Source organism: Sulfurimonas gotlandica GD1 (assembly GCF_000242915.1).
In the GTDB taxonomy this organism is placed as follows: Bacteria; Campylobacterota; Campylobacteria; order Campylobacterales; family Sulfurimonadaceae; genus Sulfurimonas; species Sulfurimonas gotlandica.
On record NZ_AFRZ01000001.1, the window covers coordinates 2,246,293 to 2,303,963 of the forward strand.

Genomic DNA, 57,671 nt, shown 5'->3' on the forward strand with positions numbered 1-57,671 from the left:
TCATAATTACTACCACTTCCTGGAGTGGCTATATCTAAATCATTAAAAATATCTTTTTGTTGTTCTAGCGCAGAACTACCATAGTCAATACTATGATTATTTGCTGTTGTCAATATATTTATATCTAAATCAAGAAGTATATTAGCTAACTGAGGAGATCCTCTAAAGATAAATGGTCGTTTATCACCTTTTGGAGCGATAGTACCTTTGTTTGATATTACAGTTTCTAAGTTAGTCATTACAACGTCACATTGTTTTGTAAGTGAAGGTAAATCTCCTAGTATCCACTCTTTTCCATACTTTTCATAAAAGTGGTGCATTCGTCTTGCTAAAATACAATCTCCACTTGCAAATAGTTTATAAGAAGGTAGGTTGTTTGTAACTTTACTTAATTCAGTTTTAGCAATATCATTAAACTTTGTCACAGTACTAGTATCTTTTTTAAATTCTAAAGCTTTATTGAAATATTTAATAGCAGAATAATAGTTCTTATTCAATAAATTCAACCTACCTGTTTGGAATAAAAAACCAAAGTTATTTGAATCTTTTTCTTGAATCTTTTTAAGATATTTCATAGCTTCATGATATTTACCTTCTTCCCTTAAAGATATTATTAGTTTCATAATATGTGCTTTTTTCTCAATAGTAGAAAATTTGAGAGCATTTTTAAATTCTAGTGAAGATTTATGGTAGTCTTTTCGTTTAAAGTGAATTAAACCTGCATCAAAATGTGGATGTTCAGTATTGTAAAATATTTCAAATGATTTTTCAAGTGATTCGAGAGCATCATCATATAGCTTTAGTTTTATTTGTATTTTACCTAAAAAAGCCCATCCTGCACTCCAAGATGGCTCAGCTAAAACTATTTCTGTTAAAGTATATAAGGCTTTGTCATATTCTTCGTTATAAAACTGGAGTACGCCTTCTCTTGTTAATTTAATAATTTTATCATTTGAAAATATATCATATGATGGTATGGAATACTTGAATTCATAATTTTCAAGTAAATGAGAATTTAAAACTTTTTTCATGAGATTCATTTTATTGAAATAATACATAATATCATGCGGAGCACCATAGATACATTTTAGTGATACGTTCTCATAGTTATTCATATAAGACAAATGATAGATGTCGCCTAAATCTTCACTCCCAAAATATATGGTTAATTTACTTTTATTGTAATTATCTAATACTTTGTATAAGTTGTCATATATTATTTCATTCATTGTATATGGATTGTTAGGCATTCTAGAATCCAGCATTATTTGAGGTCCAAAAGCTACTATATAGCCAACATCTAATTTCAAACCAAATAAAATTGCGGCATATCCACCCATACTTGAACCAAACATGGTTATATTCTCTGGTATAAAATTATCTGTTATTTTTTTAATAATGCTTAGTAAATCATCTGCATCTTTTGAAAATTTTTCAATAAAACCGTTGTACCAGTTTTTTCTATGATCTCTAATGAAAAGTTTATTTGTTTTATAGTCGGAAAATAATTTATAACCAGTAAAGCTATTTGCATTAACACCACTAAAAATTATTATAAGTTTATCAGAGGAGGGTTCTTCAATAAATAAACAATTTTCGTTGTTATAAATATTTTTATTTATCATTATGTTCCCAATTATTTATTTATATAATTTACTAATAATCTACAATGTTTTATAAAGCCTACTTAGAAAGCAAGCTGCATGTTGAACACTATCAACTCTAACCCACTGGCGAGTTAGTTTAAACCTAAAACTATGAAGAGCTTTGTTATTTGGATGAGAATATGTTGATTCTTCTGAATTAAATGTTTTCATAAGTCCTTTTGCACTAAGTAGCATATTGTTCATAATCCATTTGGCTTTTTCTTCATCTTTAATGTATTTTGCTAAATAGTATGCACTTACAATACCTTCACACCTTGAAGCATCGTGATATACATGATCACCATAATCGTAATAAAAACCACCAATATAGTCCTTATTTGTCTGTAGAGTATTTTCTTCAGTATACATGTGTTCTAGCATAGTTTTAGTATCATTAAATACAAAGTCAATATAATTTTGTTTTTTAAATCCATCTACTTTTATCCATTCCTCTATAGCTTGCATAAGCCAAGCATCTGCAGGAAGTGAATCAAATAAATAGTCATATTTAATCGGTCTCACATCAACTAAGAAATCAAGAGCCATTTTTGATTTTATCTTAATATCTTCTTTTAAATTTTTTTCAATATCTTTTGTGTGTAAGTAGTAAAGAGCTAATCCTAATAGTGCTTCACCTGGATAGTAAAATGAAAATAATTCTTTTTTAATATCATCACTTGGATTTGTTATAGCTTTGCTATTATTGAATTTTGGGTGAATATAATAGCCTATTAATTCACCGTCTTTGTCTACTCTGCTTAATATATGTCTGACAAGACCATCCATCTCTTTTCTGTAGCACTCATCACCTGTCTTTATATAGTAGTGCATTATAGCTACAAGGCCTATGCCAGCGCCGCCAAGTTTCGATTTTTTATTAAAAAACGGATAACAAGCAAACTCTTTTTTGTATTTATGAGTTCTAAATGTAGATAGTAAAAAATCTATAGACTCTTTTGCTTTTTGCAAATATAGTTTATTTCCATTAAGTTCATATCCACGTATTAATGTAACTGTTCCACCACTATGTCTTAGTATATTATTGTACAGTGGGTCTATCATATCTGGATGCATATCATCAACTATAGTATTTTTGTATGAATCATAGTAATATAAAAAACTTCCATCTTTATTCATGTTTTTAATAAGCCAGTCTATACTTTTTATAGTTTTTTTAGCAATAATGTCCTTGTTAAATTCAAGCTCTAATGGATAGCCTCTCTCTAATTCCATAATTCTATCTTCAAAAGAAACATATGCTTCAGACTCTATAAAAGTGTACTCTATAGGCTCGCATCTCATAAAGTTAACTCTCTCACTTATTTTATCTGTAAGTTTTGAAACTCCACACTGTTTAGAGAGATAATTTAGTAATTGATTCACACTCATAATTGATTTTGTATATCCGTCTGTTGGCATAAAAAATCTAGTCACACCTTTGTATTTATATATTAATCCATTAACACCAGGTTCAAATCTATTTGGAGAGTTCATATTTAATGTAGTTAAATTTCTTATATTACAGTCATATTCTTTAGTGACAATTTCAAAAAGAATACGGCATTTTTTAGTATTGCTAATTGAGAAATTAGAAAAGTTATTATTTTCTTTTAGTTTTTCTATTACTCGGTTTAGTGTTTTTGAAAGTGTATCTCTTCTAGAACCCCATCTAACAGAATTATTGTTTTCTTGAAAAAGAGTTATGTAGACTTGAGAAATAGTTTTGTCAAAATTAAATAATGAATCATACTTATCCATTAGTAAAACATCAGTTTCTAAGGAGATTCTGATGTCAGAGAAAAAAGAGTTTAAGTCTTTAGAATTTCTCATATTTTATTATTTTAGTAAAAGGATTAATGAAATTCTATCATTTATATGCAGTTTAGAAAATATAGAACTTATATGTGCTTTTACTGTTCTTGTAGTTATATTAAGCTCTGAAGCAATCACATCATTAGTTAATCCATCTAGAATAAGGTATATTACTTCTAGTTCTTTTTGCGAAAGCCTATTTTCTATCAATTCCAAAGCATCTCTATTTAGAGATTGTTTATTGCTAGTTTTAGCAAGTTCTGCTGTTAGTTCAGGGTATGTCCAAATATTACCTTCAGAAACTGTCTTAATCATTTGATTATAGTGATGAGTTAGCATCCTTGAATTTCCATATGCTTTTATTCCACGCAATATTAACATTTTACCTGTCACAATTGCAGGAGATTTTTCTAAAACGATTAAGTTATTTGGAATTGAACCTGAAGATATCATAGTGTTTAATTCAGAAGCAATGCTGTCATAGTCAGCAATGATAATTAAGTTATTGTAATCGTTAAGTTTATCACTTAAAGAATCAACATCTGAGCATACAATACTGTCTGTTACAGCATGTCTTTGTTTCCATTCATTTATAATATCCATATTAGAGCTGAAAAATAGAATATTCATTTTATCTCTCCGTAAAAACATATTGTTTTGATTTTAAAATAGGTTTTAAAATATACTGCATAACAGTTTTTTGGCCGGTTACAATATCAACATTTACAGTCATACCGGGAATGATTTGTAATGGATGTTCTTTTGTTCCAAGGTAATTTTTCTCTGTCTCTATATGGATTATGTAAAAAGTATTTTCTTTGCTATCCGTAATAGTGTCAGGTGATATATTTACAACTTTTCCGATTAATCCACCGTGAATAGCAAAGTCATATGCTGATACTTTTACTTTAGCTTCTGCTCCAGGATGTAAAAATGCTATATCACTTGGTTTGATTTTTACCTCTAAAAATAGTTTCTCATTCGTTGGAACTATTTCAACTAAATCATCACCGGGCTTAATAACCCCACCAACAGTATTTATAAATAGCTTTTGAATGATACCATCAACCGGTGATTTAACCATAGTTCTTTCAACTTGATCACTAAAGGCAACTTGTTGCGTTTCAAGTCTTGATAGTTCAGCTGTAACTTCGTTTAGCTCCTTTTTAGCATTGTTTATAAATAATTGTTTTGACTCTATACGTTTTTGTCTATATTCTGTAATAGCAGAAGCTAAACGAGGAAGTGAAAGTTCAGCTGCTTCTATGTCATTTTCTATGCCGTTAGCTTCTCTTTTAAGCTTTAAAAAATCAACTTTAGACTTTACACCTTCTCTTACCATAGGTGCAGTCATAGCAATCTCTTCAGAAACATATTCTAATGATTTTTTTAAAGATGCAACTCTGGCTTTAGCTTCTATATACTCTTGTTTTCTTTGCTCTATTTGTTCCAGAAAAGAGTTGTCTTTAGCATTAAATTCTAATTTAGATGATTCATAAAGCTCTTTTGCTAATTTTATTTGTGCTTTTAATTCAGGAAAAGTTGTTTCCATATCTTTAAACTCTAGTTCATTTGCTTCAGCATAAAGTCTTAATCTTTTTGCTTGAAGCTCTTGAAATTTCATCTCATTTGTTTTTGATGAAGAGGTAGATTTAGCATTACTGATTTTTAGGATTATTTGATCCTTTTTAACACTTTCACCCTCTTTTACCAAAATAGACTCAACTATACCACCCTCTAAATTTTGTATAACCTGATTCTGACCATAAGGGATAACATCTCCATTACCTCTGGTAATCTCGTCTATCTCAGCTAAAGAAGCCCAAATTATAAGAAGAAAGATAGTAACTATCCATATCTTAAGCACTCTACTAACTCTCGAAGGCGTTTGAACCAAAATAGCAGAACTAAGACTATTCATAAATTCATAGTCTTTTTCATTATACTCTACAGGCTTATTTATTTTTTTCAATTTTGTCACCTTTGCCTTGTAGTTTTTTTAATGCTTCCTCTTTTGGGGCATCTATATATATTTTACCATCATTGAGTACAATAACTCTATCTACTATACTTAATAGTGTCATTTTCTGAGTCACAAAAATTGAAGTAGTTTCTTTTAGGTTTCTTTCTAAATTATCAAGAAGTTTTGATTCTGTTAATTGATCCATAGAGCTACTTGGCTCATCCATTAACATAATAGGCGTGTCAACTAAAAATGCACGGGCAATACCAATACTTTGTCTTTGCCCACCAGATAGACCTTGTCCTCTTTCTCCAATTGGCATCTCATAGCCTTTTGGATGTTTTTTGATAAACTCTGAAGTCCCACTTATATTTGCAGCACGTATCATCTGCGCATCACTTGCATGCGTGGCACAAAAGGTGATATTGTCTTTAACTGTTCCTCGAAATAGCATGATATCTTGAGAAACGTAACCTATATTTTTTCTAAGGTCTGCAGGGTCTACCTGCTTAATATCAATACCATCTATAAGAATTTGTCCAGAATTTGGTTCATAAAGTCCTAAAATTAGTTTATGAATAGTACTTTTACCTGAGCCAATACGACCAATAATAGCAACACTTTCGCCTGGTTTTATTATAAAAGAGACGTTTTTAAGTGCTGGAACATCAGTATTTGGATAAGAAAATGTTACATCAACAAACTCAATATGTCCACTAAAGTTTGGTCTTTCAAGGAATTTTTTACCATTTGGTCTTTCACTTGGTTGAGATATGATTTCATTGAGTGTATCATACGATGTTTTAGTATTTTCATAGTTAGTAAGTATAGAAGCAACTTGTCCCATTGGAGCTAGTGTTCTTGAGGTAAGAATTACTATCGCTATTAGTCCACCCATTGATAGTTCAAACTCTTGGATAAGATATACACCATAAACAATAATCATTACAGTATTTAATTGAATAAAAAGTTGAGTAATTGTAGGAATTGAAGCAGAGAGTAAACGAGATTTAAAGCTTCTGTTAGCTATTTCTCCAGTAGATTCTTCCCATTTCCATTGCGATTGACCTAGACTTCCGAGTGTTTTTAAAGTCTCTATATTGTTAAGTGTCTCTATTAGGATAGAACTCTTCTTTGCGCTTGCTTCATGAGTGCTCTCAATACTTGCACGCAGAGGTTTTTTGATAAGTATTGCATAAAGAAGGATTAAAAACATAGTAGCGATAGGAATAAAGACAATACTTCCTCCGATATAACCGATTACAGCTAAGAATATAACAGCAAACGGAAGATCGATTACAGCAGCCATAGTAGCATTTGTTAAAAAGCTTCTAATGGAGTCAAAGTCTTTTAGATTACTAGAAAATGAGCCAACTGAAGCAGGATGGTGAGCCATTTTTAAATCTAGTACTTTTTCAAAAATGATAGATGACATGATAATATCACTTTTTTTAGCGGCACTTTCAAGGAGATAGGTTCGAGTGAACTTTAAGAATGTATCGATTATGTAGATTATACTTACACCAATGGCAAATACCCAAAGTGTTTCAATAGCGTTATTTGGAACAACTCTGTCGTAAACATTCATTGTAAAAAGTGGAGATGCTAGAACAAAAAGGTTTATAAGAAGTGAAGCGTAAAGAACATCTTTGTATACACCCGCAGATAATTTTATAGTACTCCAAAACCAGTGCTTTTGATCCAAGTTTAGAGTTCTTGAATTTTCATTTGCATACTCAAAAGCTTTTTTAACCATAAAGCCATAACCTATATACTCATCTTCTAGTACATCAAAATCTACCCACTGCTCAACTGCTTCTTCCGCTGGCATTATTATTTTTACCTGACTTCCATCTTCACTGTATCTATCTAAGATACAAGCACTTTGGTTTGAAAGTAAAATTATCATAGGAAGTTGTAGCGGTGATATTTGTGAAAGTGGTTTTCTAATAAGACTTGATTTCAAGCCTGCCTTTTCTGCTGCACGAGAGAAAAGACCTTTTGCATTGTTAATAGAAAAAAGTTCAGGTGCTTCAGCCCCTGGTTCTATAGGTAGTCCAGCAGTTAATGCTTCTGCTGAAAAAGGTTTGTGATATAACTTTGTAAATAGAACCAAGCACTCAAGCAAGGAGTCCATTCTTAAGTTATCTGCACTTGTTATAAGCATATGTTTTGGCCTTTAGATTCTTATTTTTTCAGTTTTCTTACAATAATATCTGCACGATTGTTTAACTCGATTGAGTCATCGCTTTCATTACTAAACATTGGAGCTGTGTCAGCTTTAGAATGCAATACTATGAAATCAACATTCGCACCAGCTTCAGTAAGTTTTGTTTTTATTGTCTCTGCTCTTTGCTGTGAAAGTTGAAGTAATTGTTCTTCAGTCATCTTTTCATCTTCAACATTACCTAAAACATCAAACTTAAGGTTATCCCAGCCATATGGTTGAATCTGAGTAATCAGTTTGTTAAGTCTGTCTTGCCCAGCTCCAGTTAGGTTAGCACTGCCGTCTTCAAATAAGAAACCGCTATATCTTTCAATACGCTTAGTATCTTCATACACAAATTTACAACCGAAAATATTGCGCATCTCTGTAGATAGTGAGTTATTACAGATATCTTCTTCATCTACGATAAGGTCTCTATCTCTATCGAACGCTATTGGAAGGGCATCCTCATTTTTAGGTGTTTCACCTACAAGTCCAACATTTGAATAAACAATATCAGTATTTCCGATAACAGTTGGTACTAGTGTCCCCATAGCATCTAGGATTCTATATTTTGCAAAAAGCATACTGTACTCAGTGTTGATGATTTGGGATTTTGCACCGATGAAGTCATTTTGTGCAGCAAGTAGGTCAAGCAGTGAACGACGACCTAAATCATACTCTTTTGCATAAAGAGTAAGAGTTTTTAGAGAGAATTTTTTATAATCATTAAGATGATTCAATTGGTCAGCTAGTTTTTCATTAGCTGCCCATGAAAGATTAAGACCTTCTATAACTTCTCTTCTTAGAGTGTTTTTCAACTCTACTTCTTGATGGATTGTACTTACACTTTTTTGTAGTGCCGCTTCATCCGCAAAACCATTGAAAAAGTTGTATGTTAAAAATGCCATTGCACGGAAACGGTCGTCTTCTCCCTCTACTGCGCTTAGGTTTTTGTTCATAGCTTGAGATATTTCTATGTCTAAATGAGGATAAAAAGGAGATTTTTTCTCTTTGTATGTAGCTTGAGCAAGTTTGATATTGTACTTACTTACTAAAAGTGATGGATTGTTTTGCATAGCGTATTGTGCTGCGTCTTCTATAGTGGCAGGAAGTGCTACATTAAGTTCCGGTCTGGTCATCTCCTCTGGGTTCAGGTATCTTCCTAAAACTCTTTGCATACTGTAAGTAGCATCCATAAGTGTGTTTTCTTGAACAACATAGTTTGACTTTGCAAGTGAAAGAGATGATTCTATTTTATTTACTTCTGAAAGAGTAGTTAGACCTGCATCATAAAGTTTTTGTACTTTATTGAAAATTTCTTTGTTTATATCGATATTTGCTTTTGCAGTATCTAAAAGTTCTTTGTTCTTCATAACTTGAAGGTAACTGTTTACCATCGTAAATGAAGTGTCGTTAACTTTTTCTATATAGCTGTATGCTGCTGCTACAGTTCTATTTTCTTGTTGTTCTACTTGGTACTTAGTCTCAAAACCCTTAAAAAGATTATGAGTGTATGTTAATGAGTTTTGATATACAGAAAAATCAAATGAAGCATCTGCTAAACCAGGTCTAGCACGTTTTTCAGTATGTTCTGTACCAACACCTAAAGATAGGTCAACTTTTGGGTAGTATCCAGATTTTGCACTTTTAATATCTTCTTTTGTAGCGTTGTAGTTCTTTAGTCTTTCAAGAACAATAGGGTTTGTTGATAAAACTTCATCAACTGTAAGTTTTAAATCCTGTGCACTTAAAGATGCGACTACTGACAGAGCTAATAGTAATCTTTTTTTCATTTTCTTCCCTTATTTTAGTAGTATTTGTATTTAATTATTTTTTTTACTTAATTATAGCCTAAAAAGATTGACTATAATTAAGCTCTTATTTTAAACTTAACATTTTTATAACTATTGAAGTAGTTCTACTTCAATACGACGGTTTTCTGCACGTCCTGTTTTAGTCGTGTTATCAGCGATCGGGTTAGCTTCACCTTTTCCTATAGCAGTCATTCTCGTAGTTTTAATTCCATAACGAGATAGAGCTTCTTTTACAGCATTTGCACGGTTTTGTGAAAGTGTTTTGTTTGCTGCTGCACTACCGATGCTATCTGTGTATCCATAGATGAGTATTTGATATCCAGGATTTTCTTTTAAGAATAGTGCAAAGTTTTGAAGATCGTTAACAAGTTCTTCTGAAACATTGTACTTGCTTGGTGCAAAGTTTACTTTAAGTGTCGCAGTCTGTGGACAACCATAACCATCAACAACAAAGTCTTTACTCGTATCAGGACATTTGTCTTTTGAATCTACAATCCCATCATCATCACTGTCTAGCTCACAGCCCCTGTAGTCAACTTTAGTTCCTGCAGGAGTGTTAGGACATTTATCATCTGTATCTGGAACACCATCTTTATCTGAGTCAAGTTTAATCATACAACCACTTGCATCTACTTTTTCACCTGCTTGAGTGTTTGGACATTTGTCATCACGATCTAGTACACCGTCAGAATCACCATCAAGCTGTGCTTCTTCAACAGCTTTTACTACTGGTGCTTCTTCAACTGCTATTGGCTGAATGTAGGCAAATTCGCTATCTATTTTTGGTGTAACTTCGGATGCATTTAGCGAGAATACAAATAGAGATAGAATTAACGAAGTTTTTATGTATTTCATTTTAATCTTCCTTCTTAGGTTTTTATATAAAACTAATTTAAGTATGTTAACTAACAAAAGTGAGTTAGTAGTGAGTTTTATGCATGGATTAATATTTCTAAACTAGAAAAAAGCAATTTTTATGCCCAAACCATTTATGATATAATCTCAATAAATAAATAACAGTGGAAAAGTAATTAATGCTCTCATCAGATGTAAGTTCTATATTAAACAACAAAGATAAATTATTAACTCAAATATATTTCGATTTACAGAGATATTTTGAAGATAAGTATGGATCAAATACTGTAGTTTTCATGGAGATAGGAACTTTCTTTGAAGTATACGAAGTTAACAATGATGATGAGCAGGTGGGAAAAGCTAAAGAGATAGCTGAACTTTTAAACATCCAACTAACTAAGAAAAACAAAAACATCATAGAAAACTCTGACAAAAACCCACTTTTAGCAGGTGTACCTGCAGTCTCTTTTGAACGCTATCTAAGTCGTCTCATCCAAGAGCAAAAATACACTATAATCGTAGTGAAACAAAAGGGCAATCCGCCAAAGATAAGCAGATATATCTCACAAATTGTCTCACCTGGAACAAACTTTGATCATATAGTTGATAACGATGACAACTACATAGCTTCAATACTAGTAGACTGTTATAGGGGCATTTACAATGTCGGTTACTCTGCCATAGATGTGACAACTGGTAAAACTTGGCTCTATGAGACACACGGAACAAGTGAAGATCCTTCATACGCACTTGATGAGATATTCAATCTTTTAAATATCTACCGTACTTCAGAAGTGGTTATTAGCTTTTTGGATGGAGTTCAAGATCCCAAGCATGTGGTTCAGTATTTAGAGATTGCAGAACATTATCACTACTCTGTAAATAACCAGCGACCAAAGGTGGACTTTCAGAACAAACTTTTTGCTGAAGTTTATCAGATTCAGTCACTACTTTCTCCCATAGAGCATCTGGACTTAGAACGCAATCCGATGATAACAGAATCTCTTGCTGTCTTAGTTCACTTTGTTATAGAACATGACATACACATAGTTCAAAAACTAAACCGTCCAAACCTTATAGATAACCGCCGTTTTATGTATCTAGGTAACAATGCACTAGAGCAAGTAGGAATCATCTCTAAAGACAGAAATGAGTTTACACTTTTAAAGATGCTGGACAAGAGTGCAACGGCAATCGGGCGAAGGCTTTTAAAAGAGAGACTTCTAAATCCTATTATGGAAAAAGATGAGTTGGAACGTCGTTATAACCTGATAGAGAGAGTATCATCTCACACAAGGTTTTTAGACGAGACTATGCGCGGAGTTTATGACCTTGAGAGACTCTCCCGCAGACTAAACCTCGGACGTCTACATCCATTTGAGATGAACCATGTTTTTGAGTCTATGGTTAGTGTAAAAGATCTGATGGGGTATGTGAAAAAACATAAGATTCAGAAGACTCCTTTTCATGAGTCAGAGCTTGATGAGTTTTTAAGAGATATAAGCAAGAGTATAGACCTTGATGTTTCCCGCCGTTTTACAAATGCAACCGTAGATGAAAACTTCCTTATGAGCGGAGTAGATGAAGCAGTAGATATTTTGGTAGAGCAAAACGCTACGATGCTCATAGCTTTTGAAGATATCATGAGTAAGATAGAGGCTCTTCTTGAAGCTTCAAATGCAAGTTCATCAAGTCGTCTTGTATCTTTGGGTGTTTTAGAAAAAGAGGGTTACTATATCTCTTTGAGTAAAAACCGTTACTCTATGATAGAGAGCGAGTTTAAAAACCATGAAGACTTTCAAGAGTTCAATGTTAAAAAACTTACAAACAGCGTAAAAATAACATCTCCATTTACAGATACGCTCTCAGATAAGATCATGAAAAACCGCAGAAAGATTGTGGTTTTAGTAAAAGACAGATATATCCAGCTTCAAGCTCTGTATGAGAGACGTTACTCTCTGCTTTTCTCTCGTGTGATTGCTTATGTTGCAGATTTGGATGTTGGTGTGAGTTCATCTAAGGTGTCTCAGGAATACAAACACTCAAGACCGATGATAGTAGATGTAAAAGACGATGAAAACTTTATGCAGGTTATGCAGCTTCGTCATCCACTCATAGAAGTTCAAGAACGTGGCGGCATCTACGTACCAAACGACATAGTAATGGGAAATCGTGATTATATGGACTTACCACATCCTGAGACTGTTATGCTAGAAGTCGGTGTACATGACGGACATGAGATAAACGGCGTTCTTCTTTACGGTATCAACTCTAGTGGAAAGTCTTCGCTTATGAAGAGTATCGGTATAGCAGTTCTGATGGCTCAGTCGGGCTTTTTTGTAAGTGCTGCTGTTATGAAGTTCTCTCTTTTTGACTCTATATTTACAAGAATCGTCTCAAAAGACAACCTAGCAAAAGGGCTTTCAACTTTCGCAGTAGAGATGCTAGAGCTTAAAAATATATTTAACCGTGCAACTGTTCGCTCACTCATACTTGGTGATGAGATAAGTCATGGAACTGAGACACTTTCAGGTGTTGCCATAGTCTCTAGTGCCATCATAAAACTCTCACGTCTTCGCTCACTTTTTCTCTTTGCAACTCACTTGCATCAGCTCTCAACTATGAAAGAGATTACTACTCTTAACAACGTAGTAGACTTGCATCTAAGTGTAGAGTATGATGAAGAAAAAGATGCACTTCTGTTTAACAGAGTTTTACAATCTGGAAGTGGTAGTAGCATCTACGGTCTGGAGTTTGCTAAGTCTCTTCACATGGATGCAGAGTTTCTTGACATTGCGAACAAGATAAGAAAACGACTTGCAAATGACTTTGATGAGCTGGAACTGCTTGTGAAGAAAAAGAAAAGCAAGTACAACAAAGATCTATATGTAACTAAGTGTGTAATATGTGGAGCAGTGGCAGAAGATGTGCACCACATCTCACAACGCTCACTTGCTGATAAAGCCGGTTTCATAGGTCACTTTCACAAGGACAACAAACACAACCTTGTACCACTATGTAAAGAACACCACAACGACATACACAACGGAAAACTTCGTGTTGATGGTTTCATGATGACTTCAAACGGACTTGAACTTCAGTTTGAAGAGCAAATGAAAAAGCCTAAAACTGCTGAGGTAAACGAGCCGGAGATAAATGAGCCAAAAGCTAAAGACGCATCTGATGAATTTGTTTTGGATGATTGGGATTAAAATATTATCGTAATGTTTTAGTTAAATTTTTTTATAAATATATTTCATTAATGACGAACCTAAAATAGCTATTGCTAAGATTTCTTCTTTTTCTTTTTTAGTTAGTTCTCTATTGTCTTTAATTTGACCTCTATGAGCAATGTCATTTCTAAGTTTTCTTAGCCAATTGATTTTGCTAATCAATTCTTTTTCAATAGGTGTTAAATTATTGCTTTTACATATTAGTGAGAGTAAATGATTTAATTGATGTCCATAAGTTGCACCAGTAACTAAAAAATCTTCTACACTTTTTTTACCTTTGTTACTATCATTGTCTTTAACAAACTCTTTAAAGCAAATTTGGTTACATAATAGTTCTAGCGTTCTATTAGCATTCATAATTAGTTCTAATGGCTTGTTATCAATATAGTTATCCATAGCTTGAAGTAAATTAATATCTGAAATATCATCTTCTTCAAATAATATCCATTGTACAGATATTGATAAGCTATCTTCTCTTTCTGAAGGAATTATTTCCTTAAAAATATTAGAAGGAAAAAAGCTAAATATATTATTGTTAATTTCTTGCATATGACGAGGATTATTTGACATAAGTTTTAATGGAAATAAATTTCCAGATGGTGTTAAATTCATATCTAATATATTTGCATCTTTTGGTATTCCCATTTCTTCAAAATAAATATCATTGATTTGATTTTTTTTCATTAAAATCGTTCCAATATTTGTTTGAGAACCTAAAGTTTTATAAACCTCATTGAAAGCATTGTATTTAACAACTTCAATAAGCATTTTTAACATTTTTATTTGCTCATTAATAGAACTATTAGCTGTACATTGAATACAATCTATATTATTTCTAAGACAGTACATGTCTTTTAAAATATGTACACCAAATATATTGTCTAGAGTTGGTTCATAATCCCTACATTTAGGGCAAGTATATTCCTTTAGATTGTCTGATATTGATTGAGTGAAACCTAATGGGTATTTTGTATTGAAATTTGCTTTTCTTTCTGTTTTTTGTTGTTTCAAAAACTGCTCTGATTTGACTTTTTCTTCTTCAATTTTTTCAATATTTGGTATATATTTACCGTCAACTTTTTCTAACTTATAGTACCTATAAAATTTCTTATCTTTATCTTGCTCAAAATTTGATAGTTCTTCAAAGTCATCATGTTGGTTTGTAGCACTTATTAAAGAACCTTCACTATTAAGTTTTCCATATCCAAACATGTTGTTTATCTCCAAATACTATAATTCACAAATAGTACTATTTTTTAGATTAAAGGTTCATCCCTATATTTAGTCTCCACTTTTAAACCGAAAATCAATCAAAAGTCTTTTATAATCAAAAAAGTGTATAATTACTTTTTTTAGACAAGGAATAAATATGAAAAAATTAATAATATTAGCGACTATAGCGCTGACTTTGATGTTTAGCGGATGTACACAAGAGACACAAAACAAGATAGGTAGAAGCATCCAGAACTGGACAGGGACTGACGGTGTGCTTGATATCTATATGGGTGATAAACTTGTGAAGAGATTCATTAAAATTGACAAGCTTTCAACTGCTGAAGCTACGCAAGGAAACAACCCAAGAACATACAGATATGGTTACGGTGTACTAGATTCAAACCAAAATTTGAAGGTAGATGCTGGAGAGAAAAAGCTTTACTTTGAGATAAGTGATTACTCTACTTCATACATCTTTTACGATAATCCAGGTGCTGAGAAATAGATGAATATAATAGAACTTTTTAAATACTTAGTAGAGCAAAAAAGTGAGACACCGGATGATGGTGGGCTACTAGACTTTATAGAAAACTACTTACCAGATTTTACTGCTGTGCGTGTTGACGAGGAAGATGTAAAAAATCTTTTTATCTACAAGAAGTTTGGAGAGGGTGAGCATCTATGTTTTGCAGGACACGTTGATGTTGTTCCTGCCGGAAAAGGTTGGGACACTGACCCTTATGAGGCAGTAGAAAAAGACGGATACATCTTTGGTCGCGGTACTCAAGATATGAAAAGTGGAGTAGCGGCATTTACTCAGGCTGTTAAAGAAGCTGAAAACTTCAACGGCACACTATCTCTTTTACTTACTTCAGACGAAGAGGGTGATGCTATAAACGGAACTGTAAAAGTTTTAGAGTACTTAAAAGAAAACTCAATGCTACCAGATGCTGTAGTAGTTGCAGAGCCGACATGTGAAGACAGGTTTGGAGATGCCATCAAAGTAGGGCGCAGAGGTTCTATTAACGGTTACATTACTTTAAAAGGAAAGCAGGGTCATGCTGCATATCCCGAAAAGGCTATCAATCCCATCCACAACATCGCACCTAGACTTTTAGGTATGGCCGGTGTGAACCTTGACAACGGAGATGAGTTTTTTAGTCCTAGTAAGTTTGTAGTTACAGACATTCGTTCTGGGATGCAGGTTACAAATGTAACTCCAAACCATCTTGATATGATGTTCAATGTTAGAAATACAACTCTTACAACTCAAAAAGAAGTTACAGAGTTTGTAGCTTCTAACTTAGACGGTTTAGACTATGATCTAAAGCTGACACAAGGCTCGTACCCATTTAAAACTGACACAGATACAAAACTTGTCAGAAAGATAGATGAAGCCATAGAAAGCGTTACAGGTATCAAGCCGAAGCACTCAACAGCAGGTGGAACTTCAGATGCAAGGTTTATATCTCCTATGGGTATAGATGTTGTGGAGTTTGGTGTTATCAATGACACTATTCACGCGGTTAATGAGAGAACAACTGTTAAGGAAGTTCAAGAACTATACCAAATCTTTAAAAATTTGATCAGTAACTGGAAGTAGGGAAATATATATGAAACATTTGTTTTTAATGCTAGTCCTGATTTCAATTCTATGGAGTGCAGAGCTTGATTGGTCAAATGATTATGAAGCGTCACTTGAAGTTGCAAAAAAAGAGAACAAGCATCTTTACGTGCTCGTTACTTCATCAACTTGTCGTTGGTGCAGAAAATTTGAAAGCACAACTTTGCAAAATGAAAAAGTTTTGAAGATGCTTAACGAAAAGTATGTTTTAGTTCATGCAGATAGGGACATAGATGATTTACCTTCATGGTTTAATGTAAAAAGAGTTCCAAAACATTATTTTGTAACTTCAAAAGGTGAGGAGATTTACTCATTTGTAGGTTACTGGGATGAGTTGGACTTTAGATCGTTTTTAGGTGATGTAGATAAAGAATATGAAAAGAAAATAAAACAAGGAATTATAAAATGAAGTTCGTACAAACAAGCAAAGCACCATCAGCAATAGGACCATATTCACAAGCAGTAGTAGCAAATGGAATGGTATACACTTCTGGACAGATTGCACTGACGCCAGAGGGTAGTGATGAGCTTTTAAGGGAAGATGTAGTTGTTCAGGCTGTTGCAGTTTTGAGAAATCTTGAAGCGGTACTAATTGAAGCAGGCAGTTCACTAGATAATGTTATAAAAACAACAATATTTTTAGCAGATATGAATGATTTCGCACTTGTAAATGAAGTATATGCAGAAGCTTTCGGTTCACACAAGCCGGCTCGCTCAACAGTAGCTGTAAAAACTCTTCCTAAGAATGCTCTAGTAGAGATAGATGCGGTGGCTTTAGTAAAATAATCGTATAATCATCTAAATAAAGGAGATAATATGGCTTTTGTAGAATCATTCGGAGCAGCCCAAGTTGTTACCGGTTCATGTCATTTACTTACATTAGAAGATGGAAAAAAAATACTTATAGATTGTGGAATGTTTCAAGGTGAACTTGAAGAAAAAAATGCAGAATCATTTGGTTTTAATCCAAAAGATATTAGCTATCTAATTCTTACCCATGCTCATCTAGATCATGTAGGGCGTGCGCCACTTTTATATAAAAGTGGTTTTAGGGGAGAGATTATTTCTACCCGTTCTACATTGGGTCTTGCTAGTGTAATATTACTAGACAGTGCGCATCTGATGAAAGAGAATTACTATCACCGTTTTAAAAAAGCACAAAGATGCGGTGAAGAAAACAAGCTTTTACAGCCTCTTTATACCTCTCTGGATGTTGAATCACTTCTTACATTACAAAAGTCTTTTATGAAATACGAAGAACCTCTAGTCCTAGATGATAATCTCAGTGTTACTTTTCATAATGCTGGTCATATTTTAGGTTCAGCTTTTGTAGAAATAAGCTTTTTAGAGAGTGGTATGCAAAAGACTATTGTATTTAGTGGAGATCTTGGTAACAAAAATGACTTTCTTCTTCCTAAATTGGTTGACGGTAATGTCGCAGATGCTTTATATATAGAGTCAACTTATGGCGACAGAGAACATAAAAATATGGATGATTCTATTTCTGAGCTCAAAAAGATAGTCATAGAGACTCTCAAAAATGATGGAAATGTATTGATACCATCATTTGCTGTTGATAGAACTCAAGAACTGCTATGTATTTTTAAGCAAATGAGCATAGATGGTGAACTACCTAAATGTAGGATTTTTTTAGATAGTCCTATGGCAATCCGTGCAACAAGGCTTTACAATAAACATGTAGATGAGCTAAGTCAAGGTTGCCAAGATTTTATGCAAGAGAGCGGCTCTATTTTTGATTTTGCCAATTTAGAATATATTCAAACCCCAGATGAGTCTAAAAAAATAAATGAAATTGCCAGCGGTGCAATCATAATAGCCGGAGCCGGTATGTGTAGTGGTGGCCGTATTTTGCATCACTTTAAACATCGTTTATGGAATGATAAAAATGCTGTAATATTTGTTGGTTTTCAGGCAAAAGATACACTCGGTAGAAAAATTGTCGAAGGTGCAGAGTTTATTGAACTTTATAATGAAAAAATTATAATAAATGCAAGCATACATACTGTCAACGGTTTCTCAGCCCACGGGGATCAAAAGCAGATGATAGAGTGGATGAACTCTTTTGAGAGAGTAGATAATATTTATATTGTCCACGGAGAAGAGAATCAACAGGTAATATTTAAAGAAGAAATTTTAAAACAACTTGAGAAAAAAGCTCATATTGTTAAAGATAAGGAGCATATATATGTCTAAAATATTGTTTATACTCATATTGTCACTTAGTGCAATCGCCGATACTTTTATCGTACAGAGTGATAGCTCAAATATAAATTTTTCCGTTGATAAATTTCTTTTTATAAGCGTAGATGGAAAGTTTAGTAAGTTTAAAGGCAAAATTACCATTGATAATAATATGGTTACTTCTATAGATGGAATTGTAGATATAAAGTCGGTGGACACTGATAACGAAAAAAGGGATGAAGATTTAAAAGGAGAAGGCTACTTTAACGTCACACAACATCAATATATTTATTTTAAAGCTATAGCTGTTGATGATAAAGAACTAGAAGCTGCAATAACTATAAAGGGAATTACTAAAAAAATAAGATTTAATATAGATGAAATAAAATCTACAGGAACTAAATTAACATTAAAAATATCTTCAGTGGTAAATAGAGAAGACTTCATGTTAAATGGTTCTTTTAGTTCTGTAATTGCAAATGATGTAAAAGTAAGTGCTACATTACAGGCTTATCTTCAATAAATTTCTCGTTAACCTTCGTTAACCTTAGGTTTTACCTTAATTAATCCAATACAGTTAAGCTTTTAGTAGATTAAATTTTACTAGGAGTTTATTATGAGTATCAGCAGTATAAATAGTACGGTAAGTGGATTATCTCAATCAATGCAAATGCAACAAAGACCTGAACCGCCTTTAAAAGATCAAGTCGATGGAATGACTGCAGATCAAAAAGAAGAGTTTGATAGTAAAATATCTTCTTTTTCAAAAGAGCAGATGATGTACTTTATGAGTCTAATGAAGACAAATGAGAGTGAAATATCTGCAATGTCTCAAGATGAGGCAACATCGGCTATATTTGAGATTATGGATGAAGCCGGAAGTATTGAGAGTTTGAGTGAAGTTGAAGGTATATCTGTATTGGATATATTAGAAGATGTTGGTCGTTCAGGACCTCCAGGTGGAATGAGACCACCTCCGCCACCAAGTGAAGAGTTACAAGATCCGTTGGCTAGTTTGACTGAAGAGAGTCTTAGTGAGTTTTTGGAGATGCTTCAATCTATGACGATTGAACAAAAGCAAGAGTTCGGTTTTTCTATGATGGAAGCAAAAGAGGAACTAGCTGGACTAGATGAAGAGTCTGCATCTGAGATGTTACTAGCATTGCTAGAAGATGCTAAAACATCTACTACAAACTCTTCAACCCAAAATGCTATGTCAAACTTCACACGCGGTGGTAGTTTTCTTGATATTTATTCATAAAGTAGATAGACTACATCAAAAGAAATTGAGGTAGTGATGATAGATGTATTAGTCATAGAAGATGATAAAGAGATAATAGATATCTTAAGTGAATACCTGCCTAAGTATGGCATGAAAGTCATAGGATATACAAACCCTTTATCAGCGTTAGAGTCTTTTAAAATAGATAACTATGATATTGTGATTCTTGATCTCTCACTACCTGATATGGATGGCTTGGAAGTCTGTAAAATCATATCTCAAAAGTATAATATTCCTATTATCATATCAACTGCAAGAAGTGATGTCAGTGACAGAGTAAAAGGTTTAGAATTAGGTGCTGATGATTATCTTCCTAAGCCATACGATATAAGAGAACTTGTAGCTAGAATACAGAGTCTGCTTAGACGAGTAAAAGGTCTAAAAGCAAATCCCCAGAGTAGTTTCTCTATTAACGAAGAAAATATGACAATATCTAAGGATGCTGAAGCTCTTGATATGACTTTAGCAGAGTATGAAATACTAAAACTCTTTTTAGACAAAAAACAGATGGTGCTATCACGTGAATATATTGCAAACAATGTAAACTCTGTTCGCTGGGAGTCTACAGATAAAAGCATAGATGTAATCATAAGCAGAATCAGACATAAGATAAAAGACAGTACGAAACAGCCTAAATATATTAAGTCTATTCGCGGTGCCGGATATAAGTTTATAGGTGAGTAGATGCTAAATCGACACTCAATACTTTTTAAATTAAATATTATATTTATAATAACAATCATATCTGTAACTGTTATTTTTTTAATGCTTGATGGATTTATTCATAAAAGAAGTAATTTTGATTTGGGTTTTCATCTAAGACATATAGATAGAAATCTACATCGAGATGGTGAGATAGAAATAAAAAACCTTATACTACCGCAAACTTTAGAAATTGTAGAAGATATGAGTATAGTTACTAAGGCAAAACCTATTGAAAAAAGAGATTTTTTTAAACAACCCCCAAAAGTACCGTTTATAAAAGAGCATGGAAAACCGCCGCCACCATTTTTTAAAAGAGAACATAGTTTTGATTTGCTTAGATATAAAGATACTATTTATGTACATATAAAAGAGAAAAATTTTGAACTTCTCTTAAGGTATCATGAACAAGAGTATAAGCAAATAGTTCTATTTATAAGAGTAGCTTACTTTGTTTTTTTAGGTATTTTAATTATAGTTTATTATATGATACGAAAAAATATTCAAAGTCTAAAAACTCTGCAAAATAGTTTAAAAGACTATGAAAACGGTGTTGTAGATGCTACAAAAGTATTAGATGGAAAAGATGAAATAGCCCTCGTTTCAAAGCAGTTTTATAAGGTTGCTTCAAAACTAGAAGCCGTAAATGAGTCGAGAAAACTTTTTCTTAGAAACATGATGCATGAGTTGAAAACACCTCTAACAAAAAGTAAGTTATATCTGGGATTTATGGAAGAGTCCAAGATAAAAGACGGCTTGGAATTATCTTTAAACAAACTCGAACTTCTTATAGATGATATGGCAAATATTGAAAAAATCACGACCGATAATGTAGATATAGATAAAAAAGATTTTAGAGCAATTGATATTATTGATAATGCCATGGATATGCTTTTTATAAATAAAAACGGGGTGATTATTAAAGATGAGTCAACTATGGTTATGTCTGTTGACTTTAAACTATTTAGCATTGTCTTAAAGAACCTCATAGATAATGGTATAAAGTATTCTGCAGATGGCATGGTTTTTGTAGAGTGTAAAGATGAAAAGATATATGTAAGTTCAAGAGGGGAGAGGTTGGAATATAACTTTGTCAACTATCTTGAGCCATTTTTTAAGGGTGACTTGAATGAGATAAACCAAAGAGGGTTTGGTTTAGGACTCTATATAGTGAATGAAATCCTTCTTAAACATAGATTTGAGTTCCTATATGAACACAAAAACGATAAAAATATCTTCATTATAGATACAACTGCATAAAACACTTTTTGATTTAATACACTTTATTTACACTATTTTAAGTTTGATAGTTATACAATTCTATAAATGACCGACGGTCAGTCATTTTAAGTAAAGGAAAATAATATGGCAATTATTGTAGACAAAGTACAAAAAAGAAAAGATATAGCACTGGCTTGTAAAGAGATTTTTTTTCAAAATGGTATTAATGATCTTACTGTCTCTCAAGTGGCAAAAACTGCAGGGGTAGGTAAGGGAACTATATATGATTACTTTAAAAATAAAGAAGATATCGTTTTTGAGATTGTAAATATTTTAATGCAAGAGCATAATGAAACGATGCATAAGAAGTTAAAAAGTGAATCTACTACAAGAGAGAAAATAAAAGTCTTTGCAAGTATATTTTATGATGATAATGAAAAAGAATTAAGACAACTATATAAAGAATTTATCTCTATATCTTTAACAAATCCGGATAAAGAGATGGTTGACTTTCAAACAGCTCATACTAATCACTACTACAACTGGTTCGTAGAAATATTAAATGAAGGTATAGAGAAGGGCGAGATAATAGATGGTTCACAAGAGTTTGCAAGAGGGCTTTTTGTGATGGCTAAAGGTATGTTTATATCTAGCTCTGTTACAAATACTATTGATGATTTAAAATCAGAGATAGATAAGTTTACGGATGCACTATTTAATCTTATAGAGGTAAAAAAATGAATAAACTAATCCTTTTAATTATCCCTGCTTTTATATATGCAGAGAGTCTTAAGTCACTGCTTGATTACGCAACAGAGAATAGTGACTTGGTAGTTTCAAAGACTCTTACTCAAAAAGCAAAAGCGTCAGAAGTAGAATCTCGTGAGAGTGCTTACTTTCCAACAATAGATGCTGGTGCTTTTTATCAGTCTCTTGATGAAAAAACACCTATGCAAGCCGGTGATGTATATAGTGGGTTTGCAAAAGTATCTTTTGATATTTATGACGGTGGTAAAAAATCTTCACAGCTTTCTCAAACTGAGAACGAGTACAAGGCAAGCAGTTTTGATTCAGAGTCAACAAAAAAGAGTCTAAGCCTACAGATAGTTCAAGACTTCTTTAACATCAAAAGTCTAAAAGCATCTTTAGCATCTAGAGAAGAGGCAAGAAAGTCTCTACTAGAGCAACTAACTCGCATGCAAAGATTTTATGCAGCTAAAGTTGCAACAAGCGATGATGTAGATAGACTCCAAGCAGCTTACGATACAAACATATATGAGATGGAATCTATAAAATTTCAAATAGTATCTGCAAAGAAATCACTGGAGTTAAAGGTAGGAAAGAACATTGAAACTCTTGATGATTCAAAGTTTAGAGAGTTTTCAAAACAGACAAAAGAACTGATAGACAGTGTTAAATCTCTTATGGCTAAAAAAGATGCACTCGTAGATGGTGCTGAGTCGGTGGACAGTGCCTACTACCCGCAACTAAAAATAGAAGATACATTTAGTGTTTACGGTTATGAACGTTCAGATGCTCTGCATCCAGAAGGTGTGGACAATCAAAACAAACTACTACTTTCTTTAAACATGAGAATCTTTGATTATGGGACTGTAGCTAAGAGTAAACAGGCGTTAATAATTAATTCACAAGCTTTAAATACTCAAGTATCGTATTTTAAAAAAGAGCAGGCTATGCGTTATGACTTAGCACTCTCTGCTATAGAGACAAGTAACATAAAAATAAAAAGTGCCAAGAGTGCTTTAGTCTCAGCAACAAGTGCGTTTAAGACAATCAGCAAAAAGTATGATGCAGGAATTGTTGACAATATAGTCTATTTAGATGCGCTGAGCTCTCAGACAGAGGCTAAAGCACTTTATGAGACATCGATGAATGACTTGGAAATCGCATATGCAGCGTATTACTACTACGCAGGAAAAAAAATAGAGGAGTTTTTAAAATGAAGAAAATAATTTTAGTCACTTTAGCTTTAGTAGCTAGCCTAAGCGCACAAGAGATATACGCAACATTTAATATAGAAGCTGACAAAAGTGCAAATCTTGCCTTTTACTCTAGTGGAATCATAGATAAAGTATATGTAGATGTAGCCAGTAGTGTGAAAAAGGGTGACAAGTTAGTAGAACTTCAAAATGATGACTTAAAAGCATCTCTAAAGATTGCAACAGCATCACTATCTGAAGCAGAAGTTACTTTGAAGTTTGCTAAGAAAGACTATGACAGACAGCTTCTTATCAAAGACCTGATAGATGAAGCAAAGTTTGACCAGTATGAGCTTGTATATGAAAGATCAAAAGTAGCAGTAGCATCTGCAAAAGCAAACTTGGCTTATCAGCAGTCGCTTTTAGACAGAAGTATTATCTTGGCTCCATTTGACGGGATTATCTTTGAGAAGAGTGTTGAGGTGGGAGATGTTGTAAGCGGGATGATGCTTCGTACTATTTTTAAAATACAGAGCCAGTCAAAAAGAAAATTGGTTTTTGAGTTTGATCAAAAGTACTGGAAGAGTGTAAAAGTTGGAGATAGTGTTAAGTACACAGTTAATGGTGATAAGGATAGTTACACAGGTAAGATATCTAAACTATATCCACATGCTAACAGTGATAACAGAAAGATAAAAGCAGAAGTTGTCGCTAATGGTTTTATAGTTGGTCTTTTTGGTGAAGGGTATATCATAGTACCTGATGAAAAGTAGTCTTAGATGTATAAGTTTTCCATAAATAGACCTATAACAACATTGATGTATGTTGTTGCATTGATAATCTTTGGATTGATGAGCTTTAAGTCTATGCCATCAGCATTATTTCCTAATATTGACTTTCCGATGGTTACGATTAAAACAGTTTATCCTGGAGCAGAAGCTAGTACTATTGAGTCCCAGGTAACTGACAAGATAGAAGAAGCAGTTTCAAGAATCGGCGGTATTGATAACATCATATCTACTAGTAGTGAGGGTGTGAGTGTTGTAACTGTAAAGTTTTTTTTAGAGCGTGATATAGATGAAGCGACAAATGATGTAAGAGATAAAGTCTCTGCAGTTATCATGCCTCGTGATGCAAAGACACCTCTTGTAAGTAAGCTCGATATTGGTGGAGCTTCTATAATCAACATCTTCTTAACTGCAAAAAATGAGACTATTCAAAATCTTATGCTTTTTGCAGATGAGAAGGTAAAACCAAAAATACAAAAGATAAATGGTGTAGGTGCCGTAAATATCATCGGATACAAAGATAGAGAGATAAAGATATATCCAAACCCGAGACTTTTAAATAAGTTTGGCATCACAGTTCGTGAGTTAAATGAGATAGTCGCAAAAGAGAATGTAAAAATCGGTGGCGGTAAGTTAATAACCAATACTCAAGAGTTTATACTAAAAACCAAAGCAGATGCGCTGAGTGTACAAGAGCTTGAAAATATAAAAATAAAAGACGACATTAAACTAAAAGATATAGCAACAGTGACAGATGCCTTAAGTGATGCAAAAAGTTACGCTTCATATAATGGTGAAGAAGGCGTTATGCTAGAGGTTCAAAAAATCTCAGGAACTAATACTATAGATATTGTTAAAAATGTTAAAAAGGTGGTTCCCCAACTTCAGGGTTATGCAAAAGATAATTATGAAGTAAAAATCTTAAATGACACTACACCATTTATCATACACTCGCTAGAAGATGTTGAGTTTGACCTTATCTATGGAGCATTTTTAGCGGCTATTATTGTTTTAATATTTTTAAGAAACATGACAATTACTCTTGTTTCTGCACTATCTATTCCTGCATCTATCATGGGTACATTTGCTCTTATGGATTATATGGGATTTGATTTAAACAGGATGACTCTTATCGGTCTTACTTTGGCTATTGGTATTATCATCGATGATGCTATTGTTGTCATCGAGAACATCTACAAAAAGATGGAAGAGGGTATGGGTAAGTTTGAAGCATCTGTAGAAGGTACAAAAGAGATGGCTTTTACTATCCTTGCAATTTCTGCGATGCTATTGGCTGTTTTTATTCCTGTTTCATTTATGAGTGGAATTGTTGGAAAGTTCTTTGAATCATTTGCTATGACAGTTGGTTTCGCGATTATTATCTCATATACTATTGCACTTAGTTTTATTCCAAGTATTAGTGCCAGAGTTTTACATAAGGGTGAGAGCAAGTTCTATGACAAGACAGAGCCTATTTTTAAGGCGTTAGAAAGAGGTTATGAGAAGATACTAAAACTTGTACTAAGATTTAAAGTCTCAACTCTTATCTTAGTATTTGTAATCTTCTTCGCATCTCTTAGTCTATTTCCAAAGATCGGTATGGATTTTATCCCTAAAGAGGATAAGTCAGAGATAGAGATAAAGATAAAAGCAGATTCTGGCATCTCACTCCAAGAGATGATTAGAAAGTCTAAAGAAGTTGAGGACCTTATACGAGCAGATGAGAATGTTGTCTACACAACTTTGACTATCGGCTATAACACGGCACAAGAGAAACACAAGGCTCTTATGTATGTAAAACTAATAGAAAAAGATGAAAGAGAGTTAAATCAAGAAGAAGTTACTCAAAGTCTTAGAGCCAAGATGAAGCCATTTGCTAAAGATATGTTTATAACAGCCGCAGCTATTCCAAATATCAAAGGTGCCGGTGTATCTGTACCTTATCAGATAGTTCTAAAGTCAGACTCATTTGAGGACTTGCAAGTTGCAAAAGATAGACTAATAGAGCATATGAAAAAGAAAGAGGGTTTTGTTGATATAGATACAAATTTAGATGATGCAAAACCACAAATAGATATAAATATTTTAAGACAAAATGCAAATAGACTTGGCATCTCTGCATCTCAGATTGCAGAAGCTATCTCAACTGCATTTTCAAGTGATTTGGAGATATCATACTTTGAAGAAAACGGTAAGCAGTACAATATTACTCTACGTTTTGATGATGAAAACAGAATAAGCATAGATGATATCAAAAAGATTCAGCTCCGTGCCCAAAATGGTCAGTTTATTTATCTTGATGGTCTTGTTACTTTTACACATAGTAAAGCACTATCTTCAATAAACCACTTTGATAGACAGAGACAGGTAACTATTTTCTCAGATTTGTTTGGGCTTGACCTTGGTGGAGCAGTTGCATATACAAGAGAGTCTATTGATTCCCTTATGCCAGAAGGTGTTACTTATAGATTTACCGGTTTTGCTGAAGAGATGGAAAAAACAGGTAAAGCTTTTGGTGTGGCGATTGGTCTATCTGTAATACTTATGTTTATCATTCTAGCGGTTCTTTATGAGTCACTCATTCAGCCGATAATTATTATGATGGCGCTGCCTCTTAGTATCATAGGTGTTATGCTAGCTCTTTATGCATCTGGGTTGCAGTTTAGTCTATTTGTAATGATAGGGTTTATGCTTCTGATGGGTATGGTTGGTAAAAATGCCGTGCTTCTTGTTGACTTTGCGAACAACGCAGTAGAAAGCGGTAAAGACGCAGACTCTGCACTTATAGAAGCAGGGGAGAAAAGACTTAGACCGATTTTGATGACTACTATTGCCATGGTATTTGCTATGTTGCCACTGGCAATAGGTGATGGACTAGGTAGTGAGACAAAAGCACCGATGGCAATTTCAATCATCGGTGGACTTCTTAGTTCAATGGTTCTTACACTGCTTATAGTTCCTGTAATGTATAGACTTATCAATCCTTTTGACAGATGGTTGAGAAAGTTTTATGAAGTGAAACATATAAAAGATGGCAAATAAATAAAAAAATGGTTAGAATAACTGCATGAAACATTATAAAAAATTATTATCATTACTGGTCGCATCTACACTAAATGCTGACCAGTTCTCATTTCAGCTTTATAATGATTTTTTTGCAGGGACTGACCAGCACTTTACAAACGGTGTAGCTTTTAGCTGGCTAAATGATACATATAAGCACGAAGATAATAGTTCTGTTAATGCATATGGTAATTTTATGGTCAATACATTTAAAGTAATAGCTCCAAATGGCCTTGATAAATCAAAGCGTTATAGTTCAGGTACAAGCCTTTCACAAATAATTATTACTCCAATAGACACAACTATTTCCACTCCTCAATATGATGATATTCCTTACGCCGGTTATTTGGCACTGGGATTGTATCTTTTTGAATGGGATGACAATAGTTTTAATGAGTATAGAGTTGACTTTGGTGTTGTAGGCAGAGAGTCCGGTGCTAAGCAGATGCAAAATACATTTCACTCTCTCATCGGCAATCCACATGCAAAAGGTTGGGATACTCAAATAGGCACAAAATATACAGTTAACGCTCTATATAGACGGGGGTATAGAACTTGGAAGACAAATAAAGTAGGTCGTCTCAGTATGGACTGGTTCAATCATTTTGGTGCTGAGTTAGGTAACTTTGAGATAGATGCTTTTGGTGGAACAATGTTTCGCATAGGAAAAAACTATATACAAAATTTTAATGTTCACTATCCATACTTAAGAGAAGAAGCGGGGCTTTTAGAAGTAGACAAAATATGTCATGGCTTTGGCTGGTCGATAAGTGCTGGGATGAATGGAGCTGTTGTAGCTTATTCATATATAATCGATCAGGCTAAAAAAGATGGATATAACATCAGTCAAAAAACTTTTAATGCTTCTTTATACTTAGGTGCAGAGCTTTACTACAATGTTCATAAACTATCATACTTCTACCAATCTCAATCCCCATACACTAATGAGCAAAAGGGTGCTGATACTTATGGCTCTCTAATGTACTCATATCAGTTTTAACTAAATTGTAGCTCTCGTTAATACTTCATTAACCTCAAATTAAAGCATCGTTAATCTTACAATCTTATACTTCTTATATCAAAAATAAGGAGTTCATCATGAACAAGAAAATTATTATAAGTTTAACAGCAACGGCACTACTGGCAACATCACTACTAGCTTTCAATGGGCAAGGACAGATGCAACAAGGAAATAACCAAGGAATTAAGCAAGGCAAGATGATGCAAGGTCAAATGGGTCAAAGAAGACCAATGTTTTTGCACATGATTATGAAGCTTGATTTGAGTGATAAGCAAAGAGCTGATATAAAAGCTATTGCAAAAAAGAGTATGCAAAATATGCCAAATCCTCATGATGCATTTACAGATGCTACTTTTGACAAAGAAAAATTTGTTAAATTGGCAAATGAGAGAAGAGATTCTAAAGCTCAGAGAAAAGCAGAGATGATTGAAGAAATTTATGCAGTTCTTGATTCTTCTCAAAAGAAAGATTTAAAAACAATGCTTGATATGAAGGATATGATGAAAAAAAAGATGATGTTAAATAGTAATTGTAATATGCAAAATTGCAATAATAGAAGATGACACTAATCCAAAAATGGATATCATAGTATCAGAGTATTGCAGATAATACAAAAATAATTTAAGCAGGAATTTCTTAGTGATACATATTGCAATGGTAGAAGATGATACGGAGTTAGCCGATGTTTTAACTCAGTATCTATCAAAGTTTAACATCTGTGTTACAAATTATGAAGACCCTTTTATTGCACTTAGTGCTATCGCTTTAAAAGAGTTTGATTTAATAATATTAGATCTTACTCTTCCCGGACTTGATGGACTTGAAGTTTGTAAAGAATTAGTTACAAAGTATGACATACCTATAATCATCTCAAGTGCCAGAAGCGATATAGCAGACAAAGTTATAGCACTGGAACTTGGTGCAGATGATTATCTTCCAAAACCTTATGATCCAAGAGAATTAGAAGTCAGAATCAAAACAATACTTAGAAGATTTAATAAGCAGATGCCAAAGGCTTTAGATGAGGTAAAAGAGATATTTACTTTAGATGAAGAGAGGCAAGAGATTAAAAAAAACGGCAAGTTTATAAAATTCACTCCCGCAGAATTTCAAATAATGTCTCTGATGTGTAAAAGAAAAGGTTTTGTAGTTTCAAGATATGATATTTTGGATAGTTGTGACTTTCTAAATAGCGATGAAGATAGTGGAAGTATAGCGGTAATAATAAATAGAATTAGACATAAAATAGAAGAAGATTCTAAAAAACCGGAGTACTTTATAACTATTAGAGGTGTGGGGTATAAATTAGTAGAATGAATAAAAACTCAATAATCTTTACAATAACTATTACCTTTATTATTGCTCTTGTGCTGGTACTGGTAAGTTTTGGCATCCTTTATAAAGTCAGTGAAAAAAGAGAAGATTTTTTAATTGTTAAAAGAAATATGGAAGCTACTAATATGTTTTTTAGAGAGTTTAAACATGGTGGTTTAACTAAAAAGTTAGAAGAAGATTTAAAACTTATAAATTATTCTATAATCAGTGACCAAACAGAGCAAAATAAAATACTTAATGACCCAAACTTAAAACACAGTGAAGTTGAGACAAGAGGTAGAGGAAGAGCAAAGATTCAGCAACTCAGACTTGCAGATATCTCTTATGTATATATTCATACTATAAGAGGCAATGTCATTTTACTAAATAACAACCAAGCTGTAAGTCATAAAGGAACCATATTAATTGTATTTATTGTCATATTTTTAACATTTATTTTTTTATTCATAAATACTTTAAATAAATTAAGACCATTAAATATATTAAAAGATAAAGTCCAGAATTTTGGAGATGAAGAATTTGATGTCTCATGTTCGAGTGATAAAAAAGATGAGATATCTCTTCTTGCCAATGAGTTTGACAAATCTGCTAAAAAACTAAAAAAACTAAAAGAGTCTAGAAATATTTTCATACGAAATATTATGCATGAGTTAAAAACTCCAATCACAAAGGGCAAGTTTTTAACAGAGCTACCACAAACATCAGAGAACAATGAAAAAATGCAAAAGGTCTTTTACAGACTGGAAACACTTATAAATGAGTTTGCATCTATTGAAGAGTTGATGTCTACTAAAAAAGTATTAGATAAAAAAGATTATTATTTAGCTGATGTTATTGATAATGCAGTTGATATTTTGATGTGTGACGAAGAGAGTGTAGTTCATGAGTATGAAAACATTAAAATAAATATTGACTTTAAACTCTTTAGTATCGCTATGAAAAACTTACTTGATAATGGTATTAAATACTCTCCGGATAAAAGAGTAGTAGTAAAAACTGAAGATGGCAAAATCATCTTTGAAAATATCGGTCAAGAGTTGCAACATTCACTGCAAGACTATTATGAACCATTCTTTAATGGAGATAACGTAAAATCAAATCAAAGCTTCGGACTTGGATTCTATATCATCAGCAATATATTAAATGCAAATGGTTTTAAATTAATTTATAAACATGAAAATGGCATAAACAATTTTATTATATACTAACTATAGTTGTTAAAAAATGCTCTACTCTCGATCCCTTGGTCTTTCTCACTACTCTATCACAATTCTTTGAAAAATAAATAATATTTACACCTCGTAGTATAAGTATAAGTTAAGTTATCTTCCATTACAATTAACTTTAATGAATACATATTCACATAATAAAATGAATGTTCATTCATAAGCTTTGATTTCCAAGATAAGGGGTAGATCATGATTGAAAAACGAGAGGCCTTAGCAAAAATGTTTAGTGCTAAAGGATCGAAAATTAATACCAACCGTGGTGCTGAATATTACGATGCTTTAATGAAAACAATGACTAAAAGGCTAGATGAGCTAGAAAAAACACCAGCCGCGTCTAAAGCATCAATTCACGCTATTTTAGATTCAGAAGGATTAGACAGAAGAGATTTTATGAAGTGGGCGAGTGCAGCGTGTGCAGCGTTAATGCTCCCATCTAACTTCACACCTCTTATTGCAAGGGCAGCTGAGCTTATGAATAGAGTTCCAGTTATATGGATAGAACTTCAAGATTGTGCAGGTAACTCAGAAGCAATCCTAAGAAGTGACGCTCCAACAATTGATGAATTGATTCTTGAAACAATTTCATTAGAATTTAACGAAACATTAATGTCAGCAGCTGGTCATCAAGCTGAAGCACATTTAGAAGAGGCTATGCATACATTTAAGGGTAAATATCTTTGTGTTGTTGAAGGTTCTATTCCTTTAGCTATGAATGGTCTATATGGAACAATCGGTGCAAAGGGTGAGACTTTTGTAGATCACTTAAACCGAGTTGCAAAAGACAGTGCTGCTGTTGTTGCAGTTGGTACTTGTGCAACATTCGGTGGTGTTCCGGCAGCTTCTCCAAACCCAACAGGTGCAGTTGGTGTTCAAGATGTTGTTCGTGGCAAGCCTATTATTAACATTCCTGCTTGTCCTGCAAATCCTGCAAACATTACAGGTACTATACTTCATTATGTTCTCTCTGGACAAATTCCAGAACTAGATCACTTAAACCGTCCTAAGTTTGCATTTGGATATAGAATCCATGATAACTGTGAAAGACGTGCGCATTTTGACGCAGGTGAGTTTGTAGAAGAGTGGGGTGATAAAGGTGCTCAAAACAATTTCTGTCTTTATAAGATGGGTTGTAAAGGTCCTATGACATTTAACAACTGTTCAATTGTTAGATACAACAGTGGAACAAACTGGCCTATTGGTGCTGGACACGGTTGTATAGGTTGTTCAGAACCACAATTTTGGGATAAATATGCTCAAGAGAGACCAATGGCTGATACTCACTTTAAAGCACCAGGCGGCGGAGTAGAAAAAACTGTAGATGAATTTGGTTTAGGACTGCTTACAGCAGCTGGTATCGGTATTGGTATTCATGCGGCAGCAAGTGTTATAGCAGGGAAAAAAGAGGGGGATGAGTAGATGGCAAGCAAACATATAATAGTAGATCCAATAACAAGGATTGAAGGACATTTAAGAATAGAAGCAGTTATTGATGAGAATAATGTAATTACAGATGCATTTGCCAGTTCAACAATGTTTAGAGGAATAGAGACAATACTAAAAGGTAGAGATCCTAGAGATGCTGGACTTCTTGCAATGAGAATATGTGGTGTTTGTACAGGTACTCACTATCAAAGAAGTATTGAAGCAGTTGAAGATGCTTTCAAACTAAAAATCCCTAAAAATGCAAGAATCGTAAGAAACTTGATTCAAGGTGCACTTTATGTACACGATCATGTTGTTCATTTTTATCATCTTCATGCACTTGACTGGGTAGATATTACATCTGCACTAAAAGCTGATCCAAAACTAGCAGCTGCAGAAGCACTAAAATGGGTAGATACCCCTCATGGAACTGGTGAAGGTGAACTTAGAGCTATTCAAGAAAGAGTTGGTAAATTTGTAGCACAAGGTCGTCTTGGTATTTTTTCAAACGCGTATTGGGGAAATAAAAACTATAAATTATCACCTGAACAAAATCTAGTTGCAGTGGCTCACTACTTACAAGCACTTGATATGCAAAGAGATGCATCTAAAATGATGGCTATCTTTGGCGGTAAGATGCCTCACCCACAATCGTTAGTAGTTGGTGGTGTAACTTGTGTTCAAGATATTCAAAATCCTGCAAGAATTGCTGAATTTAAATCACTTCTAAACAAGTTTAGAAATTTTATTAAAAATGCATATATTCCAGATGTTCTTATGGCTGGTACTGTTTATGCAGATGAGGCTCTTGATGGAACTGGTTCAGGACTTAAGAACTATATGAGTTATGGTGACTTTAAACTTGATGATACAGGATTTTATACATCATCTCAACTATTCCCAAGCGGTGTAGTACTAAATGGTGATTTGACTAAACTTTATCCACTAGATCAAACTAAGATTACAGAAGATGTTTCTCATGCTTGGTATGAAGGTGCAAATGATAAAGGTCTTCACCCGTATGATGGTGTTACTAACCCTAAGTATACAGGTTTAGAGAAAAAAGAAGATGGTTACTCATACTTAAAAACTAAAGAAAAATATTCTTGGATTAAGTCACCTCTATATGATGACACAAGAATGGAAGTTGGTCCATTGGCTAGAATAGCTGTTGGTCTTGCAGCTGGTGATGAAAATATTACTAAGTATGCAGTTAGTTTTTTAACTAAGCTAGGAAAGACTTTAGGACTTAAGACTGCTGCTCCTGCATCTGTAATTTTCTCAACTGTAGGAAGAACAGCTGCTCGTGCTATTGAGACAGAGCTAATGGCTGATGTTATGATGGGCTGGGTTGATGAGTTGGCTGCAAATGTAGCATCTGGAGATATAAGTACTTGGACAGAGTTCGATTTTGACAAAGTATCTAAAGATGCTAGAGGTTTTGGTATGGCTGAGGCTCCTCGTGGTGGTTTAGGACACTGGGTCGTAATCAAAGACGGTAAGATAGAAAATTATCAAGCAGTTGTTCCATCAACATGGAATGCAGCTCCAAGAGATTACAAAGACAGAAAAGGTGCTTATGAATCAGCACTTATCGGCACAAAAGTAGCTGATCCTGAACAACCATTAGAGATACTAAGAACTATACATAGTTTTGACCCTTGTATAGCGTGTGCTGTACATATTGTGGATACAAAAGGAAGAGAGCTTAGTAGTTTCAAAGTAAACACCAGCTGTGCCGTTTAAGGAGCCTGTCATGAGTTATAAAAAAATTGAGAGGATGACCGGATTTATGAGAATCAACCACTGGGTGGTTGCTATATCAATGATCATTGCTATTGCAACTGGTCTCTATATCGGTCATCCATATTATCAAAGTTTTATCGCAGATCCTGCGGTTGATAAATATGTAATGGCGTGGAATAGACTAGGTCACCTTATAGTTGCTATTATCTTTGATGTTAGCAGTATTATTGTCGCTTACTTATACTTCTTTTCAAGATTTGAAAAACCGTATAAAAAGTTAATTCCAAATGCTAAAAATGTAAAAGAGTTTGTAGATGTATTAATTAACCTTATTACATTAAATCGTGTAAAAGAGTTTGACTCATCTCATACAGATAGTTTTAACTCTATATTTTTCTTTGTATTTCACATAATGTTAGGTTGGCAGTTGTTTACAGGACTTCAACTATATGTACATGGACTTGCATCTGGACTCAGTTCAATCGGTTCTTGGTGGCCAACAATGCTTCACTTAACAACAGATTGGACTGTAGCAGTAACTGGCGGAACATATATGGATGTGAGAATCGCACATCACTATACAATGTATGCTATTATCGCTTGGATTATGTTTCATGTTTATTACCAAATATGGAGAACAATCTTCTGGAAAGAGGGAGATATCAACATTGTTGTTGGTGGAAATAAGTTTGTAGAAGAAAAATAACTTCAAGGTTATTTTTCTTCAATAAGCCAAAAAGAATTATCTCTTTTTGGCTTTTTTAATTTAAGGACAGATATGAAAACAGCAATTGTTGGCGCGGGTACAGTAATTTACCAAGATGAGGGTATAGGTGTATATGCTTCAAAGTATATAGAAGAGAATTATACATTTATGGATGATGTGACATTAGTTGATGGCGGAGTACTTGGCTTTCAACTAATGACATACTATCAAGATTATGATAAGGTGATTATACTTGATACTATTACTATGGACGATGAGGTAGGCTCTATCTACAATCTTCCATCAGAGGAGTTGTTAGGTCTTGGAAGTTATAAGCAGACTGCTCATGAAGTTGAAATAATAGAGATGCTCGAGATTTGTTCACTCTTAGAGAGAATGGCGGATGTAAATATTGTAGGTATTGTTCCAAAAGATATAGTGAGTGTAAATATAGGTTTGAGTGATGAGATGAAAGAGAAGTTTCATAGCTTGATAGATGCAGCAGTAGTTGAACTAGATAAATCAGGCATAAAGTACACAAGAAACCCTGAAACAGTAATGTTAGATGATATCATCGAACGTTATGCAAATCCACAAAGTGAGTTTAAAAATGGCTATCAAACAAGTAATTAAATATAGAAGCGACAGTAAGTATTTTGCAGGATTTTTACAATCTATGATAAAAGAGAGTGGTATTGTAGGCAGTGTCTCTCAAGCTGATGACTCTATAGTTATGAGGCTCAACGATACAGATGAAAAAGCTATCGCTGATTTTAGCCAACTATCAAATAAATATCTGGCTCACTCTTTGTTTTTGGGTGAGATAGAGACTATACAGGTTGACTCAGAGAGTTTAGAATCAGATTTTAAATCACCAACATATAATATATCTGCATGTCCTAGATGTTTAGAACGTTTAACAGATCCTGCTAGTGAAGACTATCTGAATGATTCTCTAAAGTGTACACACTACTCGAACGAGGAAAATGAAGACTTCCTTGATTCTAACTACTACTCTCCTCATTACAGCGAGGGAAGTGACCTCCTGGTAGTAGATCCAAGTAATATAAACAATCTTTTTATAATGACAGAAGATGAAATAAAAGCGCTCTTTAGTATAGAAAAACCAACCCTAAAAGTTACTATCAAAGATGAAGTACTAAAAGAGTTAACTGGAAAAATATTTATAAATATCAAATCTCCATATAGTGTAAAAAGCAATCTTGTAGCACTAAATGCAAGAGAGAGTGAAGTTGAATATTTGTTTTTCCAAAGAAGTGATGATTTAAAAGTAGTAGTTGTTCAAAAAAACACCACTGTTATTAGAGATTCCAGAGGTGTTTCTAAAAAGCTTAAAGAGTTAGATAGCGACAAGACTATCAATAGATTTTTAAATATCGCACAAGAAGCAGGATTTGAGAAAGGCTCAATTGCAGCTAGTCTGAGTACAAGAGATGGCATCTCGTTTATAGTTTCAAATGAGACTGGAGCTAAAAAAGTTATAACTTTTCAAGACTTTATACTAAAAGATGTTTTAGAGTTGATGAGTAAAGATGAAAACAAGTCAAAACTGCTTCCAAACTTTGAGAAAAAGTTTCCTTCTGTAATGAAAGAGCTTAGAGAAAATGATGAGTATGGTTTGTTTGAGACAATATCTTCTATATTAGAGCTAAAAGAGAAAAACTTTGAGTCAGTAAGTGATAAGTCTTTAGAGTTCCATGGCAATGGCGGACTAAAGATAGACGCAAATTATGGTGATGAAGGTTTTGATTATGTATCTTTTATAGGCTCTATCATGAGCTTTAAACTTGCAGATACGGATGAACACTACTTAGCATACTCTATTTTTGAAGCTCTTGGCGATATGGCTATTTCAACTTTAGGCCAGCTAAAGACAAAATTTAAAATTGATAAGTTTGTTATGATGGGTGATATGTTTGAAAATAGTGTGCTTTATAGCCGGATATTAAGTAAGTTTCAACTGAGTAATCCATATTTCTCAAAAGGTTTTGCACTAGATGAATAATAGTTCAGGTTTAATTAAAAATGAGAACTAATTTATAGTATAATTGTGTAAGAAGATAAGGAGAAGATATATTGTTAAGCAAAAAAGAGCAAAAAAAAGAACAAATAATGCAAAGCGCATTAGAACTTTTTTCTGTAAAAGGTTTTTACAACACTACTATACCTGATATAGCTAACGCACTAAAGATGAGTGTTGGAAACATGTATAATTACTTTAAGTCAAAAGATATTCTTGCTAAAGAAATTATAAAATATATATCAGTGTATCTAGGTGGAAAGTTAAAAGAGATTAACGAACTAGATATATCTACAGAAGAAAAAACAAGAAAAATAATCGAAGTTTATTTCGAAACTGCTTCTAAGAAGCCTGAGATGATCGATTATTTTTTAAGAATCTACTTATCAACTCGTGATGTATTTAAAGAGGGCTGTGAAGGGATGATTTGTGTAAACGAGTTTGTTACAGAGATTATGATCTATTTCGAAGAAGGTGTAAAGTGTGGAGACTTGAGAGATCAAGACTTCTTTAGTGCTTTTGGGCTATTTATGGGTTACCTTGGTGGAATGGTTTTCTTAAAAGGTGAAGATGTTTTACCAAAAGAGTTAGATGCTTATGTGGATGATATTTCATATAATATATATAAAGCCCTAAGCGTTTAAAATATTATGAGCAACAAGGTGAGAGTGTTATGGCTTAGCTCCATAGCTTGTAACGGTAACACTCACTCCTTTTTAAACTATCCATTTATGGAACAATTTCTAAACGATTTTGAATTCATATATCACCCAGTTATTGACTCCAACTACTCCCTTAAAGAAATTGTCTCAGAGACAATAGCCTGTGATATCATGCTTATTGAAGGTACGATATCTGATGATTTTAAAAGAGCTGATGTTCTTGTTGTTGATATCATAAAAAAGTATGCAAAGATAGTTAAAAAAATTGTTACGGTAGGGACTTGTGCAACTTTTGGAGGAATATTCAAAGAGAGTGATTATGAAAACGCTACAGGACTTCATTTCGATAGGAATAAGCCTATAGATAGTTTTAAAAATCTGCTTGATAAGACTATTTCTGTTTCAGGATGCCCAGTCCATCCTGAGACTCTGGTCAATACACTCTATGCAATTAAGAAAAGTGTTGATTTACAACTGGATAATTTCCTAAGACCAAAAGAGTTTTATGCTTATACAGTTCATAATGGTTGTACAAGAAACGAATACTTTGAATATAAAGTAGATAATCATAAGTATGGTGAGCTAGAGGGTTGTATGTTTTACGATCATGGATGCCAAGCACCATTTACACATGCAAGCTGTAACAAAACACTATGGAATGAGGTTAACTCAAAAACTAGGGCAGGGATGCCATGTGTTGGATGTACCGAGCCTACATTTCCAAAAGAAAATCTTTTTAATACTAAAAAGAACATGGGTATACCACAAGATCTTCCAATAGGTGTAGGTAAAAGAACATATCTTACTCTAGCTGGTATAACAAAAGCATTTACTATAGATAGATTAGAAAAGAAGTTATTTGATGATTGAGCTAATAGAAAAAATAGAGGGTGAAGCAAAACTAAATTTTAGTTTTGCTGGCGAAGAGATTGATTTTGTAGATATAGAGTTTATGACTGCAAGAAATATAGAAAAGATATTAGAAGGCAAGTCTGCTTTAGATGCACTTGTAATAAACCCACGAGTATGTGGCATCTGTGGACATGCTCATCTAATAGCAACAGTCAAGGCTTTAGAAGATTGTTATGAAAATATAGAAATCTCCAAAAAAGCTGAAATTATTAGAGAACTTACTCTTACCTTTGAGCTAATACAAAACCACTTCAAATGGTTCTATCTTACTATGAGACCTCTTTTTGGTAAAAAACAAGAGGTTTTAAAAGCTACATATCCAACTCAACTTATGGCAAAGGCAATAGCTGTCTTTGGAGGACAATATCCACATACTTCTTATGCTATTGTTGGTGGAGTTGTTTGTGATATTACAGAAATAGATATTATAAAAATAAAACATTACATAGAAGAGACTATAAAGTTTTTTGAGACTAATTTAGTACAAGCAGATACAAAAGACTTTCTAGTCTGTGACAATGTAGATAAAGTATTAAAGAAAAATGGTGACTTACCAGATATATTAAGAGAGATAAAGAAAAAGAAATATCTGGACCATGGCAAATCATATGACAGATTTATAGCATTTGGTGAGAATAGTTACTTTACAAAGGGCAAGTCACACAAGACAATAACTACACATAATATCTCCATAGATTATGTAAAAGAGCAAGATAATTTAAACTCTTTAGCAAAAAATGTGACTTATAAAGATAAATATTATGAAGTCGGTCCATTGGCTCGGGCAATGATAAATAAGGTTCCACTTGTTAAAGATTCGCATAGAAGATATGGAGATAATATCTTTAGTAGAATAATCGCTAGAGTTTGTGAAATACCGCAACTATTAAACCATTCAAAAGAGCTTTTAGAGAAACTAGACTTAAGTGAACCATCTTATATCGAGCCTAATATTGATATATCTCAAATAAATGCATCTGGAGAGAGCGCTGTAGAAGCAGCAAGAGGATCATTGATTCATAAAGTAGAGTTAGAAAATGGAATCATCAAAAATTATGAGATAATAACTCCAACTCAGTGGAACTTAGGAAATGGAACAAGAGAAAATCTTGGAGTTTCACAACAGGCGATGGTTGGTTTAAAAGATGTTAAAACTGCCGAACTTGTATTTAAAACTTTTGATGTCTGTTCTGTTTGTACTACACATTAACTCTCAATAAATAAAATTTAACAAGGGAATCGCCCTTGTATACAATATATTCTTCATAAAAGACTCTCCAAATATCAAATTAAAATCCAAAAATACTGATATATATTTGTTAAAATTATAACAGAGCCAGTCTTTTATTTGTCCCTAATTAAATTTTAATATTAAGCTACACATAAGTTATTTTTATATAAACTTCTTACTGAATGATTATTCATTTATGAATATGAAGAGCAAAAGGAGAAATTATGGTGAGTGACACTCTATATAAAAAGTTGTCAGCTAGAGTCAACGAATTATCAAAGTTGCCTAAACTAGATGATCAAAAATCAATTCCAAAATTGATAGAAGAAAATGGGTTTTCTCGTAGAGAGTTTATGACATGGGCTGGTACTATGACAGCTATGTTAGCGCTTCCAGCGAGTTATACACCGTTGATAGCTAAAGCAGCAGAGGTAGCAGATAGACTTCCTGTTATCTGGTTGCACATGGCAGAATGTACAGGTTGTACTGAATCTTTATTAAGATCAGCATCTCCAAGTATAGACAGTTTGATTTTTGATCATATATCTTTAGAGTATCAAGAGACGATAATGTCTGCAGCCGGTTGGCAAGCAGAACAAAATCTTGAGAACGCTATAGAAAAATACAAAGATAGATACGTATTAATGGTAGAGGGTGGTATTCCTCACGGAAAAGGTAGTCATTTCTTGACAATTGGCGGACATGGTAAGACAGGTGAGCAGAGTGCAATTGATGCAGCTGAGCATGCAGCAGCAATCTTTGCTATTGGTACTTGTTCTTCTTTTGGTGGTGTTCAAGCAGCAGCTCCAAACCCTACAAATGCTACTTCACTTAGTAATGTTACTAGTAAGCCTGTTATTAATGTTCCAGGTTGTCCACCGAGTGAGAGCAACATAGTGGGAACACTACTGCACTTTCTACTTTATGGATCACTTCCAGCACTAGATGCTTACAACAGACCAAAGTGGGCATATGGACTAAGAATCCATGACATGTGTGAAAGACGTGGTCACTTTGATGCTGGTGAATTCGTAGAACAATTCGGTGATGATGGAGCTAAAAATGGCTTCTGTCTGTACAAAGTAGGCTGTAAAGGTCCTTATACATTTAACAACTGTTCTAGACAGAAGTTCAATGAAGGTACATCTTGGCCAGTTCAAGCCGGACATGGTTGTGCTGGATGTAGTGAACCGGATTTCTGGGATACTATGGGTGTTTTACATGAACCTCTTGCCGACAGACTATTTCACACAACATTTGGTGGACTGGGCTCAGATGCAACGGCAGATAAGATTGGTCTAGGACTACTTACTGTTACAGCAGTGGGAATCGCAGCACATGCAGCAATATCAGCTGTTAAGAAACCAAAAGAATAATCGAGGAGTTAATATGTCAAAAAGAGTAATAGTTGATCCTATAACAAGAATAGAAGGACACTTAAGAGCCGAGGTTATTGTTGGTGATGACGGAATTGTTCAAGATGCTTTCGTATCTTCAACATTATGGAGAGGATTAGAAGTAATCGCAAAAGGGAGAGATCCTAGAAACGTACCTCTAATGATGCAGAGAATTTGTGGTGTTTGTACATACTCTCACTACCTAAAAAGTACTATGGCAGTTGAAGATGCACTGGGAATAAAGATTCCTTACAATGCTGAGTTAGTAAGATCACTAATGAATGCAGCACTGTTTATTCATGATCATGTTGTTCACTTCTACCACTTACACGGTGTTGACTGGGTTGATATTGTATCAGCACTTAGTGCGGACCCTGCTAAAGCAAGTAAGTTAGCATTTAAATATTGTGACAATCCAATTGGTACAGGTGAAAATGAACTTAAATTAGTTAAAGAGAAAATAGGTAAGTTTGCTAAGAATCCTCAAGGACTTGGGCCATTTGCTAACGCATACTGGGGACATGGAACATATAGATTGACTCCAGAACAAAACTTGATTGCGCTTTCTCACTACTTAAAAGCATTAGAAGTTCAAAGAACAGCTGCTCAACTTTTAGCTATCTTTGGTGGTAAAAATCCACACCCACAAAGTCTTGCGGTTGGTGGTGTAACTTGTGTTATGGATATTCTTAACCCAGCGAAAATGGGTGAATACATGACTAAGTTTAAAGTACTTGCTAATTTTATTAACAATGCTTACTACCCAGATATCGTTATGGCTGCTGAAATGTATAAAACTGAAGGTTCAGTCGTTAAACCAGCTGGTGTTAAAAACTTCATGGCACATGAAGATTTTATTGTAGGTCGTGGTGACAGACTTTTTGAAAGTGGAATCGTTTATGATGGAGATTTAAGTAAAGTTTTCGAAATAGATGAAGATCTAATTACAGAAGAAGCTACGCACTCATGGTACCAAAATGATAAAGCACTTCACCCATACGATGGTGAGACAGATCCTAAATATACAGGTTTTGTAGATGGTGAAACTGTTGGACCAGATGGCAAAATGATTCATTCTAAGCAGATTAATGAAAAAGAAAAATATTCTTGGATCAAGTCACCTAGATATGATGGTAAACCAATGGAAGTTGGGCCTCTGGCATGTATGGTTGTTAGTTATGCAAAAGGTAATGCAAAAGTTCAAAAAGTTGTAAATGACTTCTTAAAAACTACAGGTCTTCCTGCAGGAGCTCTCTTTACTACACTAGGTAGAACAGCAGCGAGAATGTTACAGGCAAAACTAATCGGTGATAATGCACTAATCGCATTTAACAACCTGATTGAAAATCTAAAAGTTGACCAAGAGACTTGTGCTACTTATACTATCGATAAAGACAAAGAGTATAAAGGTAGAGGTATCGGTGATGTTCCTCGTGGAATGTTGAGTCACTGGGTTAGAATCAAAAATGGTGTTGTTGAAAACTATCAGGCTGTTGTTCCTTCTACTTGGAATGCAGGACCTATGGATGCTAACGGTGTAAAAGGCCCTTATGAAGCTGATTTAATCGGTCTTAAAATTGAAAATTTAACACAACCACTAGAGATTATCAGAATTATTCACTCTTATGACCCATGTATTGCATGTGCAGTTCACGTGATGGATACAAAAGGAAATCAACTAAGTGAGTACAAACTAGATCCTATTTATGGTGGATGTAGCGTATAAAAGGAGAAGCTATGATTAGTGAAGCTAATAACGACTTAGAATTAGAACACGAAATAGAACAAGAATTGGAATTTTCGTCTGCTTATAGATGGCAACATTGGATAAGAGCAGTTTCAATTGTTGTCTTGACAATAACTGGATTTTATATAGCTGTTCCTTTTTTAACACCGGCGGTAAATGCTGATCCGACAAATTTTATGCAGGCTTTGATGAGATCATGGCACATAATTTTCGGTTTCGTACTAATATCTGCGGTGATGTTTAAAAGTTATCTTTTCATGTTTGGAAGAAAGCATGACATGGAAAGAGCGGCATTTAAAGATATATTGAATCCAAAAATTTGGATTAAACAAATAGGCTATTACATGCTTATTTCTAAGCATCCAAAACTGAGTGGGGTTTATAACCCGATTCAGTTTATGGCTTATGCAACGTTATATATTATGTTGTTTGGTCTGATTATTACAGGACTTATTCTTTATGTTCATGTATATCATGACGGACTAGGTGCATACCTTTATGATGTAATGAAAAGCATCGAGGTTATGATTGGTGGACTTGCAAATGTTCGCATTATTCACCACATCCTTACATGGGGTGTAATGTTATTTGTACTTGGTCATATTTATATGGCTATTTACAATGCTGTCTTTGGTAAAGAAGGCGGAATGGATGCTATTTTCAGTGGTATGAAGTGGCATAAAAAACACTAGCTAAAAGCAAGGATTTCCTTGCTTTTGTTAGAAGAAATAAGATTTTTATAAACAATCATAATGAGACTAAAATGATTGTTTACAAAATCTTATTTATGATTTATATATAGAGGTGAAACATGAAAATATTAATACTAGGCATAGGAAATGTACTCTTTGGCGATGAAGGTATAGGTGTTCATTTAGCTAATTATTTGGATGAGAAGTATAACTTTATATCTGATGAACATACAGTAGATGTAGTAGACGGTGGAACTCTAGCTCAGATATTGATACCTATCATTACAGACTATGACAGAGTCTTACTCATAGACTGTGTTAATGTTCTTGATGGTGACATCGGAGATGTATACAGTTTTGACTTTGACGCTGTTCCTGATTTTATCACTTGGCAAGGAAGCGCTCATGAAGTTGAGATGCTACAAACTCTACAGATGATAGAGATGCTAGGTGACCTGCCTCCTGTAAAAATTGTTGGTGTCATACCTTATGTAATCGGTGAAGACACAACTTTTACTATTACAAATGAGGTTTTAGAAGCTAGTAAGACAATGGAGCACTCTATCATTAACTATTTAAAAGATTTAAAGGTAGAGACAACTCTAAAAAATAGTGGTGCAATCTTGCAAGAAGTTGCAAGAACATCATACTTAAGGGGCACACAATGGTATTAGAACTATTATTTGAATATTCGTCTTCTTCACTGGTATACGATAAGTTACTACTGAGAAAGCTTGAAGAGTCAAAACTTGAAGGTAGACTTGTTAAAACGGACAAAGATATTAAGTTATATGTTGAAGCTGATGATAGTGATGAGTTAGAGTTGTTCGCTAATGAGCTCTCACTAGAGCTGCCTCACTCTATTTTCTTGCGTAACACAGAAGTTAAAGTTGTAGATGCACTGCCTGATAATGATTTTATTTTACCTCAGAGTGAAAAGTTGGCTATGCCATTTTGTCCAAGTTGTTTGAGTAAGGTTTTAGATGAATCAAGCCAAGACTACTATAACCCGTATTGTGAATGTGAAGTGTGTGGATATGAAGCAGATGGAAAGAGCGGAAACTATCATAGTCTGTTTGAGCAAATAGCAAACGCTATTAGCAGGGACTCTGTAGTAAAGGTAAATACATTTTACGGAGAGTATTACTTAGGTAAACTAAATGAAAAATGTAATGACATCTCTTTTGATATTTTAAGTTATGACCTGGCTACTATCTCAAAGTACACAAATGTAACAACACCTGAAACAGTTGCTTTAGGTGCGATTGAAAAACCACTTATAGGTCTAAAAACAAACCTTAAATTTAAAATGGATTTTGAAGGTGTAAAAGAAGAGCTGTTAAGATTCAAACTTGCAGATGACTTTATTTTGCACCTTACTTTAGTAGAGCTACATAAGCTTGGCGTTGATTGTGTTTTTATAACTAAAGATGAGATGAAATATGATACTGCTCTTCTTTTAGCTGATTTTAAAGAGAGTATGGAGCCAATAGAGTGTGTTGTTAGTGCGAAAAACATAGTTATTCTTCGTGGTACTAAAGGTCTTCCGACGTTTGAGCTTACAAATGAAGCAGTCATCCCATACATAGGGACATTTAACTCTGTAATAAAAGAACATAACTTTTCAGATAAAACAGTTGTTGGACTCAATATAAGTAAGGATTCCCATAACAACATACTTGTATATGGTAAGAAGTTCGGACTCATTGAGTACTTGTCTTTTAAGTCTGAGTATAGCTCAGTTGAAGAGATTTTTAAAGCAATAGCACAGACAAATGAGTCAGGTATAAAACTTTTAACTAATTACAAAAGTAAATTTACAGAGCTTTATGAAAAAGTTTCTTTGATTACATTTGATGAAAAAGAGCTAAATATTTATAAACTATGGGGAATTATTTCCATTATTTTAGGGTATAGTAACTCTAATGATATTTATGAATCAGCGGATATACTAGAGAATAATGCAAAATCTTTTGTAGGTACAAAAGGACCAAGAATAGATTATAAACTGCAAAATATTAAATCAAAAGTTTATCTGGATCCATTGATGGTAATCAGAACAGCGATGACTTTTAAACTTGCCGGAGTTGATAGTCTATGTTTATCATATGGAGTGGTTGAGAGTTTTGTAGAGTTCTTGTCAGGTCAGCTTGATGAGATAAAACAAAACATGAATAATGATGTCGTTGTTGCATCTGGTTCACTGCTTGGGAACAAACATTTATTTAGTAAGTTAGATAAAGAAGTTTCAGTAAATCATGAACTATATTTCAACAAAGAATTACCGGTAGATGGGATAAACATTAGATATGGCGGAAATGAGCTACTTCACAACTAAAAGATTTGGTTTTAAGATATTTGGGCAAGTCCAAGGAGTTGGATTTCGTCCATTTATCTACAAGATAGCAACTGAGTTAAATATAAATGGATTTGTGAAAAATAGCGAGAAGGGCGTAGATCTGGAGCTTGAAGGAGAGATTCTTCAAATAGAAGAGTTTATGAATGTACTAAACTCAGATAGACTGCCACCACTTGCCCGTATAGATAAAATACAACAGATAGAGATAAAACCTCTTTATAGGGAACAGTTTGAAATAATTCACTCTACTCTAAGTGTCAACAATGGCTCAAAAGTAGCATTGGTAATACCTGACACGGCGATTTGTGAAGAATGCTTATTTGATACTGACTCCCCTTACAAGTTGAAATATTACGATTATTTTGCCACTACCTGCACAAACTGTGGCCCAAGATATAGCATAATTCAAACTGTTCCTTATGACAGAGAAAATACCTCTATGAGTAAATTTAAGATGTGTACTTCTTGTGAAGAAGAGTACACAAACCCTCTTAACAGACGCTACCACGCACAGCCGATTTCATGTAATGATTGCGGACCTACACTTACAGACACAATCGAGAAAACAGCAGAATTTATAAAAAATGGAAAAATTGTTGCCATGAAAGGTCTCGGCGGTTTTCATATAGTATGTGATGCAACAAATGATGAAGTCATAGAGAGGTTAAGAGTCCATAAAAACAGACCGACTAAACCATTGGCTATTATGTGTAAAGATTTGGAACAGGTAAAATTATTGGCATCTGCATCTACAAAAGAGCAAGAGCTTTTAGCATCTAAAGAAGCCCCAATTGTTATTTTAAATAAAGCCTTAGATGCGAAGATAAAAATATCAGACAAAGTAGCTCCAAATATAGATAGAATAGGCTGCTTCCTTCCATACACAGCTTTGCATCATCTTCTTTTCAAACAGCTTAAAAACCCAATAGTCGCTACGAGTGCGAATCTTGGAAGCGAGCCTATCATAATAAAGGCAGAAGATATTAAAGAAAAACTTCCATTTGTAGACTTTGTTCTTGATTTTGACAGGGATATTGTAAATGGAGTGGATGACTCTTTAGTCCAAGTAGTAAACGGTAATACCCAGATGCTAAGACTCTCTCGAGGTTTTGCACCAAAGGTGATAAAGCTTGGATTTAAGAGTGAAAAGAAAATCTTGGCAGTTGGTGCAAACGCTAAAAATGCCATAGCTTTTGTTATAGAAGACAACATCATACTATCTCCTCATATTGGGGATTTAGGTTCACTAAAAGCTTTTGAGTTTTTTGAGCGAACTATAGAGACTTTTAAAAGCTTTTATGACTTTGAACCTGACGTTATAGTCCACGATATGCATCCAAACTACGAGACTACAAAGTGGGCAAAAGCTCAAGGTAAAGAACTTGTAGAAGTTCAGCATCACTTGGCACATATCTATGCTTGTAAGGCTGAGTTTGAACTTAGTGGAGATTACTTAGGGTTCAGTTTTGATGGAACTGGATATGGAAGTGATGGACAGCTTTGGGGTGGAGAGATTTTTGTTGGCGATGTAAGAAAGTACAGCTTCAAATCTCTTAAACTTCTTGGTGGTGAAAAGGCGATAAAAGAGCCAAGACGGGTAGCTCTAAGTATGCTTTTTGACAAATATTCACTTGATGAAGTTCTAAGTCTAGATGCAGAGGTAGTTAAGTCGTTTAAAGAGAGTGAGATAAAGATACTTCATCAAAGTCACACTAAAAACCTAAATGCACCTCTTAGCTCATCAGTTGGAAGACTCTTTGATGCAATGGCGAGTTTTTCAAACCTCTTGCAGTTTCAAAGTTACGAGGGTGAAGCTGGACTTATCTGTGAGGAAAACTATAAACAAGATGTAACTCAAACCCTTGAGTACAAAATTGTTGATGGCATCATAGACATAGAGTTTGACTTTTTTGACAAAAATATAGTCTCTAAATTTATAAACACACTAGCACAGATAGTTCTGGATATATCAAAAATAGAAAAGATGGAAGTCATCCTAAGCGGTGGAGTTTTTCAAAATAAAACACTACTTGAACTTGCGGCATCTAAGCTAAAAGATGCAGACATAAAATATTTCTATCAAAGTGAGACTGCAATCAATGACGGCGGTATCGCTTTGGGGCAGGCTTACTTTGAAGTTATGAATCATAAAGAGAGTTGAGAATCTCTTTTTGTTCTTTATATGAGTAGTTAAACTTGAACTCTATCTCTTTTAAGTAGTAAAAGAAGTTTTCATCATTTATTCCATTGTACTTCAATATGGAGTCCTCAAAATAATTCCAAAACTTTGTGATTAGGTTTTCTCTCTTTTGAGTTTTTGATATTTTGTTTAGCATCATGAACTTTGAAAACTCTTTGAAGTGTGCCTCTTGTGCTCCGCTATCTAAAAACTCACTTTTATATCTTTTTAGATTTGGCATCAGTAGATTATATATCTTGTTTTCATAATGAAAAGTCAGAAAGTTTTGTGCATCGAAGATGTTTTCTTTGACCTTTTTTTTAGAGTGTTCTAAGTAGATGTATTCATCATATTCTAAGACTGTTTTGTTTTGATACTCTTTTTCTAAATAGTTGGCTAAAAGTGCACGAAAGAGGTCAAATCTCTTTTTAACAGTAATATAATTAATGTCTAGTTTTTTGGAAGTTTGATTTGCGCTGAAGTTTTGCACAAAGCTATCAATAAGTGCTAAATCTCTTTGAATTTTTTTTGGAGAAAACTTTTTCTTGCACGCTGAACACTTTAGTTGTCCGGATTTAAGCTCGTATAATTTTTTATTATTACAATAAATGCAGTTCATAGATAGATTTTAGCATAGTTTAGTCCCAAAAGTATATAAGAATCTCTTTAATTAACATTAGATTAAAATTAAAAAATGTAATATAATGAATACGTATTCATAAAAAGGAATTTTGCACATGGAAAATTTAGGATTACTTCTTATATTCTGGTATGGAATCTTACATGCATTTGGACCAGATCACCTAACAGCAATAGCAGATTTCTCTATTGGCAAGAGTAAAAAAAAGACTATGACTATTACAACTCTTTTTGCTATTGGTCATGGCTTGACACTTTTTATATTTGCAAAGATTTTAGATACTTACAATATCAGTGAGTCGATACTTGGGTATGGAGATATTATCTCTGCATCTGTAATATTGGCGATGGGTATTTATCTTCTATATATGGTTTTTAACGATCGTATTCAACTTAAGAAACATATTCACGACGGTAAAGAACATATTCATATCTGGTTTGGAAAAAATCATGAACATGATAACCGTGATACAGCTTCGGCATTTACTGTTGGAGCACTTATGGGAATCGGTGGAGTAAGAGGGATGCTTGTTACTCTTGGTATGGTCGAGGCAAACAGTGTTGATATGACAATGGTACTGGCATTTTCTCTTGGTGTTATGGTTATCTTCGTAGGTTTTGGTAGTGTGATATTGTATATCAATAAAAATCTATTAAACTCAAAACAAAATTTAAAAAGAGTATTTGCAACGGCTGGTGTAATATCAGTAGTTGTAGGCTCAAACATGCTTTTAGCATAGAAATAAAATTAAGGAATATAAATATGTGTAAAGATTGCGGTTGTAGTATAACAGATAGCGAGAGACACTCTCACGGGCATAGTCATTCTCACGGAGATGAAAAGCATACTCATGAACACTCTCATGGAAATTCTCACGAGCATCAAGATGCGCATCAGCATCTGCATGATAACCCACAGCTCAATGATCCAAAAACGATTTCGATTATTACAAAGATTTTAGATAAAAACGATCAAGAAGCTCATCACAACAGAGAACACTTTAACTCTCATAATGTACTGTGTATAAATCTCATGAGTAGCCCAGGAAGTGGAAAAACAGCTCTTCTTGAACACTTAGCTGATGTGGTTGACTTTGAGTTTGGAGTAGTCGAGGGAGATTTGGAGACTAGCAGAGATGCAGACAGACTAAAAGCTAAAGGCATTCAGGCTCACCAGATTCAAACAGGTTCGGCTTGTCACTTGGATGCATTTATGGTCCACAAAGCTCTTCACCATATGGACTTGGAAAATCTTGATGTATGTTTTGTAGAGAACGTTGGAAATCTTGTTTGTCCTGCATCTTATGATGTCGGAAGTCACTTAAACATAGTTCTTGTCTCAGTTCCTGAGGGTGAAGATAAGATTGCAAAATATCCTGTAATGTTTCGTCAAGCTGATTTGATTTTATTTACTAAAGTAGACCTTCTTCCATATTTTGAATATGACATAGAAAGAGAAAAAGCAGATGCGAGAAAGATCAAACCAAATGTTGACATAATAGAAGTCAGTACAAAAGATGAAGAGAGTTTGAAAAAAGTCGCACAGTGGATTAAATTTAAAATGGGGATGAGATAATGTGTTTATCAATACCCTCAAAAGTAGTAAAAATAGATAAAGAGCTAAACATGGCTACAGTTGATACTATGGGTGTTCAAAGAAATGCTAGTTTAGATTTAATGGCGGAAGATGATATAAAACTAGGTGATTATGTGCTTCTTCACATCGGCTTTATTATGAATAAAATTGATGAAGAAGATGCCCTTCTTAGCATTGAGACTTACAAAGAAATTATTGAGTTGATGAATGAAGAAGATAGGCAAATGGCAATCTTAGAGGACGACGAATGTCCAAATAGAGGTGCGTAAAATGGAACTAGAACTTAAAAACCTTTATGATGATTTTAGAGATGCAGACACTATAAAAGCATTTGCAAGAATCATCAAAGAAGATGCAAAAAAACTAAAGAACCCTATAAACATCATGGAAGTGTGCGGTGGTCATACTCACACTATTATGAAGTTCGGTATTCCTCAGCTTCTACCTGCCAACATTAAGTTCATTCATGGTCCTGGTTGTCCTGTTTGTATCATGCCAAAAGAGAGAATCGATCACGCTTATGTACTTAGTATGCAAGAGAATGTCATCTTGGTAACTCTAGGCGATATGATAAAAGTACCGGGAAGTAATGGAAGTCTTCAAGATGCAAGAAGCAAGGGTGCAGATGTACGATTTGTGTATTCTCCCTTAGAGTGTCTGAAAATTGCAAAAGAGAACCCAGATGCGAAGGTAATATTTTTTGCCATAGGTTTTGAGACTACAACGCCAATGACAGCTGCACTTCTAGATGCAGTTATAAAGCAAGATGTAAAAAACGTTTTCCTTCACATAAATCATGTAACAGTTCCAGAGGTTATGAAAGAGCTTATAGACTCTAGAGATATTCATGTAGATAGTTACAACAACAAGATAGATGCCTTCCTTGGGCCATCACATGTAAGCGTGATTAGCGGAAGTAAAATCTACGAAGAGTTCCCAAGAGACTATAACCGCCCAGTAGTTGTTACAGGTTTTGAACCTGTTGATGTTATGCAGGGAATAAGTATGATAGTCAAACAGTTCATCGAAGATAGATGCGAGCTTGAAATAGAGTACAAAAGACTTGTAACTTACGATGGAAACAAAAAAGCTCAAGAGCTGACAGAGAAGTTCTTTGAAAAAGGAGACCTTTTCAAGTGGAGAGGTTTAGGAAACATCCCCGATAGCGGACTAAAACTAAAAGCAGAATTTGCCCAGTATGACGCTGAAGTAATCTACAAAGAGATACTTCCACTACAAGAAATAGAAGACCATAAACTCTGCATCTGTGGAGATATTTTAAGAGGAATGGCAAGTCCTCCTGAATGTACAATATTTGGAACTGCATGTAAACCAACTTCTCCTATTGGAAGCTGTATGGTAAGTAGCGAAGGCGCTTGTGCCGCGTACTATAAGTACGGGAATCTGATATAATATATCATTAAAGACTGTAAGGTATGAAGTTATGAGTTATCAACCCCCTTTTACTATTACTTCCAAGATGCTAAATCTGGTTAGTGAGATAACTGAAGCTTTAACTAAAATAGAGAGTAATCAAAGCACTTCAATAACTCCATATCTTAGAAAAACAAACCGTATAAAAACATTGGCTGGAACTCTAGAAATAGAGGGGAATTTTTTAGGCGAAGAAAAAATCACAGCTATTTTAGACGGTAAAAGAGTTTTAGGATCTGTTCGCGAGTTAGCAGAAGTAGATGGGGCTATACAAGCCTATGAAAAGTTTGAAGAGTATAACCATAACTCTTTAGATGATTTACTTAAAGCACACGAAATCTTGATGAATGGCATCTTAACAACAGCAGGAAGTTTTAGAAGAGTTAATGTCGGGGTTGGAAGTGAAAGTGGTGTAAGCCATGTAGCACCACCGCATGAGAGAGTTCCAGAGTTGATGATAGACTTGTTTGAGTGGTTAAAAAACTCAGATGATCATCCTCTTATAAAAAGTAGTGTATTTCACTATGAGTTTGAGTTTATTCATCCATTTAGTGATGGTAACGGTCGCATCGGAAGACTTTGGCAGAGTGTGATTTTGTACAACTACAAAAGTATTTTTTCTTCTATCGCCACTGAAAGTATTGTAAGAGACTATCAAGATAGATATTACAAAGCCTTAGAAGATTCTGGAGAACTTGGAGAAAGTACCCCTTTTATAGAGTTTATGTTGGAAGTTATATTTGAGGCAATTGAAAAAGTCGGTAATAAAGTCGGTAATAAAGTCGGTAATGATTTAACTGAGAACCAGATGCAGATTATTCAAAACATGAAAGAGAATTCAAAAATATCAGCTAAAAAATTATCTGATATAGTAGGTATATCAACAAGAAAAATTGAAGAGAATATATCTAAGTTAAAAGAGATGAAAATTATAGATAGAGTTGGCGGTACTCGTGGGTATTGGGAAGTGTTAGTTTAAGATGCAAAATATAATATATGAATATACAGAAGTAAATGATAGTACTCTAAAATCTCATATAATAGATACTCCTGCACTACATGACTATTTCAAACTTGATTGGAATATTTTAAAATCACAACAATATTGTGGAATATTGAACTATGGAAGTACAAATTATTATCTACTGCCAAAAATAAGTAAAAAAGATGAAGAAACAAACCTGAATATTTTCATCTATATGCTTATGTACGCTTATGATATAAAATTAAAAAATGAAGATATAGCATCTTGTGCAAATGAAAAAAGTAATAATATTTTAGAGGTCTTTATACAGCTTTTTGCACAAAAGTTGTTTAAAGAGTTCCAAGCTGGAGTTTACAAAGAGTACATTACAGAACAAGATAATCTGAGAACTTTAAGAGGTAAGTACCTTATAAATGAAAATTTAAAATACAATTTTGTAAAAGATAAAATCTATTGTGAATACGACGAGTTTAGTATGAACAACACTCTCAACCAGTTCTTTTTATATGCTCTCAAAACTTTGCTTTTATACACAAAAAATAAAAAGCTTTTAAAACAGTGTGAGCTAATACTAGATGAAGTAGAATGCAAACACTTTGATATAAATAGTTTAAATATACATTTTAACAGATTAAATAACAGATTTAAAGATAGCTATGAGTTTGCAATTTTACTTTTGAGCAAATCAATTCCACTGTTTGAAAAAGATAAAAAAAGCTTTGCATTTTTGTTTGACATGAATATACTTTTTGAACGGTTTATTGGTAAAATGATTAAAGAAATAGAACCTAAGACAAAACTACAAAGTTACGATGTATATGGGGATTTGATTCTAAAGCCTGATATCATAATGAATAATTTAATAATTGACACAAAATATAAAAAGCTAAACTCAAAATCAGATATAAAAAGAGATGATAAATTTCAGATGTATGTTTATGGGAAGAATTACAATATAAATAATACGATGCTTTTGTATCCTAAGCATTTAGAAAGTTTTGATTATAGTTTGGTTTTAGGTAAAAATGATGATGGAGTTAATATGAAGATAAAGAGTATTGATTTGAATTACGATAGTGCATATACTGACTATCTGGATGAAATTAGAAATAGATTGGAGAATATAAATGGATAATGAAACTAAATTTAAAAAATGGCTAGAAGATAGAGTACAAACACAAGCACCCATTAATAGTTATCCTAAAGCAATACGAGAATTTATTCCTAATAAACTAAATGAATTAGGAGAGAGTAAATATGGAAATTTATTTTTATGTGATGACATTAATTATTTACAGCTAATATTAAAAAGGCTGAGAAGAGGAAAAGATTTATATGAATTTAATGTAGAGACACAAGCTCAATTACCAAGTGCTTCACTAAAAAAGTATATCGAGTTTTTACAATATAACAAATTGATTGATACTATTAAAGAATTTGATTTAAATCCACAAGACTTTCCTTTAAATAGTGCATATAGATTTTTTATAATAGAAGGAAATAATAATAAATACCCTATTAAAGCTATCTGTAAAAAGATATATAAAGATTTAGATTTAGATGTTGATTTCAGAACGAATGGAGCAATGTCAAAATTGCAACAAATTTTTACTTCAAGTAAAGTGTCATTTGTTGATATAAATAATAAAGTTATAGAAAGTCATCTTAAGATTAAGAATATTATACTCTATGGTGCTCCCGGAGTTGGTAAAACTCATAATTATCAAAATTTGATTTCTATGATAGAAGATGGAAAAAATCAAAGTGAGATATTTAGTACTATTTCACAAAATAATAAAGTTTATTTAGATAATGAGACTTTTGAAACAATAAAAAATGAAAAAAGAGTGGAGTTTGTAACTTTTCATCAAAGCTACTCTTATGAAGATTTTATAGAGGGTTTTAGACCAAATGAAAGTGGAAATATTGAACTTGAAGATGGAATATTTAAAAACTTATCTGACACAGCTAGAAAAAATTTAGAAGAAGCAAAAAAAGACAAGGAAATAATTAGTCAAGAAAAATTATTTAAAAAGAAAATAGAAGTATTTATTGAAAACCTAGAAGAAGAAATTGAAAAAGATGGGTATTATTCAATAACAGATGCAGCATATTTAACAAGTGCAGATATTGATGCATTTAGATATAACATAAGAAGAGAAAACCCTACATATAAATATGATTTGAGAATGAAATTTGAAGATTTATATAAATTTTATGAAAATAATATAAAATCAAGAAAAGATATAAAATCATTAGAAGGTATTAATCCTTTAGCAAATCAACATGCTAGTTATTTTTTAAAGGTATATGATAAAATTAAAGATATAAATATAGATGTAGAAAATAATATTGAAAAAATTGAGCAAAAAAACTACTACCTAGTAATAGACGAAATAAACAGAGGAAACATATCTAAAATCTTTGGAGAACTAATTACACTTATAGAAGAAGATAAAAGAGATATTTACGAAGTAACTCTTCCATACTCAAAAGAGAAGTTTAAAGTACCTTCAAACCTTTACATCATCGCAACTATGAACTCAACAGATAAATCCATAGCTACGATAGACATAGCACTTAGACGAAGATTTACATTTTTAAAGATGCAACCAAACCAAGACCTTATAAACTACCCAGATGCGAAAAAACTTTTTAATGAGTTAAACATTTTTATAGAAGAAAAGCTTAGTGAAGATTATAAACTAGGGCATAGTTATTTTATGAAAGTTGAGAATAAAGAAGACTTAGAGTTTGTTAAAGAGTATAAAATTAAACCACTTTTAGAAGAGTATTTTTATGCAGATGAAGATAATTATAAAAAAGCTATAGAAATTTTAAATAAAAACGAAACAAAGGCAGAAAATGAGTGAAGAAGAAAAAAATAAAAACAATCCACTGCACGGTATTAAGTTACAAGATATTTTAGAGGCTCTTGTTAAACATTATGGTTGGAAGAAATTAGGACAGCGTATAGACATTAGATGCTTCCTGTTTGACCCAACAGTTAATTCAAGTTTGAAGTTCCTTAGAAAGACTCCTTGGGCTAGAACAAAGGTTGAAGAGTTGTACCTTGAAATGGTAAGTAAAAAATGAAGAGACTGTTTGTTATTAGACACGCTAAGTCAAGCTGGAAAGATATGACGCTAAGTGACTTTAACAGACCTCTAAACAAAAGAGGTAGTGCAGATGCTCCTTTGATGGGAAAGCGATTAAAAGAGAGAGATGTTATGCCTGATATCATCCTCTCAAGCCCTGCACAAAGAGCTAAAACTACAGCAGAGATAATTGCAAGTAAAGTGAATTATTCTAAAGAAATTGTATTTAACGATGATATATATGCATCTACGGAGATGAGTCTTCACAAAATCATAAAAAATACAAATGATAAACATAAAACACTCTTCCTTTTTGGACATAATCCAGATTTAAATATGTTTGTAGAAGAGTACGTAGACTTCGATGAAAACATAGTTACATGTGGAGTTGTAGAGATAGAATTTGATTGCAAAAGTTGGAAAGATATCAGTAGAAAAAAAGCAAAGTTAATCTCATTTGATTATCCGAAAAAGGAGCAGAAATGAACTATAGATACATAGGAAAAACAGGGCTTAGAGTTACACCGATCTGTTTGGGAACTATGGGCTTTGGAAGCTGGAGTGATGAGCATGAATCTTTTAAAATCATGAATAAAGCTTATGAAAGAGGTATAAACTTTTTCGACACCGCAGAACTTTATCCTGTTCCACCAAAAGAGGTTTATGCCGGTGAGACAGAGATTATCATTGGCAGGTGGTTAAAGAACAAAAAAAGAGATAGCATTATCCTCACTTCAAAAGTTGCTGGTGCTGCAAATGGCTGGTTTGTGCCTCCTGTTCGTCACGGTTTTACTGCTGTGGATAAGTTCCATATCAAAAGAGCAATAGAGGGAAGTCTAAAAAGACTTCAAACTGACTACATAGACCTATATCAGATGCACTGGCCAGATACTGTAGTTCCTATAGAAGAGTCACTTAGAGCTTTTGAAGAGCTAGTTGACGAAGGAAAAGTAAGATATCTTGGAACTTCAAACGATAGTGCCTATGGTCTTACAAAAGCAAATGAGACTTCTAAGAGACTTGGCATCTCAAGATTTGAATCTATTCAAAACAACTTCTCTTTAAACAATCCAAGATTTTTAGATGAACTAGCTCATGTATGTGAGAAAGAGCAGATTTCACTTCTTCCATATTCACCTATTGGCGGTGGAGTTTTAAGTGGTAAGTACAATGGAAAGTTTTATCCTGATAATGCCAGATTTTCAGAGTACTTAAAAAATGAGAATCCTCGCATCAAGGCTCAAGGTACAAGATTTGTAAATGAAAAAACATTGGCTGCAACTGCTAAGTATGTAGAGATGGCAAAGAGACTTGAAATATCTCCAGTTACTTTAGCTGTAGCGTACTCAAAACAGTTTAAGTTTGTAGCATCTACTATAGTTGGGGCAAGAACGACAGCTCAACTTGATGATTCATTTGCGGCTATGGATTTAGAGCTTAGTGATGAAGTGATGCAAGAGATAAAAATGATACAAGAAAATATTATGTATCCAATGGGATAATAGGAAGATTATAATGACAAAAACAATTACATTAGCTCAAGGTAACGGCGGGCAAGAAAACAACGAACTTATTTCAAAAGTATTTTATAAAGCATTTGCAAACGAGATTTTAGAAAAAAGCGAAGATGCTGCAATTATACATGGTGGTGAACTAGCGTTCTCTACTGA

At 33.6% G+C, this 57,671-nt stretch carries 52 protein-coding genes (2 of these 52 only partly in view); 43 read left to right on the top strand and 9 right to left on the bottom strand.

What is annotated here, in order from left to right; genetic code table 11:
* The 7 genes from SMGD1_RS11065 to SMGD1_RS11095 all read right to left on the bottom strand — a co-directional run.
* Positions 1–1,625 carry the 5' portion of a CapA family protein gene (locus tag SMGD1_RS11065; RefSeq protein WP_008339267.1) on the bottom strand. The gene continues 1,219 nt to the left of window position 1, outside the view, so only the first 1,625 of its 2,844 coding nucleotides appear in the window; it begins with the start codon at positions 1,623–1,625; its stop codon lies off the left edge, out of view.
* A 39-nt stretch (positions 1,626–1,664) separates the two neighbouring features.
* Complete coding sequence (locus SMGD1_RS11070; RefSeq protein WP_008339370.1) at positions 1,665–3,476, bottom strand: glycoside hydrolase family protein; 1,812 nt, start codon at positions 3,474–3,476, stop codon at positions 1,665–1,667.
* A 6-nt stretch (positions 3,477–3,482) separates the two neighbouring features.
* Complete coding sequence (locus SMGD1_RS11075; protein ID WP_008339434.1) at positions 3,483–4,088, bottom strand: response regulator transcription factor; 606 nt, start codon at positions 4,086–4,088, stop codon at positions 3,483–3,485.
* 1 nt (position 4,089) lies between these two features.
* On the bottom strand, positions 4,090–5,430 hold the full coding sequence (locus tag SMGD1_RS11080) for an HlyD family type I secretion periplasmic adaptor subunit (RefSeq protein WP_008339257.1): 1,341 nt from the start codon (positions 5,428–5,430) through the stop codon (positions 4,090–4,092).
* Positions 5,414–7,588, bottom strand: coding sequence for a type I secretion system permease/ATPase (locus tag SMGD1_RS11085; protein ID WP_008339402.1), 2,175 nt, complete (start codon positions 7,586–7,588; stop codon positions 5,414–5,416). The genes SMGD1_RS11080 and SMGD1_RS11085 overlap by 17 nt, the downstream gene beginning before the upstream one ends.
* A gap of 20 nt (positions 7,589–7,608) precedes the next feature.
* Positions 7,609–9,423, bottom strand: coding sequence for a TolC family outer membrane protein (locus tag SMGD1_RS11090; protein WP_008339440.1), 1,815 nt, complete (start codon positions 9,421–9,423; stop codon positions 7,609–7,611).
* Between the two features lie 111 nt (positions 9,424–9,534).
* The gene (locus SMGD1_RS11095; RefSeq protein ID WP_008339444.1) at positions 9,535–10,299 is read right to left on the bottom strand and encodes an OmpA family protein; all 765 of its coding nucleotides are present in this window, start codon (positions 10,297–10,299) and stop codon (positions 9,535–9,537) included.
* A gap of 179 nt (positions 10,300–10,478) precedes the next feature.
* Here SMGD1_RS11095 and SMGD1_RS11100 point away from each other — a divergent pair, with 179 nt between their 5' ends.
* On the top strand, positions 10,479–13,511 hold the full coding sequence (locus SMGD1_RS11100) for a MutS-related protein (protein ID WP_008339479.1): 3,033 nt from the start codon (positions 10,479–10,481) through the stop codon (positions 13,509–13,511).
* A 21-nt stretch (positions 13,512–13,532) separates the two neighbouring features.
* Here SMGD1_RS11100 and SMGD1_RS11105 read toward each other — a convergent pair whose 3' ends face one another.
* Positions 13,533–14,744 carry a hypothetical protein gene (locus tag SMGD1_RS11105; protein WP_008339225.1) on the bottom strand — a complete coding sequence of 404 codons (1,212 nt, stop codon included), beginning with the start codon at positions 14,742–14,744 and terminating at the stop codon, positions 13,533–13,535.
* Positions 14,745–14,901: 157 nt separating this feature from the next.
* On the opposite strand from SMGD1_RS11105, the gene SMGD1_RS11110 reads away from it, so the two are divergent.
* The 31 genes from SMGD1_RS11110 to hypF all read left to right on the top strand — a co-directional run bounded on the left by SMGD1_RS11110 (position 14,902) and on the right by hypF (position 48,230).
* Positions 14,902–15,252 carry a hypothetical protein gene (locus SMGD1_RS11110; protein WP_008341362.1) on the top strand — a complete coding sequence of 117 codons (351 nt, stop codon included), beginning with the start codon at positions 14,902–14,904 and terminating at the stop codon, positions 15,250–15,252.
* On the top strand, positions 15,253–16,350 hold the full coding sequence (gene dapE, locus SMGD1_RS11115) for a succinyl-diaminopimelate desuccinylase (protein ID WP_008339546.1): 1,098 nt from the start codon (positions 15,253–15,255) through the stop codon (positions 16,348–16,350).
* 10 nt (positions 16,351–16,360) lie between these two features.
* Positions 16,361–16,780, top strand: a complete 420-nt coding sequence (locus SMGD1_RS11120) for a thioredoxin family protein (protein ID WP_008339217.1) — start codon at positions 16,361–16,363, stop codon at positions 16,778–16,780.
* Entirely contained in the window at positions 16,777–17,157 is a 381-nt protein-coding gene (locus tag SMGD1_RS11125) for a RidA family protein (protein ID WP_008339373.1), read from the top strand. Before SMGD1_RS11120 ends, SMGD1_RS11125 begins: the two co-directional genes overlap by 4 nt.
* 30 nt (positions 17,158–17,187) lie before the next feature.
* Positions 17,188–18,585, top strand: a complete 1,398-nt coding sequence (locus tag SMGD1_RS11130) for an MBL fold metallo-hydrolase (RefSeq protein WP_008339521.1) — start codon at positions 17,188–17,190, stop codon at positions 18,583–18,585.
* Complete coding sequence (locus SMGD1_RS11135) at positions 18,578–19,096, top strand: YceI family protein (protein WP_008339549.1); 519 nt, start codon at positions 18,578–18,580, stop codon at positions 19,094–19,096. Before SMGD1_RS11130 ends, SMGD1_RS11135 begins: the two co-directional genes overlap by 8 nt.
* 93 nt (positions 19,097–19,189) lie before the next feature.
* Positions 19,190–19,834 carry a hypothetical protein gene (locus SMGD1_RS11140; RefSeq protein WP_008339544.1) on the top strand — a complete coding sequence of 215 codons (645 nt, stop codon included), beginning with the start codon at positions 19,190–19,192 and terminating at the stop codon, positions 19,832–19,834.
* A gap of 36 nt (positions 19,835–19,870) precedes the next feature.
* Entirely contained in the window at positions 19,871–20,539 is a 669-nt protein-coding gene (locus SMGD1_RS11145; protein WP_008341366.1) for a response regulator transcription factor, read from the top strand.
* Positions 20,540–21,817: an ArsS family sensor histidine kinase gene (locus tag SMGD1_RS11150; protein ID WP_008339311.1), complete on the top strand. Its 1,278-nt coding sequence runs from the start codon at positions 20,540–20,542 to the stop codon at positions 21,815–21,817.
* A 105-nt stretch (positions 21,818–21,922) separates the two neighbouring features.
* Positions 21,923–22,519, top strand: coding sequence for a TetR/AcrR family transcriptional regulator (locus tag SMGD1_RS11155; protein ID WP_008339284.1), 597 nt, complete (start codon positions 21,923–21,925; stop codon positions 22,517–22,519).
* Entirely contained in the window at positions 22,516–23,742 is a 1,227-nt protein-coding gene (locus SMGD1_RS11160; protein ID WP_008339443.1) for a TolC family protein, read from the top strand. Before SMGD1_RS11155 ends, SMGD1_RS11160 begins: the two co-directional genes overlap by 4 nt.
* On the top strand, positions 23,739–24,491 hold the full coding sequence (locus tag SMGD1_RS11165) for an efflux RND transporter periplasmic adaptor subunit (RefSeq protein WP_008339278.1): 753 nt from the start codon (positions 23,739–23,741) through the stop codon (positions 24,489–24,491). Before SMGD1_RS11160 ends, SMGD1_RS11165 begins: the two co-directional genes overlap by 4 nt.
* Before the next feature lie 6 nt (positions 24,492–24,497).
* Entirely contained in the window at positions 24,498–27,548 is a 3,051-nt protein-coding gene (locus SMGD1_RS11170) for an efflux RND transporter permease subunit (protein ID WP_008339352.1), read from the top strand.
* 25 nt (positions 27,549–27,573) lie between these two features.
* A complete protein-coding gene (locus tag SMGD1_RS11175; RefSeq protein ID WP_008339361.1) occupies positions 27,574–28,569 on the top strand; it encodes a lipid A deacylase LpxR family protein in 996 nt (331 codons plus the stop codon).
* Positions 28,570–28,667: 98 nt separating this feature from the next.
* Positions 28,668–29,153: a Spy/CpxP family protein refolding chaperone gene (locus tag SMGD1_RS11180; RefSeq protein WP_008339292.1), complete on the top strand. Its 486-nt coding sequence runs from the start codon at positions 28,668–28,670 to the stop codon at positions 29,151–29,153.
* A gap of 76 nt (positions 29,154–29,229) precedes the next feature.
* Positions 29,230–29,907, top strand: coding sequence for a response regulator transcription factor (locus SMGD1_RS11185; RefSeq protein ID WP_008341370.1), 678 nt, complete (start codon positions 29,230–29,232; stop codon positions 29,905–29,907).
* Entirely contained in the window at positions 29,904–31,133 is a 1,230-nt protein-coding gene (locus tag SMGD1_RS11190; RefSeq protein ID WP_008339208.1) for an ArsS family sensor histidine kinase, read from the top strand. The genes SMGD1_RS11185 and SMGD1_RS11190 overlap by 4 nt, the downstream gene beginning before the upstream one ends.
* A 210-nt stretch (positions 31,134–31,343) precedes the next feature.
* Positions 31,344–32,570 carry a hydrogenase small subunit gene (locus SMGD1_RS11195; RefSeq protein ID WP_008341372.1) on the top strand — a complete coding sequence of 409 codons (1,227 nt, stop codon included), beginning with the start codon at positions 31,344–31,346 and terminating at the stop codon, positions 32,568–32,570.
* On the top strand, positions 32,571–34,322 hold the full coding sequence (locus SMGD1_RS11200; RefSeq protein ID WP_008339563.1) for a nickel-dependent hydrogenase large subunit: 1,752 nt from the start codon (positions 32,571–32,573) through the stop codon (positions 34,320–34,322).
* Positions 34,323–34,332: 10 nt separating this feature from the next.
* Positions 34,333–35,028 (top strand): cytochrome b/b6 domain-containing protein, encoded by a 696-nt coding sequence (locus SMGD1_RS11205; protein ID WP_008339204.1) that lies wholly within the window; start codon positions 34,333–34,335, stop codon positions 35,026–35,028.
* A 72-nt stretch (positions 35,029–35,100) separates the two neighbouring features.
* Positions 35,101–35,661 (top strand): HyaD/HybD family hydrogenase maturation endopeptidase, encoded by a 561-nt coding sequence (locus tag SMGD1_RS11210; protein ID WP_008339341.1) that lies wholly within the window; start codon positions 35,101–35,103, stop codon positions 35,659–35,661.
* Positions 35,639–37,054, top strand: a complete 1,416-nt coding sequence (locus SMGD1_RS11215; RefSeq protein WP_008339245.1) for a hypothetical protein — start codon at positions 35,639–35,641, stop codon at positions 37,052–37,054. Before SMGD1_RS11210 ends, SMGD1_RS11215 begins: the two co-directional genes overlap by 23 nt.
* Positions 37,055–37,125: 71 nt before the next feature.
* The gene (locus SMGD1_RS11220) at positions 37,126–37,713 is read left to right on the top strand and encodes a TetR/AcrR family transcriptional regulator (RefSeq protein ID WP_008339356.1); all 588 of its coding nucleotides are present in this window, start codon (positions 37,126–37,128) and stop codon (positions 37,711–37,713) included.
* A 24-nt stretch (positions 37,714–37,737) separates the two neighbouring features.
* On the top strand, positions 37,738–38,601 hold the full coding sequence (locus SMGD1_RS11225) for an NADH-quinone oxidoreductase subunit B family protein (RefSeq protein WP_008339403.1): 864 nt from the start codon (positions 37,738–37,740) through the stop codon (positions 38,599–38,601).
* Positions 38,594–39,853 (top strand): nickel-dependent hydrogenase large subunit, encoded by a 1,260-nt coding sequence (locus tag SMGD1_RS11230; protein ID WP_008339288.1) that lies wholly within the window; start codon positions 38,594–38,596, stop codon positions 39,851–39,853. Before SMGD1_RS11225 ends, SMGD1_RS11230 begins: the two co-directional genes overlap by 8 nt.
* Before the next feature lie 245 nt (positions 39,854–40,098).
* Entirely contained in the window at positions 40,099–41,250 is a 1,152-nt protein-coding gene (locus tag SMGD1_RS11235; protein ID WP_008339437.1) for a hydrogenase small subunit, read from the top strand.
* Positions 41,251–41,263: 13 nt separating this feature from the next.
* Positions 41,264–42,997 (top strand): nickel-dependent hydrogenase large subunit, encoded by a 1,734-nt coding sequence (locus SMGD1_RS11240; protein WP_008339404.1) that lies wholly within the window; start codon positions 41,264–41,266, stop codon positions 42,995–42,997.
* Between the two features lie 11 nt (positions 42,998–43,008).
* A complete protein-coding gene (gene cybH, locus SMGD1_RS11245) occupies positions 43,009–43,710 on the top strand; it encodes a Ni/Fe-hydrogenase, b-type cytochrome subunit (protein WP_008339466.1) in 702 nt (233 codons plus the stop codon).
* A 119-nt stretch (positions 43,711–43,829) separates the two neighbouring features.
* A complete protein-coding gene (locus tag SMGD1_RS11250) occupies positions 43,830–44,384 on the top strand; it encodes a HyaD/HybD family hydrogenase maturation endopeptidase (RefSeq protein ID WP_008339205.1) in 555 nt (184 codons plus the stop codon).
* A complete protein-coding gene (locus SMGD1_RS11255) occupies positions 44,375–46,048 on the top strand; it encodes a hypothetical protein (protein ID WP_008339206.1) in 1,674 nt (557 codons plus the stop codon). The genes SMGD1_RS11250 and SMGD1_RS11255 overlap by 10 nt, the downstream gene beginning before the upstream one ends.
* Entirely contained in the window at positions 46,029–48,230 is a 2,202-nt protein-coding gene (gene hypF, locus SMGD1_RS11260) for a carbamoyltransferase HypF (RefSeq protein ID WP_008339386.1), read from the top strand. The genes SMGD1_RS11255 and hypF overlap by 20 nt, the downstream gene beginning before the upstream one ends.
* Here the strand turns inward: hypF and SMGD1_RS11265 are convergent.
* Complete coding sequence (locus tag SMGD1_RS11265; RefSeq protein WP_008339578.1) at positions 48,208–48,867, bottom strand: hypothetical protein; 660 nt, start codon at positions 48,865–48,867, stop codon at positions 48,208–48,210. The genes hypF and SMGD1_RS11265 overlap by 23 nt on opposite strands.
* Before the next feature lie 118 nt (positions 48,868–48,985).
* On the opposite strand from SMGD1_RS11265, the gene SMGD1_RS11270 reads away from it, so the two are divergent.
* The 11 genes in view from SMGD1_RS11270 to hypE are tightly spaced (at most 31 nt apart) and all read left to right on the top strand, a layout consistent with a single transcriptional unit that may run on beyond the window.
* Positions 48,986–49,627 (top strand): hypothetical protein, encoded by a 642-nt coding sequence (locus tag SMGD1_RS11270; RefSeq protein ID WP_008339209.1) that lies wholly within the window; start codon positions 48,986–48,988, stop codon positions 49,625–49,627.
* Between the two features lie 23 nt (positions 49,628–49,650).
* On the top strand, positions 49,651–50,463 hold the full coding sequence (gene hypB, locus SMGD1_RS11275; RefSeq protein ID WP_008339389.1) for a hydrogenase nickel incorporation protein HypB: 813 nt from the start codon (positions 49,651–49,653) through the stop codon (positions 50,461–50,463).
* On the top strand, positions 50,463–50,753 hold the full coding sequence (locus tag SMGD1_RS11280; protein WP_008339266.1) for a HypC/HybG/HupF family hydrogenase formation chaperone: 291 nt from the start codon (positions 50,463–50,465) through the stop codon (positions 50,751–50,753). The genes hypB and SMGD1_RS11280 overlap by 1 nt, the downstream gene beginning before the upstream one ends.
* A 1-nt stretch (position 50,754) precedes the next feature.
* Entirely contained in the window at positions 50,755–51,897 is a 1,143-nt protein-coding gene (hypD, locus tag SMGD1_RS11285; RefSeq protein ID WP_008339395.1) for a hydrogenase formation protein HypD, read from the top strand.
* A 31-nt stretch (positions 51,898–51,928) separates the two neighbouring features.
* Positions 51,929–52,897 carry a Fic family protein gene (locus SMGD1_RS11290; RefSeq protein WP_008339324.1) on the top strand — a complete coding sequence of 323 codons (969 nt, stop codon included), beginning with the start codon at positions 51,929–51,931 and terminating at the stop codon, positions 52,895–52,897.
* Position 52,898: 1 nt separating this feature from the next.
* The gene (locus tag SMGD1_RS11295; RefSeq protein WP_008339227.1) at positions 52,899–54,038 is read left to right on the top strand and encodes an McrC family protein; all 1,140 of its coding nucleotides are present in this window, start codon (positions 52,899–52,901) and stop codon (positions 54,036–54,038) included.
* Positions 54,031–55,776 (top strand): AAA family ATPase, encoded by a 1,746-nt coding sequence (locus SMGD1_RS11300; RefSeq protein WP_008339432.1) that lies wholly within the window; start codon positions 54,031–54,033, stop codon positions 55,774–55,776. The genes SMGD1_RS11295 and SMGD1_RS11300 overlap by 8 nt, the downstream gene beginning before the upstream one ends.
* Positions 55,769–55,999: a VF530 family protein gene (locus SMGD1_RS11305; RefSeq protein WP_008339424.1), complete on the top strand. Its 231-nt coding sequence runs from the start codon at positions 55,769–55,771 to the stop codon at positions 55,997–55,999. Before SMGD1_RS11300 ends, SMGD1_RS11305 begins: the two co-directional genes overlap by 8 nt.
* Complete coding sequence (locus tag SMGD1_RS11310; RefSeq protein WP_008339220.1) at positions 55,996–56,487, top strand: SixA phosphatase family protein; 492 nt, start codon at positions 55,996–55,998, stop codon at positions 56,485–56,487. Before SMGD1_RS11305 ends, SMGD1_RS11310 begins: the two co-directional genes overlap by 4 nt.
* Positions 56,484–57,503, top strand: coding sequence for an aldo/keto reductase (locus SMGD1_RS11315; RefSeq protein WP_008339506.1), 1,020 nt, complete (start codon positions 56,484–56,486; stop codon positions 57,501–57,503). Before SMGD1_RS11310 ends, SMGD1_RS11315 begins: the two co-directional genes overlap by 4 nt.
* A gap of 13 nt (positions 57,504–57,516) precedes the next feature.
* On the top strand, positions 57,517–57,671 hold the 5' portion of the coding sequence (gene hypE / locus SMGD1_RS11320; RefSeq protein ID WP_008339297.1) for a hydrogenase expression/formation protein HypE. The gene runs 844 nt beyond the window's last position; only the first 155 of its 999 coding nucleotides appear in the window; the start codon lies at positions 57,517–57,519; the stop codon falls past the right edge of the window.

What these genes read in the sequence shown, in the direction of transcription:
- SMGD1_RS11140 (WP_008339544.1), top strand. Translation starts at nt 19,190, where the DNA reads ATGAGTATCAGCAGTATAAATAGTACGGTAAGTGGATTATCTCAATCA.
- dapE (WP_008339546.1), top strand. Translation starts at nt 15,253, where the DNA reads ATGAATATAATAGAACTTTTTAAATACTTAGTAGAGCAAAAAAGTGAG.
- hypD (WP_008339395.1), top strand. Translation starts at nt 50,755, where the DNA reads ATGGAACTAGAACTTAAAAACCTTTATGATGATTTTAGAGATGCAGAC.
- SMGD1_RS11165 (WP_008339278.1), top strand. Translation starts at nt 23,739, where the DNA reads ATGAAGAAAATAATTTTAGTCACTTTAGCTTTAGTAGCTAGCCTAAGC.
- SMGD1_RS11105 (WP_008339225.1), bottom strand. Translation starts at nt 14,744, where the DNA reads ATGTTTGGATATGGAAAACTTAATAGTGAAGGTTCTTTAATAAGTGCT.
- SMGD1_RS11175 (WP_008339361.1), top strand. Translation starts at nt 27,574, where the DNA reads ATGAAACATTATAAAAAATTATTATCATTACTGGTCGCATCTACACTA.
- SMGD1_RS11090 (WP_008339440.1), bottom strand. Translation starts at nt 9,423, where the DNA reads ATGAAAAAAAGATTACTATTAGCTCTGTCAGTAGTCGCATCTTTAAGT.
- SMGD1_RS11180 (WP_008339292.1), top strand. Translation starts at nt 28,668, where the DNA reads ATGAACAAGAAAATTATTATAAGTTTAACAGCAACGGCACTACTGGCA.
- cybH (WP_008339466.1), top strand. Translation starts at nt 43,009, where the DNA reads ATGATTAGTGAAGCTAATAACGACTTAGAATTAGAACACGAAATAGAA.
- SMGD1_RS11125 (WP_008339373.1), top strand. Translation starts at nt 16,777, where the DNA reads ATGAAGTTCGTACAAACAAGCAAAGCACCATCAGCAATAGGACCATAT.
- SMGD1_RS11130 (WP_008339521.1), top strand. Translation starts at nt 17,188, where the DNA reads ATGGCTTTTGTAGAATCATTCGGAGCAGCCCAAGTTGTTACCGGTTCA.
- SMGD1_RS11280 (WP_008339266.1), top strand. Translation starts at nt 50,463, where the DNA reads ATGTGTTTATCAATACCCTCAAAAGTAGTAAAAATAGATAAAGAGCTA.
- SMGD1_RS11300 (WP_008339432.1), top strand. Translation starts at nt 54,031, where the DNA reads ATGGATAATGAAACTAAATTTAAAAAATGGCTAGAAGATAGAGTACAA.
- SMGD1_RS11290 (WP_008339324.1), top strand. Translation starts at nt 51,929, where the DNA reads ATGAGTTATCAACCCCCTTTTACTATTACTTCCAAGATGCTAAATCTG.
- SMGD1_RS11315 (WP_008339506.1), top strand. Translation starts at nt 56,484, where the DNA reads ATGAACTATAGATACATAGGAAAAACAGGGCTTAGAGTTACACCGATC.
- SMGD1_RS11100 (WP_008339479.1), top strand. Translation starts at nt 10,479, where the DNA reads ATGCTCTCATCAGATGTAAGTTCTATATTAAACAACAAAGATAAATTA.
- SMGD1_RS11155 (WP_008339284.1), top strand. Translation starts at nt 21,923, where the DNA reads ATGGCAATTATTGTAGACAAAGTACAAAAAAGAAAAGATATAGCACTG.
- SMGD1_RS11120 (WP_008339217.1), top strand. Translation starts at nt 16,361, where the DNA reads ATGAAACATTTGTTTTTAATGCTAGTCCTGATTTCAATTCTATGGAGT.
- SMGD1_RS11250 (WP_008339205.1), top strand. Translation starts at nt 43,830, where the DNA reads ATGAAAATATTAATACTAGGCATAGGAAATGTACTCTTTGGCGATGAA.
- SMGD1_RS11240 (WP_008339404.1), top strand. Translation starts at nt 41,264, where the DNA reads ATGTCAAAAAGAGTAATAGTTGATCCTATAACAAGAATAGAAGGACAC.
- SMGD1_RS11145 (WP_008341366.1), top strand. Translation starts at nt 19,871, where the DNA reads ATGATAGATGTATTAGTCATAGAAGATGATAAAGAGATAATAGATATC.
- SMGD1_RS11135 (WP_008339549.1), top strand. Translation starts at nt 18,578, where the DNA reads ATGTCTAAAATATTGTTTATACTCATATTGTCACTTAGTGCAATCGCC.
- SMGD1_RS11085 (WP_008339402.1), bottom strand. Translation starts at nt 7,588, where the DNA reads ATGCTTATAACAAGTGCAGATAACTTAAGAATGGACTCCTTGCTTGAG.
- SMGD1_RS11075 (WP_008339434.1), bottom strand. Translation starts at nt 4,088, where the DNA reads ATGAATATTCTATTTTTCAGCTCTAATATGGATATTATAAATGAATGG.
- SMGD1_RS11255 (WP_008339206.1), top strand. Translation starts at nt 44,375, where the DNA reads ATGGTATTAGAACTATTATTTGAATATTCGTCTTCTTCACTGGTATAC.
- SMGD1_RS11235 (WP_008339437.1), top strand. Translation starts at nt 40,099, where the DNA reads ATGGTGAGTGACACTCTATATAAAAAGTTGTCAGCTAGAGTCAACGAA.
- SMGD1_RS11210 (WP_008339341.1), top strand. Translation starts at nt 35,101, where the DNA reads ATGAAAACAGCAATTGTTGGCGCGGGTACAGTAATTTACCAAGATGAG.
- SMGD1_RS11265 (WP_008339578.1), bottom strand. Translation starts at nt 48,867, where the DNA reads ATGAACTGCATTTATTGTAATAATAAAAAATTATACGAGCTTAAATCC.
- SMGD1_RS11305 (WP_008339424.1), top strand. Translation starts at nt 55,769, where the DNA reads ATGAGTGAAGAAGAAAAAAATAAAAACAATCCACTGCACGGTATTAAG.
- SMGD1_RS11295 (WP_008339227.1), top strand. Translation starts at nt 52,899, where the DNA reads ATGCAAAATATAATATATGAATATACAGAAGTAAATGATAGTACTCTA.
- SMGD1_RS11270 (WP_008339209.1), top strand. Translation starts at nt 48,986, where the DNA reads ATGGAAAATTTAGGATTACTTCTTATATTCTGGTATGGAATCTTACAT.
- SMGD1_RS11190 (WP_008339208.1), top strand. Translation starts at nt 29,904, where the DNA reads ATGAATAAAAACTCAATAATCTTTACAATAACTATTACCTTTATTATT.
- SMGD1_RS11110 (WP_008341362.1), top strand. Translation starts at nt 14,902, where the DNA reads ATGAAAAAATTAATAATATTAGCGACTATAGCGCTGACTTTGATGTTT.
- SMGD1_RS11200 (WP_008339563.1), top strand. Translation starts at nt 32,571, where the DNA reads ATGGCAAGCAAACATATAATAGTAGATCCAATAACAAGGATTGAAGGA.
- SMGD1_RS11205 (WP_008339204.1), top strand. Translation starts at nt 34,333, where the DNA reads ATGAGTTATAAAAAAATTGAGAGGATGACCGGATTTATGAGAATCAAC.
- SMGD1_RS11195 (WP_008341372.1), top strand. Translation starts at nt 31,344, where the DNA reads ATGATTGAAAAACGAGAGGCCTTAGCAAAAATGTTTAGTGCTAAAGGA.
- SMGD1_RS11160 (WP_008339443.1), top strand. Translation starts at nt 22,516, where the DNA reads ATGAATAAACTAATCCTTTTAATTATCCCTGCTTTTATATATGCAGAG.
- SMGD1_RS11150 (WP_008339311.1), top strand. Translation starts at nt 20,540, where the DNA reads ATGCTAAATCGACACTCAATACTTTTTAAATTAAATATTATATTTATA.
- SMGD1_RS11215 (WP_008339245.1), top strand. Translation starts at nt 35,639, where the DNA reads ATGGCTATCAAACAAGTAATTAAATATAGAAGCGACAGTAAGTATTTT.
- hypF (WP_008339386.1), top strand. Translation starts at nt 46,029, where the DNA reads ATGAGCTACTTCACAACTAAAAGATTTGGTTTTAAGATATTTGGGCAA.
- SMGD1_RS11170 (WP_008339352.1), top strand. Translation starts at nt 24,498, where the DNA reads ATGTATAAGTTTTCCATAAATAGACCTATAACAACATTGATGTATGTT.
- SMGD1_RS11230 (WP_008339288.1), top strand. Translation starts at nt 38,594, where the DNA reads ATGATTGAGCTAATAGAAAAAATAGAGGGTGAAGCAAAACTAAATTTT.
- SMGD1_RS11070 (WP_008339370.1), bottom strand. Translation starts at nt 3,476, where the DNA reads ATGAGAAATTCTAAAGACTTAAACTCTTTTTTCTCTGACATCAGAATC.
- hypB (WP_008339389.1), top strand. Translation starts at nt 49,651, where the DNA reads ATGTGTAAAGATTGCGGTTGTAGTATAACAGATAGCGAGAGACACTCT.
- SMGD1_RS11310 (WP_008339220.1), top strand. Translation starts at nt 55,996, where the DNA reads ATGAAGAGACTGTTTGTTATTAGACACGCTAAGTCAAGCTGGAAAGAT.
- SMGD1_RS11095 (WP_008339444.1), bottom strand. Translation starts at nt 10,299, where the DNA reads ATGAAATACATAAAAACTTCGTTAATTCTATCTCTATTTGTATTCTCG.